General features: G+C 72.2%; 44 protein-coding genes (1 of these 44 running past the window's edge). 22 read left to right on the top strand and 22 right to left on the bottom strand.

Annotation, left to right across the window (positions count from 1 at the left end):
* From ACFO3J_RS00220 to ACFO3J_RS00175, 10 genes are all read left to right on the top strand, one after another.
* Positions 1–235 carry the final stretch of a nuclear transport factor 2 family protein gene (locus ACFO3J_RS00220; protein WP_386424492.1) on the top strand. The gene continues 686 nt to the left of window position 1, outside the view, so only the last 235 of its 921 coding nucleotides appear in the window; its start codon lies off the left edge, out of view; the stop codon is at positions 233–235.
* A 273-nt stretch (positions 236–508) separates the two neighbouring features.
* Positions 509–2,050 carry an FAD-dependent monooxygenase gene (locus ACFO3J_RS00215; protein WP_386424489.1) on the top strand — a complete coding sequence of 514 codons (1,542 nt, stop codon included), beginning with the start codon at positions 509–511 and terminating at the stop codon, positions 2,048–2,050.
* 29 nt (positions 2,051–2,079) lie between these two features.
* The gene (locus ACFO3J_RS00210; RefSeq protein WP_386424486.1) at positions 2,080–2,562 is read left to right on the top strand and encodes a VOC family protein; all 483 of its coding nucleotides are present in this window, start codon (positions 2,080–2,082) and stop codon (positions 2,560–2,562) included.
* Positions 2,563–2,652: 90 nt separating this feature from the next.
* Positions 2,653–3,732, top strand: coding sequence for an aldo/keto reductase (locus ACFO3J_RS00205; RefSeq protein ID WP_386424484.1), 1,080 nt, complete (start codon positions 2,653–2,655; stop codon positions 3,730–3,732).
* Positions 3,733–4,020: 288 nt separating this feature from the next.
* The gene (locus ACFO3J_RS00200) at positions 4,021–5,478 is read left to right on the top strand and encodes an ankyrin repeat domain-containing protein (protein ID WP_386424481.1); all 1,458 of its coding nucleotides are present in this window, start codon (positions 4,021–4,023) and stop codon (positions 5,476–5,478) included.
* Positions 5,479–5,565: 87 nt separating this feature from the next.
* Entirely contained in the window at positions 5,566–5,874 is a 309-nt protein-coding gene (locus ACFO3J_RS00195; RefSeq protein WP_386424479.1) for a muconolactone Delta-isomerase family protein, read from the top strand.
* A gap of 13 nt (positions 5,875–5,887) precedes the next feature.
* Positions 5,888–6,583 carry an EthD domain-containing protein gene (locus ACFO3J_RS00190; protein ID WP_386424476.1) on the top strand — a complete coding sequence of 232 codons (696 nt, stop codon included), beginning with the start codon at positions 5,888–5,890 and terminating at the stop codon, positions 6,581–6,583.
* Positions 6,584–6,852: 269 nt separating this feature from the next.
* Entirely contained in the window at positions 6,853–8,007 is a 1,155-nt protein-coding gene (locus ACFO3J_RS00185) for an IS701 family transposase (RefSeq protein WP_386424473.1), read from the top strand.
* Positions 7,925–8,347, top strand: a complete 423-nt coding sequence (locus ACFO3J_RS00180) for a putative leader peptide (RefSeq protein WP_386424471.1) — start codon at positions 7,925–7,927, stop codon at positions 8,345–8,347. The genes ACFO3J_RS00185 and ACFO3J_RS00180 overlap by 83 nt, the downstream gene beginning before the upstream one ends.
* Positions 8,348–8,557: 210 nt before the next feature.
* Positions 8,558–9,418 carry a DUF1684 domain-containing protein gene (locus tag ACFO3J_RS00175; RefSeq protein WP_386424468.1) on the top strand — a complete coding sequence of 287 codons (861 nt, stop codon included), beginning with the start codon at positions 8,558–8,560 and terminating at the stop codon, positions 9,416–9,418.
* Between the two features lie 105 nt (positions 9,419–9,523).
* Here the strand turns inward: ACFO3J_RS00175 and ACFO3J_RS00170 are convergent, their stop codons facing one another.
* Together ACFO3J_RS00170 and ACFO3J_RS00165 are read right to left on the bottom strand one after the other, a co-directional pair.
* A complete protein-coding gene (locus ACFO3J_RS00170; protein ID WP_386424466.1) occupies positions 9,524–10,633 on the bottom strand; it encodes an FAD-dependent oxidoreductase in 1,110 nt (369 codons plus the stop codon).
* 153 nt (positions 10,634–10,786) lie between these two features.
* A complete protein-coding gene (locus ACFO3J_RS00165; protein ID WP_386424463.1) occupies positions 10,787–11,581 on the bottom strand; it encodes an SDR family NAD(P)-dependent oxidoreductase in 795 nt (264 codons plus the stop codon).
* Positions 11,582–11,701: 120 nt separating this feature from the next.
* Between ACFO3J_RS00165 and ACFO3J_RS00160 the strand changes: the two genes are divergently transcribed.
* Complete coding sequence (locus ACFO3J_RS00160) at positions 11,702–12,184, top strand: winged helix-turn-helix transcriptional regulator (protein WP_386424460.1); 483 nt, start codon at positions 11,702–11,704, stop codon at positions 12,182–12,184.
* Positions 12,185–12,313: 129 nt separating this feature from the next.
* On the opposite strand, the gene ACFO3J_RS00155 is transcribed toward ACFO3J_RS00160, so the two are convergent.
* The 4 genes from ACFO3J_RS00155 to biuH all read right to left on the bottom strand — a co-directional run bounded on the left by ACFO3J_RS00155 (position 12,314) and on the right by biuH (position 16,137).
* Positions 12,314–12,727 (bottom strand): AtzH-like domain-containing protein, encoded by a 414-nt coding sequence (locus ACFO3J_RS00155; protein WP_386424458.1) that lies wholly within the window; start codon positions 12,725–12,727, stop codon positions 12,314–12,316.
* Positions 12,728–12,808: 81 nt separating this feature from the next.
* Positions 12,809–14,524 (bottom strand): regulator, encoded by a 1,716-nt coding sequence (locus ACFO3J_RS00150; RefSeq protein WP_386424455.1) that lies wholly within the window; start codon positions 14,522–14,524, stop codon positions 12,809–12,811.
* 90 nt (positions 14,525–14,614) lie between these two features.
* Positions 14,615–15,346, bottom strand: coding sequence for a cysteine hydrolase family protein (locus ACFO3J_RS00145; RefSeq protein ID WP_386424452.1), 732 nt, complete (start codon positions 15,344–15,346; stop codon positions 14,615–14,617).
* A gap of 26 nt (positions 15,347–15,372) precedes the next feature.
* Complete coding sequence (gene biuH, locus ACFO3J_RS00140; protein ID WP_386424450.1) at positions 15,373–16,137, bottom strand: biuret amidohydrolase; 765 nt, start codon at positions 16,135–16,137, stop codon at positions 15,373–15,375.
* Positions 16,138–16,382: 245 nt separating this feature from the next.
* On the opposite strand from biuH, the gene ACFO3J_RS00135 reads away from it, so the two are divergent.
* Positions 16,383–16,916, top strand: coding sequence for a PH domain-containing protein (locus tag ACFO3J_RS00135; RefSeq protein ID WP_386424448.1), 534 nt, complete (start codon positions 16,383–16,385; stop codon positions 16,914–16,916).
* Between the two features lie 66 nt (positions 16,917–16,982).
* Here ACFO3J_RS00135 and ACFO3J_RS00130 read toward each other — a convergent pair whose 3' ends face one another.
* From ACFO3J_RS00130 to ACFO3J_RS00100, 7 genes are all read right to left on the bottom strand, one after another.
* Complete coding sequence (locus ACFO3J_RS00130; protein WP_386424446.1) at positions 16,983–17,762, bottom strand: ABC transporter ATP-binding protein; 780 nt, start codon at positions 17,760–17,762, stop codon at positions 16,983–16,985.
* Positions 17,759–18,565: an ATP-binding cassette domain-containing protein gene (locus ACFO3J_RS00125; RefSeq protein WP_386424444.1), complete on the bottom strand. Its 807-nt coding sequence runs from the start codon at positions 18,563–18,565 to the stop codon at positions 17,759–17,761. Before ACFO3J_RS00125 ends, ACFO3J_RS00130 begins: the two co-directional genes overlap by 4 nt.
* Entirely contained in the window at positions 18,562–19,434 is an 873-nt protein-coding gene (locus tag ACFO3J_RS00120; protein WP_386424442.1) for an ABC transporter permease, read from the bottom strand. Before ACFO3J_RS00120 ends, ACFO3J_RS00125 begins: the two co-directional genes overlap by 4 nt.
* Complete coding sequence (locus ACFO3J_RS00115) at positions 19,431–20,396, bottom strand: ABC transporter permease (protein WP_386424439.1); 966 nt, start codon at positions 20,394–20,396, stop codon at positions 19,431–19,433. The genes ACFO3J_RS00120 and ACFO3J_RS00115 overlap by 4 nt, the downstream gene beginning before the upstream one ends.
* Positions 20,397–20,477: 81 nt before the next feature.
* Entirely contained in the window at positions 20,478–22,019 is a 1,542-nt protein-coding gene (locus tag ACFO3J_RS00110) for an ABC transporter substrate-binding protein (RefSeq protein WP_386424438.1), read from the bottom strand.
* Between the two features lie 69 nt (positions 22,020–22,088).
* Positions 22,089–22,820, bottom strand: coding sequence for a DUF1684 domain-containing protein (locus ACFO3J_RS00105; RefSeq protein WP_386424435.1), 732 nt, complete (start codon positions 22,818–22,820; stop codon positions 22,089–22,091).
* Between the two features lie 370 nt (positions 22,821–23,190).
* Complete coding sequence (locus ACFO3J_RS00100) at positions 23,191–23,820, bottom strand: CGNR zinc finger domain-containing protein (RefSeq protein ID WP_386424432.1); 630 nt, start codon at positions 23,818–23,820, stop codon at positions 23,191–23,193.
* A 133-nt stretch (positions 23,821–23,953) separates the two neighbouring features.
* Between ACFO3J_RS00100 and ACFO3J_RS00095 the strand changes: the two genes are divergently transcribed.
* From ACFO3J_RS00095 to ACFO3J_RS00080, 4 genes are all read left to right on the top strand, one after another.
* Entirely contained in the window at positions 23,954–24,652 is a 699-nt protein-coding gene (locus tag ACFO3J_RS00095; RefSeq protein WP_386424430.1) for an alpha/beta hydrolase, read from the top strand.
* Positions 24,653–24,792: 140 nt separating this feature from the next.
* Positions 24,793–25,647 (top strand): alpha/beta fold hydrolase, encoded by an 855-nt coding sequence (locus ACFO3J_RS00090; RefSeq protein ID WP_386424427.1) that lies wholly within the window; start codon positions 24,793–24,795, stop codon positions 25,645–25,647.
* 107 nt (positions 25,648–25,754) lie between these two features.
* The gene (locus tag ACFO3J_RS00085) at positions 25,755–26,525 is read left to right on the top strand and encodes an SDR family oxidoreductase (RefSeq protein WP_386424424.1); all 771 of its coding nucleotides are present in this window, start codon (positions 25,755–25,757) and stop codon (positions 26,523–26,525) included.
* Positions 26,526–26,578: 53 nt separating this feature from the next.
* Positions 26,579–27,448 carry a DUF427 domain-containing protein gene (locus ACFO3J_RS00080; RefSeq protein WP_386424421.1) on the top strand — a complete coding sequence of 290 codons (870 nt, stop codon included), beginning with the start codon at positions 26,579–26,581 and terminating at the stop codon, positions 27,446–27,448.
* A 38-nt stretch (positions 27,449–27,486) separates the two neighbouring features.
* Here the strand turns inward: ACFO3J_RS00080 and ACFO3J_RS00075 are convergent, their stop codons facing one another.
* Positions 27,487–28,926, bottom strand: a complete 1,440-nt coding sequence (locus ACFO3J_RS00075) for a cytochrome P450 (protein ID WP_386424419.1) — start codon at positions 28,924–28,926, stop codon at positions 27,487–27,489.
* A 478-nt stretch (positions 28,927–29,404) separates the two neighbouring features.
* Between ACFO3J_RS00075 and ACFO3J_RS00070 the strand changes: the two genes are divergently transcribed.
* From ACFO3J_RS00070 to ACFO3J_RS00055, 4 genes are all read left to right on the top strand, one after another.
* Entirely contained in the window at positions 29,405–33,460 is a 4,056-nt protein-coding gene (locus ACFO3J_RS00070) for a glycoside hydrolase family 3 C-terminal domain-containing protein (protein WP_386424416.1), read from the top strand.
* Between the two features lie 184 nt (positions 33,461–33,644).
* On the top strand, positions 33,645–34,592 hold the full coding sequence (locus ACFO3J_RS00065) for a GlxA family transcriptional regulator (RefSeq protein WP_386424413.1): 948 nt from the start codon (positions 33,645–33,647) through the stop codon (positions 34,590–34,592).
* A gap of 143 nt (positions 34,593–34,735) precedes the next feature.
* Complete coding sequence (gap, locus tag ACFO3J_RS00060) at positions 34,736–35,734, top strand: type I glyceraldehyde-3-phosphate dehydrogenase (protein WP_386424410.1); 999 nt, start codon at positions 34,736–34,738, stop codon at positions 35,732–35,734.
* 95 nt (positions 35,735–35,829) lie between these two features.
* Entirely contained in the window at positions 35,830–36,153 is a 324-nt protein-coding gene (locus ACFO3J_RS00055; RefSeq protein WP_386424407.1) for a trypco2 family protein, read from the top strand.
* A gap of 25 nt (positions 36,154–36,178) precedes the next feature.
* Here ACFO3J_RS00055 and ACFO3J_RS00050 read toward each other — a convergent pair whose 3' ends face one another.
* Both ACFO3J_RS00050 and ACFO3J_RS00045 read right to left on the bottom strand, forming a co-directional pair.
* Positions 36,179–41,248 carry a type IV secretory system conjugative DNA transfer family protein gene (locus ACFO3J_RS00050; protein WP_386424404.1) on the bottom strand — a complete coding sequence of 1,690 codons (5,070 nt, stop codon included), beginning with the start codon at positions 41,246–41,248 and terminating at the stop codon, positions 36,179–36,181.
* Positions 41,245–41,856, bottom strand: coding sequence for a hypothetical protein (locus tag ACFO3J_RS00045; RefSeq protein WP_386424402.1), 612 nt, complete (start codon positions 41,854–41,856; stop codon positions 41,245–41,247). Before ACFO3J_RS00045 ends, ACFO3J_RS00050 begins: the two co-directional genes overlap by 4 nt.
* An 842-nt stretch (positions 41,857–42,698) precedes the next feature.
* On the opposite strand from ACFO3J_RS00045, the gene ACFO3J_RS00040 reads away from it, so the two are divergent.
* Positions 42,699–43,949, top strand: coding sequence for a cytochrome P450 family protein (locus tag ACFO3J_RS00040; RefSeq protein WP_386424401.1), 1,251 nt, complete (start codon positions 42,699–42,701; stop codon positions 43,947–43,949).
* A 79-nt stretch (positions 43,950–44,028) separates the two neighbouring features.
* Here the strand turns inward: ACFO3J_RS00040 and ACFO3J_RS00035 are convergent, their stop codons facing one another.
* Positions 44,029–44,913 carry an aldo/keto reductase gene (locus ACFO3J_RS00035; protein ID WP_386424398.1) on the bottom strand — a complete coding sequence of 295 codons (885 nt, stop codon included), beginning with the start codon at positions 44,911–44,913 and terminating at the stop codon, positions 44,029–44,031.
* A gap of 254 nt (positions 44,914–45,167) precedes the next feature.
* On the opposite strand from ACFO3J_RS00035, the gene ACFO3J_RS00030 reads away from it, so the two are divergent.
* Positions 45,168–45,890, top strand: a complete 723-nt coding sequence (locus tag ACFO3J_RS00030) for a TetR/AcrR family transcriptional regulator (RefSeq protein ID WP_386424396.1) — start codon at positions 45,168–45,170, stop codon at positions 45,888–45,890.
* A gap of 22 nt (positions 45,891–45,912) precedes the next feature.
* On the opposite strand, the gene ACFO3J_RS00025 is transcribed toward ACFO3J_RS00030, so the two are convergent.
* The 5 genes from ACFO3J_RS00025 to ACFO3J_RS00005 form a co-directional block, all read right to left on the bottom strand.
* Positions 45,913–46,107: an acyl-CoA carboxylase subunit epsilon gene (locus ACFO3J_RS00025; RefSeq protein WP_386424393.1), complete on the bottom strand. Its 195-nt coding sequence runs from the start codon at positions 46,105–46,107 to the stop codon at positions 45,913–45,915.
* 65 nt (positions 46,108–46,172) lie between these two features.
* Positions 46,173–47,723, bottom strand: coding sequence for an acyl-CoA carboxylase subunit beta (locus tag ACFO3J_RS00020; protein ID WP_386424391.1), 1,551 nt, complete (start codon positions 47,721–47,723; stop codon positions 46,173–46,175).
* Positions 47,724–47,758: 35 nt separating this feature from the next.
* Positions 47,759–49,291: an FAD-dependent monooxygenase gene (locus ACFO3J_RS00015; protein WP_386424388.1), complete on the bottom strand. Its 1,533-nt coding sequence runs from the start codon at positions 49,289–49,291 to the stop codon at positions 47,759–47,761.
* On the bottom strand, positions 49,288–54,963 hold the full coding sequence (locus ACFO3J_RS00010) for a type I polyketide synthase (RefSeq protein WP_386424387.1): 5,676 nt from the start codon (positions 54,961–54,963) through the stop codon (positions 49,288–49,290). The genes ACFO3J_RS00015 and ACFO3J_RS00010 overlap by 4 nt, the downstream gene beginning before the upstream one ends.
* A gap of 149 nt (positions 54,964–55,112) precedes the next feature.
* On the bottom strand, positions 55,113–57,671 hold a 2,559-nt coding region (locus ACFO3J_RS00005), incomplete at its 5' end, for an SDR family NAD(P)-dependent oxidoreductase (RefSeq protein ID WP_386424384.1).

Raw genomic sequence — 57,671 nt, 5'->3', positions numbered from 1 at the left:
CGCCATCGCCAACGGCTACCGCCGGATGCGCTACGAGCGTCTTGAGATCCTCCCGCTCAGCGACCCGGCCGGCTTCCTGGCCCGCTGGTCCCCCGTCGGCGAACTGGTCGGCGGCGGCCATTACCGCAACGAGTCCGTCGGCGTATTCGAGTTCGGCCGCGACGGCCGGATCCAGCATTTCACCGAGTACTTCAATCCGGCCGGACTGGCCGAAAGTTTCGCCCTGCACGGTTAGCCCGGCACCCCTCGCGAGATCCGGTTCAAGCGCTCGCGCCCCGGACCGGATTCGCTTTCCCAGGAAAGCGCCCGCGACTTCGTCTGGTCGCCATTGCGCGCCGGCCGGGGATGGCCCAAGAATGCGAATGCCCGCCCGAACGCCCGCCCTGCGAAAAGCGACAAGGGCGTCGGGTGTCCCAGGCCGGGGCGACCTGTGCCGTTCAGCCCGCGCATCGCCCCATGGCCTGCCCGAACGCGCCCGTTCTCTTCCCGCCGCGCCAGGAGTGTGCCCATGCCCAGTTCCCCGCCCAGTTCCGCGCCCGCTTCGGAGCCCGGCTCCGCGCCCCGCCCCCCGGACCCGGGGGTGCTCCCGAGCACCACGGACGTCCTCATCGTCGGAGCCGGCCCCACCGGCCTCGCCCTGGCCTGCGCGCTGCGCAGCCAGGGCATCGACCACGTCGTCGTCGACCGCGCGGCGAGCACCGCCGTCCACTCGCGGGCCGCCGCCGTCCACGCCAGGACCCTGGAATCCCTGGCCACCGTCGGCGCCGCCGACCCGCTGGTGGCCGTCGGCCGCCCGGGCCGCTCCTTCACCGCCCGCGACGGCGAGCGCAAGCTGCTCTCCACCCCCTTCGACGAGTTGGACACCCCTTACCCGTTCGTGCTGGCCGTTCCCCAGCAGACCACCGAACAGGTGCTGGAGCGGCGGCTCGGCGAACTCGGCGGCCGGGTCCACCGCCGCCACACCCTCGTCGACCTCACCGAGCTGTGGCCGGGGGTCAACGCCCTGCTCAGCGACGACGAGTCCGGTGAGGTCCGGTCCATCCAGGCCCGCTACGTGGTCGGCTGCGACGGGCTGCACAGCGTGGTCCGCCAGCGGGCCGGCATCGACTTCGTCGGCCACGACCGGCCGCACAACTTCGCCCTGATCGAGTTCACCATGGACTGGGCCGGCCCCGAGGGCGAGATCTCCTTCTTCTTCTCCCCGGCCGGCCTGCTCGCCGTCTCCCACCTGCAGGGCGACATCTACCGCCTGGTGGCGCTCGTCGACGACGACACCCCCACCCCCGATCTCGCCACCGTGCAGGAGATCATGGACAGCCGCGGGCCCAGCGCGGCCGGCGCCCGGGTCGGTGAACTCGTCATGGCCTCCACCTGGCGGGTGCGCCACCGGCTGGCCGACGCCTTCGCCAAGGGGCCGGTGTTCCTGGTCGGCGACGCCGCCCATGTGCACAGCCCGGTCGGCGCCCAGGGCATGAACACCGGTATCCAGGACGCCTTCAACCTCGCCTGGAAGCTGGCCGCGGTCCTCGACGGCACCGCCCACCCCGATCTGCTGAACACCTACGAGGCCGAACGCCGCCCGGCAGCCGAGGGCGTGCTGGCCTTCACCTCGCAGCTGCACGACATCTCCACCATGAGCGACCCGGCCTCGGTGCACCTGCGCAACGAGGTGCTGGCCGCCGCCGGCGCGCTGCCCGAGGTCTCGGCGTGGCTCGCCCAGCGCCTGGCCCAGCTGGCCGGCAGCTACGCCGGGCCGGCCGCCGGCCCCAAGCCCCGGGTCGGCGACCGCATGCCGCCCCGCCCCGGCATGGCCGACGGGCTGGGCTGGTCCCTGGTGCTGCCCGCCGGAGCGGACGGTCTGGCGGTCAAGCGCGCCGCCGAGGCCGGCCCGACCCCGCTCGCGGTGGCCTACGACGACTCCCTGCCGCACGCGGTCGTCGTACGGCCCGACGGGCACATCGCGCTGACCGCGCCCGCCGCCGAGGCCGCCGCCCTGCCGGGCCGGCTGGCGGACTGGCTGAACCGGCCCCGCCCCCGACCCGCCGCCTGACCAGGCCCGTAAGCGATGAGGAGACCCCGATGACGACCACGCCCTTCGCCCGGCCCCCCGGTTCCGCCACCCTGATGCACGTCGCGATCCTCTGCCCGGACGTGGACGCGTCCCTGCGCTTCTACCGGGAGGGCCTCGGCTTCTCCCGTACCTACGAGTGGACGAAGACCTCCACCGCCACCGGAGAGCAGGTCTGGTGCGGCCGCGGCGTCTACGTCGAACTCGAAGGCCAGACCTACATCGAACTGTTCGACGGAGGTACCGCCGGCACCGACTCCTCCGCCGGGCCGCTCCAGCACCTCGCGCTCATCGTCCCGAGCGTCGACGAGGCCTACACCCGCTGCCTGGCCGCCGGTGGCAGCGCCTTCCCGCTGGAGACCTGGGACGGCGGTCCGACCACCGTCACCATCAACGGCGACCCCGAGATGCTGGTCCGCGTCGCCTTCGTCCGCGGCCCGGCCGGCGAACTCATCGAGCTCTACGAGCAGTACAGCCCGGTCGTCGCCGGCTGACGGCCCGCGGGGGCGGTGCCGCCGCGGCGCCCCCCGCGGCGGCGCCGCCCCGCCTTCTACCACCCATCCATCACCCTGTGGAGAGAACGCATGCGCTACAAAGTGCTGGGCAAGACCGGTGTCCGGATCTCCGAACTGGCCCTGGGCACGGTGACCTTCGGCGAGGAGTGGGGCTGGGGAGCCCCCCGGGAGACCAGCGCCAGGATCCTGGAGGCCTACGCCGACGCGGGCGGCAACGTCATCGACACCGCCGACCACTACACCGACGGCGCCTCCGAGAGCATCCTCGGCGAGCTGCTGCAGGGCCGCCGGGACCGCTTCGTGCTGTCCACCAAGTACACCCTCCAGACCCACCTGGACGACATCAACTCGGCCGGCAACCACCGCAAGAACCTGGTCACCTCCATCGAGGAGAGCCTGCGCCGGCTGCGGACCGACTACATCGACCTGCTGTGGGTGCACGCCCACGACACCCTGACCCCGGTCGCCGAGGTGATGCGCGCCCTCGACGACCAGGTGCGGGCCGGCAAGATCCGGTACGTCGGCGTGTCCAACTGGCCCGCCTGGGAGGTCGCGCAGGCCAACACGATGGCCGAACTGCGCGACTGGTCGCCCTTCGTGGGTCTGGAGATCCGCTACAACCTGCTGGAGCGCGCCCCCGAGCGCGAACTGCTGCCGATGGCCCGGGGCCTGGACCTGCCGGTCTTCGCCTGGGGCGCCCTCGCCGAGGGGCGGCTGACCGGCAAGTACCTCACCGGCGGCACCGGCCGGCTGACGGTGCAGCCGCGCGAGCACAGCTCGGCCGGCAGTGACGACCTGGTCCGCGAGGTCGTCACCATCGCCCGGGAGGGGGACTGGTCGCCGGCCCAGGTGGCGCTCGGCTGGCTGCTCGGCCGCCCCGGCACCGTCGTCCCCATCATCGGGGCCACCCGTGCGGACCAGATGGCCGACAATCTCGGCTGCGTCGACGTGGCGCTCTCCGCGGACCAGCTGGAGAGGCTGGACAAGGCCAGCCGGATCGAACTGGGCTACCCGCACGACCTGATCCGCGACCCGATCACCGTCCACGACATGTACGGCGAGCAGTGGCAGGACATCGTCGACTCGCGTACCACCGTCCGGCGCGGGGTGGCCGACGAACTGCACCACCCGCTGCCCCGCACCGTCTGACAGCTCAGCACGGCTCAGCACGGCTCAGGACGGCTCAGCACGGCACGGCACCAGAGCAGGGCACCGCAGCACCGCACCCGCGAGGGCGGACCACGGCTCGGGCCGCGGTCCGCCCCGCATCCTGCCCGGGAACGGGCGCATTTCGTGTACTCGCTCAACTGACCACTATTCGCGGGGAGTTCCTTCTCCGCCGCCCCGCGGTCGTTATTGAATCATTCCGGGAACGGAGCAGCGGAGGCCTTCCGCCACCGGCCCGGGACATCAACCGACAAACGACGGAGAGAACCTATGGCAAACGCAGAAATCACCCGTGCGGTGGTCTCACAATTGTTCGCCGATATACAGGGAGGAAATGTCGAGGCGGTCCTCGCCGCAATGGCGCCGGACATCGTCTTCGACCTGCCGCGCACCGAGTTCAACGCCGTCATCCCCAACACCGGGGTGTGGCGCGGCCGGGACGGCGTCGCCGAGGCGTTCCGGCTGCGCGGTGAGCGCAGCGACATCCTGGAGTTCGAGCAGCGCGACATGGTCGTCGAGGACGACCGGGCGTTCGTGATCAACTACCAGAAGATCCGGCACCGCTCGACCGGCTTCACCGTGGACTTCGAGTTCTCCATGGTGCTCACCGTCGGCGAGGACGGGCTCGTGCACCACTGGAAGGCGTTCTTCGACGCCTCCGGCGAGGTCGCGCTGTTCACCTCCGACGTCGACGACCGGCTGCGCGCCGCGGTCTCGGCCGGTGACCTGCCGGCCGCGGCCGACGCGCTGCGGGAGGGCGCCGACCCGAACCTGCGCGACGCCAGGTCCGGGCTGACCCTCCTGCAGGCCGCGGCCGGCATGGGGAACGCCGCCGTCGTCCAGGCGCTGGTGGACGCGGGCGGCGACGTCTTCGGGGCCGACAGCCGGGCCGGCGGCACCGCGCTGCACAAGGCCGTGCAGCGCGGGGACCTGAAGACCGTGCAGGTACTCGTATCGGCCGGCGCGTTCGTGGACGCGGTCGCGCCCACCACCGGCCACACACCGCTGATGGACGCCCTCTGGTACAAGTGGCCGGACATCACCGCCTACCTGCTCGACCACAACGCCGGGCTCGGCCTGTCCACCCACTACGGCTTCTCGCTGCGCGAGCACTTCGAGTACGAGCTGAACGTCAACGTGCTCGGCAAGGAGCAGATGCTGGAGGCCGAGCGGCTGCTGCGGCGCCGTACCGAGTCGGACGACCGGCGGGCCGCCGCCCATCAGCTGATGGCGGCGGTGGTGGCCGGCGATGTGCACCGGGTGCGCGGCCTGCTCGCGGCCGGCGCCCGGGTCGACGAGCGCTTCCCGGTGGTCAACGGCTTCAACGACGAGCACACCGCGCTGCTGGTCGCCGCCCGCGAGGGCCGCGCCGAGATCGTCCCGCTGCTGCTGGCGGCCGGCGCCGACGTCAACGCGACCGAGCCCACCTTCGGTGCCACCCCGCTGCACAAGGCCGTCTACAACGGTCACACCGACATCACCCGGCTGCTGGTGGCCGCTCCCGGGGTGGACCTGGACTACCAGGGCGCCACCAACGGCTACACCGCGCTGCACGACGCGCTCTGGCACGGCTACGAGGAGTGCTCGCGCGTCCTGCTCGACGCCGGCGCCCGGCTGGACCTGGTCGGGCACGACAACCGCACGCCGCTGCACGTGGCCACCGCGACCTTCGGCGCCGACCACCCGCTCACCCGCGCCATCGCCGCGAAGACCGCCGCGGCCCGCTGACCGGCCGCCGTACCCCCACCGCGCCACCGGACCGCCGGCAGGCGGCGGCCCCCGGACGGCGTCCCGAGCCAAGGAGACCGACGCACCATGCTGTTCTACGTCCAGATGAAGTGGAAGCACGAGGGCCGGATCACTCTCGACGACCTGTGGGAGGTCGAGCAGGAAGAGGCCGAGCACGCGCAGGAGACGCTCGACTCCGGCTTCTGCGTGGGGATCTGGAAGGTCGCCGCGCAGAAGCGGGTCATCGCCATCATCGACTCGCCCGACGCCGAGGAACTCGACCGCACCGCGCTCGGCCGGCTGCCCATGCGCGAGTACCTGGAGTTCGAGACGGTCTGGCCGCTGCGCGACTACCTCGGATTCGCCGACGACGTCAAAGCCCGCTACCGGGTCTGAGGAGGAGTCCGCCATGATCCACCAACTGATCTTCGCCCATCCCCGGCCGGGTATGACCGAGCAGGAGTTCCAGCGCTACTGGGTCGAGGAGCACGCGGTCCGGTACGCCAGCAAGATCCCGCAGATCAAGCGCTACGCCGTGGACACCCGCGTCGCGCGCCCCGGGGACACCGGGGACCCGCTGTGGAGCGGTGCCGCCGAGATCTGGCTGGAGAACGAGGAGGAGCAGCTGGCCTCCCTGCAGACCCCGGAGTTCCTCGAGGGCGCCCGGCTGGACGAGCCGCGGTGGGCGGCCTTCTGGCGCTCGCTGGTGCTGGACACCGACACCGAGGTCGTCCTGCAGGGGCAGCCCGACGACGAACTCCAGCCGGGGATCAAGCTGATCACCCTGGCCAAGCGGCGGGAGGGCCTGCCGCTCGCGGAGTTCCGCTCGCACCAGCGGGAGACGCAGGCCAAGCTGACCGCGGCGGTGCCGGGCGTCCGCCGCTGTCTCCAGTCCTTCACCCGCGACAGCTGGTACGCGGTCAGCGAGCCGCCGTTCGACGCCGCCACCCATGTGTGGTTCGACGATCTGCCCGCGCTGGAGGCCGCGCTGCTCAGCCCCGAGCAGACGCGGGCCGACGAGGACCGGGCCGAGATCGTCAACCCCCGGTATCTGCACAGCCTGGCACTGCGCCAGCACTGGATCATCGGGCCCGGGAGCAGGTAGCCGCCGCTACCGGCCGGGGACGGGTCGGCGGCCGATGCCCGCCCGTCCCCGGTGTGCGACCGTTTCCGCCCGGTTCTCTTCGTTCGACGACTGTTTGAGGTTCGCGTCCTGCTAAAGTGGGCGCTCGCGTTACACAGCGTTACGACTGGTGGGGAAACTGTTATCCCCGCCGGTCGGGAGTGCTGCCGTCCCGACGACGTGACGGCAGCCGGGTCCTTGACGTGAAGGCGTTTCGCCGCGTGCCATCGACATCGAGGCGGAGATATCCCGTGCCCCTGCATGCTGACGCCGCGTTCGACGAGGCCGCGTTGGCGGAGTTCGCCGGGGAGATGTTCAGCTCCCTTCCCAGGCTCGACCAGCGCCGCTGGGCCGAGGCCTACCTGACCGGACTCGTCATCGTGAACGGCAAGAAGCTGGTCCGCAGGATCGCCGGCGACATCGTCTCGCCCGAGGCCCACCAGTCGATCCAGCAGTTCATCAACCGCAGTCCCTGGGAGTGGGAGCCGGTCCGCGCCTCGCTCGCGCTGTATGTGCAGACGGTCCGGCCGCCGCAGGCCTGGGTGCTGTCCAGGGTCGCCATCGCCAAACGCGGCAGCAGCTCGGTCGGTGTGGCGCGCCGGTTCGTCCCCGAGGCCGGCCGGATGGTCAACTGCCAGCTCGCGCTCACCGTCTCGCTGGCCGACGAGTCGGCCAGCCTGCCGGTGGACTGGCGCATCCACCTGCCCAGCCGCTGGCGCTCGGACTACGACCTGCGCCACGGCGCGTACATCCCGGACGATGTCCAGGGCGCCTCGGAGACCGCCGAACTGCTCTCGATGGTCGAGGACATGGCCCGGCGCCCGGGGGTGGCCCAGGTGCCCGTGGTGGCCGATGTCCGGCAGTGGAGTGACGCCGGGGCGCTGCTGCTGGGGCTGGCCGACCGGAATCTGGAGTACGTCCTGGAGGTCGACGACTGGCAGCAGGTGGCCGGCGGGCCCCGTCCCACCGACGGCGCCGCCGTCCGTCACCCGGTCCCGTCCCCGTCGCGCGTCTCCGGCGCCGCCGACGGGCCCGTCCCGATCTCGTCCTCGATCCGGCGGCTGCCGCCCGGCGACGGCTCACGCAGGCCCGACGGCGCCCCGGTCCGGGTCCTGACCGAGATGCGGCCGGGGGGCCTGCCCCGGCGCACCTGGGTGACGAACATGTACGACCGGCATGTCGACAAGGTGCTCGGCCATGCCCGGCTGACCGCCCAGGGCCCCGCGGTCACCCGCCACCTCGGCGCCCGGTTCGGGCTCTGCGACTTCCAGGGCCGCTCCTTCCGCGGCTGGCACCACCACGTCACCATGGTCTCCGCCGCCTATGTCTTCCACCGGCTCGGCTGGCAGCGCACCCCCTATCTGTCCACCGGCCGGTCCCCGTCGCCCGCCGACGCGTGCCCCTGAGCGCTCCCGCGCCGCGCCCCGCCGCCTCTCGCCGCGTCCCGCCGGAGGGGATTGTGTTCCGGCGCGCGGCGGAGTTACCGTCCTCTGGGGTGCTCCACGCGAGGACCGGGCAGGGCCGATGACGGCTCGGCGAGCGCGGGCCCGGACGCGGGTCGGCCGATCGGGACGGGGAGGTGGCGCGGTGCGGGAGACCGGTGAGCGGCCACTGACCACCGTCGCCATGTTCTCGCGACGGCACATCGACCTCCAGCGTGTCGCCGGCGCCCTGTGTCCGGGCGTACGCAGAGCCGTGCCGGGACCTGACGGCCGGACCGCCACGCCGCCGCGTACCGCCGGTTAGGCAGCCGCGGCCCCACCGCCCCTCCCCGCGCCGGATCCAGCGGACCCGTGTCCGGTCCCGGCCCCGTTCGGTATGCCTGTGCCGGGGCTGTCCGCCGCACGCCCCGGCCGAGCAAGACGCGGCACGCCCCCCAGCACGTCCCGCCCAGCACCGCCCCGCGCCGCCCGCCCCGCGCGACGCGTGCCCCACCGGAGTCATCAAGGAGTCGTCATGACCGTACAAGCCGAAGAGACCGACCGCGCCGCCTTCGTCCAGGACTGGGAGCAGTGGCGCGCCCAGCACGAGAAGGCGCTCGCCGACCCGCACGGGTTCCTCGCCATCACCAGCCTGAACTGGCTGGACGCCACCCCCACCCGTTTCCCCGACGCGCCCGGCGCCTGGTCGAGCACCGCTGACGGCGTGGTGGTGGAGCTGTCCGACGACGAGGAGCTGACTCTCGACGGTGAGGTGCTGCGCGGCCGGCACGACTTCGGTGTGATCGAGGAGCGGGGCAGCCTCTTCCCGTCCTCCGGCGACGCGGTGATCGAGGTCGCCAAGCGCGGCGGCTACGACATCATCCGCCCCCGGCACCCGGAGAACGCCCTGCGGCTCGCCTACACCGGCACCCCCGCCTACGCCCCGGACCCGCGCTGGGCCGTCACCGGCCGCTATCTGCCGTTCGACGCGCCCCGCCCGACCACGGTGGGCGCGGCCGTGGAGGGCCTCCAGCACATCTACGACGCCCCCGGCCAGGTCGAGTTCGAGCTCGACGGCGCCACGCACCGGCTGACCGCGTTCAACGGGCGCAATCCCGGCAGCCTGAGCGTGCTGCTCACCGACGCCACCTCGGGCGTGACCACCTACGCGGCCAACCGGACGCTGTCCATCGACGCGCCGGACGCCGAGGGCAAGGTGCTGATCGACTTCAACCGGGCCGCGAACCTGCCCTGCGCCTACACCGACCTGGCCACCTGCCCGCTGCCGCCGGCCGAGAACCGGCTGCCGATCGCGATCGAGGCCGGCGAGAAGACCCCGACCGCCCCCAAGGAGGCGAACCGGTCCGTCCCGGCCGAGGAGGCCGCCCGGCCGTGACCCGTCCGGGCCCGGCAGCCGCGGCCCGCGCTGTAGTCACCTGAACGGCGAACGGCCGGCGGGGCCCCGGGCGACCGGGGCCCCGCCGGCCGTTCGGGGGCGCCGTCAGCGCGCCGCGCGGCCTTCCCCGAAACGGGTCCGGGCGAAGCGCTCCGCACCCGGGCGGCCGGCCACCAGGTCGGCGGCGAGTTCGCCGATCACCGAGGCGAACTTGAAGCCGTGCCCGGAGAATCCGGCCAGTACGGTGCAGGGTCCGCTGCGGTCGATGACGAAGTCGTGGTCGGGGGTGGTGGTGTAGAGGCAGGTCTTGGGGACCGGGTTCGTGCGGTCCACGCCGGGCAGCCAGCGTTCGGCGTACTCCAGCAGATCCCGCAGCATCTCCGCGTTGATGACGCGGTCCCGGTCCGGGTCCACCACCGGGCCCACCCCGTGGAAGCCGGCCTTCACACCGTCGGCGCTGCCCAGCCCGTAGACCCCCGGTCCCTCGGGCAGACCGGCCCCGCCGTGGTGGATGAAGCTCGGCCAGCCCAGCGCGTCCGCCGCCGCGAAGTGGGCGGGCTGCTCCGCGGTGACGCGCATCGCGGGAAGTTCCCGGTCGCCCGGTGCCGCGAACCGCGGGGTCCAGCCGCCGGCCGCGACCACCACCGCGTCCGCGGTGAGCACTTCCTCCTCGGCGGTGACCACCTCGGCGCCCGAGCCGCGGGCGGTCACGCGGGCCACCTTCACCCCGTGCCGGATCCGGGCGCCGTGCTTGCGGGCGGCGGTCTGGAAGGCGGTGACGGCCCGGTCGGCGTGCAGCCGGCCGGCTTCCGGGTGGAACAGCGCGGCGGTGTCCACCCGCAGCCCCGGCCACCGCTCGCCGGCCTCGGCGGGGGAGAGCGCCTCGGCGGGCCGGCCCGCGGCACGCAGGGCCTCCTCCAGCGCGCTGACGGTCCGCGCGGGACCGTGGTCGACGGCCCCGGTCAGCGCCAGCACCCCGATGCCGGTCTCCTCCTCCAGCCGCTGCCACAGCGGCAGCGCGCGCACGGCCAGGCCGAGGTAGAAAGGGTCGGCGTAGGCGAGCCGGAAGATCCGGGAGCTGCCGTGCGAACTGCCCCGGTCGTGCCCGGGCGCGAACTGCTCCAGCAGCACGACTTCGTCGCCCCGGGCCGCGAGGTGCCAGGCTGCCGAGGAGCCCATCACCCCGCCCCCCACGACGACCACTCGACGTATCACGAGGGGGTACCTTTCGGTTGAGCGCGCCGGTGGGGGTGCCGGTCCACCGGCCTGGCCGTACCGTAGGCATCACCGGCCGGCCGGGTCAATGAACCCCCTGTGAACTACGCCGGGCACCCGTCCGCTCACGCTCGGCCCACCGCGGCGTCCGGGTCAGTGGACGTAGCGGTCGGCGGGGACGGCACGGGACAAGATGGGCGACAAGGTATCGCGCGCCCGCTCGAAGGCCTGCCAGTCGGAGATGTTCACCAGCGACGGGATGGTGACGGCCTCACCCGCGTCGAGGCCCGCCAGGGCCGCGTCCACCGCGTCCTCCGGCGACATCACGTTCTCGTCGGGGAAGGTGGAGAGTTCGACGCCGGAGCCGTCCCAGAACCCGGTGGACATCGCGCCGGGGATGACCGCCTGGATGGTGACGCCGCTGCCGGCCAGTTCCTGCTGGAGTGCCTGGGTGAAGGTCAGGACGTAACTCTTGGTAGCGCTGTAGACCGAGCTGACCGGCTGGATCCAGAACGCCATGGCGGAGGAGACATTGATGATCGTCCCCCGGCCGCGCCGCGCCATACCGCTGAGCGCGGCGACCGAAAGCCTGGTGGGGGCGGTGACGTTGAGCGCGATCTGCTCGTCGGTCGCCTTCGGGTCGAAGCCCGGGGAGGGCGCGAACTTCGCCGCCCCCGCGGCGTTGACCAGCATGTCGACCGACTCGTCGGCGCGCAGCCGCTCCTCGACCTTGGCCAGTTGAGCGGCGTTGCCCAGATCCGCGACCAGGATCTGGACGTCCACGCCGCTGTGCTCGATGACGTCCGCCATCGCGCTCTTGATCCGGCCTTCGTTGCGTCCGACCAGGATGAGGTCGTGGCCCCGCTCCGCCAGCCTGCGGGCGTAGGCCGCACCGAACCTGGACGAGACTCCGGTGACGACAGCTGTCTTCGACCCGTTTCCGGACATGATTCGATTCCCGTTCCATGAGATCAGACGCTTATAGTTTGATTGCCAAACCGATTACTCAGCGCGACGTTATCATGGAGTGGTCCGACATTCAAACCACCTTCGGGATAGGCTGTCCGCATGGCTGTGATACGCATCGACCCGACCACCCTCGCCGGCCGCCCCTGCGGCCTCGCGTCCGCGCTGGAACTCGTCGGGGACCGCTGGGCGCTGCTCGCGCTGCGCGAGGTCTTCTTCGGCAACCACCGGTTCAGCCAGATCGCGCGCAACACCGGAGCCCCGCGTGACCGCCTCTCGGCTCGGCTGAAAGACCTGGTCGAGGGAGGAGTCCTCGTCCGCCGGCCCGGCCCCGACGGCTCCCGCTACGAGGGCTACCACCTCACCGAGGCCGGCCGGGACCTCGGCCCGGTGGTCCTGATGCTGATGGCCTGGGGCGACAAATGGGCCGTCGACTCGCCGCCGATGAGCCAGACCCACCACGACCACCCGCTCGTCCTCACCGCGATCTGCGCGACCTGCGGCACTCCGCCCGACGAGAGGGACGTCACCCGCGAGATGCTCGTGCCCCACTGGAGCCTCGCCGGCCGCGAGGACGGGCAGTAGCCGCCAGCGGCGGAAGCCGCCCGCGTGAGCGGTCCCGCGCCGGCGATCGCGCCGCGGAGGGCTTGTGTTCGCCGGCGGTCCCCGGACTCCGGAAGGGAGCCGGGGCCGCGCGGCCTTCGGCCCCCCGGGTCAGACGGGGCCGGCGCCTCCACCGGCATCGGCGCCGGCATCGGGTATCTCCGACACATGGGCGCTGACGATCCGCCAGCCCGCGGGGAAGCGGGCCCACGCCTGGGTCTGGCGGCCCCTGGCCGTGGCTCCCGGATAGCTGAACAGCGTGGTGACGACAGCGAATTCGGTCCCGAAGGTGCTGATGGCCGTCTCGAAGAGCTTGCGGCCGGGCGGCAGCGGGGGCTGCTGCCACCGCCAGCTCCGGATGTCCGCCGCCCCGCTCTGCTGGTCGGCGATGCCGAAGCGGACCGTGCCGGGGGAATCCCAGAAGTACCCCGCTATGGCGGCACGGTCGTCCGCGACGAGCGCTTCCTCGTAGCCCGCGAAGGCCGCCGTCACTTCGGCGACCGTCCGCGGCAGGTCCACATCCATCCGCTCTCCGTTCTGTCGTGGGTCCGGCGCCCGTGCGGTCGCCGGCCGGGGCCGTGACGCGGTCGCACGGGCGGGAGACGGTCAGTCGGCGGCGGACGCGCCGCCCGGGTGTTCGCCCGGTTCGCCGGGTCCGGTGAGCGGGTCCGTACCGGTGGCGACCCCCGCCAGGGCGGGCGCCGGCGCCGGTTCGGGGGGCGCGGCGGCGGGACCACCGCCGTGCAGCCGTTCCAGTTCCCTTTCCGCCGCGTCCGGGACACGGGCCGCCGGCCGGGTCAGGGCGAAGACGCCGCACAGCACGGCGGTGAAGAGGTAGCCGAGGGACACCCCGCCGTTCTCGTCCCAGCCCACCTTCGGGGCGTGGATCAGCCCGACGAAGGAGAGCACCGAGCCCGCCAGCGCCACCGCCCCCGCGGACACGAACCGTTTGTCGATGAGGAAGGCGACCAGCGCCCCCAGCACCAGACCCGCCAGGATCGCGCCCTCACCGAGCACCATCAACCCGTGGTAGACCACGCCCGACGACTCCAGATTCGCCTCGCCGACCTTGGTCGCGGTCGTCCCGGCCGCCGCGAGGACATCGTCCATCTGCCCGACGGCCCAGGACGCCAGATTCGGCACCAGCGCCGCGACGACGGCGGCGGCATGCGCCTTGGGCGACAGCTGGAAGGCCTGCGCGCCGATGAGCAGCCCGATGTAGAGCAGGATGGGGACGATCGCCGCCACCGGGAGGATCGCGCCGAGCAGGCCGAACATGCCCAGGAAGCACATCAGGGCGATGACCGCGCCGGTGGCCAGCGAGTAGCCGGTGCGCCCGCCGGCCGACTTCCATCCCGGATGGCCGACGTACACGGCAGGGGGGAAGGGCGAGCCGAGCGCGGAACCGATGACCGCGCCCGCGCCGTCGGCCAGCAGCACCGAGCGCAGGTTGTAGGAGTCACCGGCGGCAGCGGCGCTCTCGACATTGGTCATGCCCTCGGTGAAGTTGTAGACGCCCAGCGGGATGGCGGTGGCCAGCAGCGGTGAGGCGTCGGCCAGACCGGAGAACAGCGTGCCGAGATGGAGACACGGCAGCGCCAGGGTGATGTCGCCGGCCGCCGAGGAGACCGCCGACCCGGACATCGCGCCGCCGGCCCAGCCGATCGCGGTGCCCACCAGCAGGGCCGCCAGTCCGATCGGGATGTTCCCGGGCAGCTTGATGTCGGTCATCAGGCCGACGAGGAGCAGGAAGAAGACCGGCAGCGCGATCCACAGGTGGTCCCACATCTGGCCGGCCGGCCGCATGGAGATGAAGGAGATGGAGACGCCGGCCAGGGTGCCCAGCAGGGCGGCGCGGGGCGCGTAGCGGCGGATGTACGGGCCGATGAAAGCCCCGATCAGCACGATGACGCCGATGATGAACGCCCAGGCCACTCCGGCCTTCCAGGCCAGCAGCGGGTCCTTGGTCTTGAGGTAGACCGGCAGCATGATGACGAAGACGACGATGAACATGTGCGGCACGCTGGGGCCGTAGGGCATCGCGGTGACGTCCGGCCGTCCCTCGCGCCGGGCCAGCCGGCGGCCGAGGTAGGCGTAGTAGACGTTGCCCGCGATCAGCGCGATACCGAGGGCCGGCAGGATCGTGTGGAAGACGACATGGCCGGGGATCTTGAGGACGGACAGGCACAGCCCGGTCAGCGTCAGCACATTGACCAGGACATTGACGCCGAGTCCGAAGAACGCGTTGGTGTCGCCCCGTACCCACAGCGGGAGGGGCGAAGGTCTGTTCTCGACTGCGGTGACGCGGCGGGACGGAGGCATGGCGGGACGACCCTTCGTCGGGCGGAGCGGTGCATGGCGGTGGCTCGTCCGGCGCGTCGGGGAAGGTGCGGCCCGGCCGGGGAGCGGGGGTTACGACGCCGGCCGGCGGGCGGCTTCCGGTGGGTCGCCGGGGACGGGCGCCGCGCCGGCCAGCGCGTCGAGGAACGCCACCGATTCGGCGGTCCAGCCGAAGATGCCGCCCTGCGCCCTGATCATCTCCAGGCCGGCCCGCTGGAACTCCGGGAAGTACGAGCCGACGCAGTCCGACAGCACCAGGCACTCGTAGCCGCGGTCATTGGCCTCGCGCACCGTGGTGTGCACGCAGACCTCGGTGGTGACCCCGGTGACGACCAGACTGCGGACGCCGCGGGCGGCGAGCAGGTCACCGAATTCGGTCGCGTGGAAGGCGCCCTTGCCCGGCTTGTCCACCACCGGCTCGCCCGCCACCGGGTAGAGCTCCTCGATGATGTCGTGGCCCTCCTCGCCGCGGATCAGGATCCGGCCCTTGGGGCCCGGATCGCCGATCCTCAGGCTGGGGCTGCCCCGCAGCAGCTTGCTCGGGGGGCAGTCGGACAGGTCGGGCAGGTGTCCCTCGCGGGTGTGGACGACCGTCATGCCCGCGGCGCGGCAGGCGGCGAGCACCCTGCGCAGCGGAGCGATGGTCCGGCGCAGTTCGGCCACGTCGTTCCCCAGGCTCGCGCCGAATCCGCCGGGTTCCAGGAAGTCCCGCTGCATGTCGATGAGGACGAGGGCCGTGCTGGCCGGGTCGAAGGAGAAGGGATAGGGAGCGGCCTCGGCCACGAGCGCGCGGGGGGCTTCCACAGCGGTTCCTGCCTTCCTCGGGCGGGTCACTCGGGAAGGGCCCGCGGCGCCGGAAGGGGCGTCCGGACGGCCGGAGTCGTGGCGGCGATCAGCTCGTCCGAGGTCGAGACGCATCCGAAGACGCCGCCCTGCATGGTCACCATGTGGAGGGCGGCCTCATGGTTCGACGGGTCCGTCGCTCCGGTGCAGTCGGACAGGATCAGGCACTCGTAGCCGCGGTCGTTGGCCTCGCGCATGGTGGTGTGGACGCACACGTCGGTGGTGATGCCGGTGAGCACCAGATGGGTGATCCCCCGCGTGCGCAGGACGAGATCGAGGTTGGTGGCGTAGAAGGCCCCCTTGCCCGGCTTGTCCACGATCACCTCGCCGGCGGCCGGGGCGACCTCGGGCACGATCTCCCAGCCGGGTTCACCCCGTACCAGGATGCGGCCGCGGGGCCCGGCGGCGCCGATCTCCGCGCCGATCCGCGCCGACCGCCAGCGCTTGTTGGCCGGCAGGTCCGACAGGTCCGCGGTGTGGCCCTCGCGGGTGTGGACGACGAGCATGCCCGCGGCGCGGGCGTGTGCGAGCAGTTTCTGTGTCGCGGGCAGCCCGGCCCGGGTCAGTGCGATGTCGTAGCCCATGGCGTCCACATAGCCGCCGGGGCCGCAGAAGTCCGTCTGCCAGTCGATGCAGAGCAGGGCGACCCGGGTGGCCGGCACGGAGGTGTCGTAGGGCCACGCGTAGGGCTGCGCGGTGACCGGGCCGATGAGAACCGCCGGATCCGCCGGATCGTGTCGTTCCTTGTGCACGCTGTCGTCCATTGACCCCCCAAGACGGTTGAGCGGGGTGGTGCGAAGCTGTCGCGCATACATCGGGTATTTCGGTATTGCTGATTATGGGAGGACAGGTTTCGGCCAAGCGGTCGCCGCGTTACGCGAACGTGAAGCGGGCCGCGGGCCGTGCTCCGACCGACGGCGGGACGGCGGGACGGCCCCGGACAGTCCCCAACGGCCCCCGGTCGGCGGCCGGAAGACGGTGTGCCAGGATGCGGTCCATGCCTAGCGTGGACCGCTTCCTGAGCGATGACGAAGAACTCCTCCATGTCAGCCGGCAGCACTGGACCCAACTCGTCGGCGAGTTCGCGGTGCTGTGCCTGACCTGGGCGGTGGCCGGCGCGCTGCTGTGGGTGCTGCCCGGCGGCAAGAGCTGGTCCGACACCGCGGTGTACGTCGTGCTCGGTGTCGCGCTGATCGTGTCCCTGTGGTTCTGGCTGGTGCCGTTGCTGAGGTGGCGCGACACCCTCTACATCCTCACCACCAAGCGGATCCACACGCGTTCCGGCTTCCTGACCAAGACCGGCCGCAGCATCCCGCTGGTCCGGGTGAACGACATCTCCTTCTCCGCCTCGTTGTGGGAGCGGATCATCCGGTGCGGGACGCTCAAGATCGAGTCGGGCTCCGAGCAGGGGCTGCTGACGCTGAAGCACGTGCCGGATCCCGAGGGGCTCAAGACCATGATCTACGAGGCCATGGACGAGGAGCAGGAGCACCTCTACGGAGCCGAGGACCGCTCGTCGTCCACGCGCTGACAGCCCCCTGTCCGGGGTCCGTCCGGCCGGCCGCCGTTCGCCGTTCGCGGCCGGCCCGCGCGCGGATCAGCCGCTCGCCGGCCGCACCGGCAGCCGCGGCACGCTGGCGATCAGCCGCCGGGTGTAGGGGTCGGCGGGGGAGCCCAGCACCGCCGCCGTGTCGCCCTGTTCGACGATGCGGCCGTGTTCGAGGACCGCGGTGTGCTCGCAGAGCGCGGCGACCACCGACAGGTCGTGGGAGACCATGGCGATGGTGAGGCCCATGGTCTCCTTCAGCTCGGTCAGCAGGTCGATGATGCGGACCCGGGTGGTGACGTCCAGGGCGCTGACGGGTTCGTCCGCCAGCAGCAGGCGCGGGCGGCAGACGGTGGCCCGGGCGATGGCGATGCGCTGGCGCTGGCCGCCGGAGAACTCGTGCGGATAGCGGGTGGCGGCCTCCGGCGGGAGACCGACGGCCTCCAGCGCCGCGGCGACCCGCGGGTCGCCGGCGCCGGAGGCGGACAGGCCGAGCGAGCGCAGGGGTTCGGAGACGATCCGGTCGACCCGCTGCCGGGGGTCCAGGGAGGAGTACGGGTCCTGGAAGACGCACTGCACACTGCCGCGCAGCCGGCGCGTCTGCTCGCGGTCGCGGGTCCGCAACTCGTCCCCGTCGAACAGGATCCGCCCGCTGCTGGGCCGGGTGAGGCCGAGCAGCAGCCGCAGCAAGGTGGTCTTGCCGGCGCCGGACTCGCCGACCAGGGCCACACTGCGGCCCGCCGTGATGTCGACCGTGACGCCGTGCAGGACGGGCGCCGCGCCGCGGTAGGCGAACCCCGCGTCGTCCGCGGTCAGGATGGGGATGGTCATCGGATCGTCCGCTCCAGCGCGCCTTCGAGGTGACGGGCGCTCGTCACCAGATTCCGGGTGTAGGGGTGCCGCGGCGCGTGCAGGATGTCGTCCACACTCCCCGACTCCACCGCCTCCCCGTCCTTGAGCACCACCACCCGGTCGGTCGCCCCGGCGACCACCGCGAGGTCGTGGCTGACGAAGAGCAGCGCCATCGCCCGCTCGGACACCAGGCTGTCGAGCAACGCGAGCACCTCCGCCTGGACCGTCACATCCAGCGCGGTGGTGGGCTCGTCCGCGATCAGCAGCGCGGGTTCGCAGGCCAGGGCCATCGCGATGGCGACCCGCTGGCGCTGCCCGCCGGAGATCTCGTGCGGATAGGCCCGGGCCGCGCGCTCCGGCAGCCGCACCTGGTCGAGTGCCTCGCCGACCGCGCGCTTCAGCGCCGCCCCGCGCAGCCCCCGCCGGCGGCGCAGCGGCTCGGCGATCTGCCTGCCGACCCGCATCAGCGGGTCCAGCGCGGTGAGGGGCTCCTGGAAGACCACCGCGGCGGCCCGGCCGCGCAGCCCGACCAGCTGCCGCTCGGCCGCGCCGATCACCTCGGTACGGGGCAGCCCGGGGGCCTCCAGTACGACGCTGCCGGTCGCGGTCATCCCCGGCGGCAGCAGGCCCATGACGGCGAGCGCGGTCAGCGACTTCCCGGAGCCGGACTCGCCGATCAGGCCCAGCCTGCCGCCGGACCCGACCGAGAAGGACACATCCGAGACCAGGGCGCGGCCGTCGGAGGTACGGATGCCGAGTCCGCTGACGTCGAGCACGTTCATCGGGTCCTCCGGCGGGTGGGGTCCGAGGTGTCGCGCAGACCGTCGGCGAGCAGATTGACGCCGATGACCAGGACGACCAGCAGCACGCCCGGGGCGATCGCCCCGGTGGGTGAGGTGAGCACGGTGGCCTGGGCGTCCTGGAGCATCCGTCCCCAGGACTCGTTCGGCGGCGGGGCGCCCAGGCCCAGGTAGGACAGGCTCGCCTCGGCCAGCACGGCGAGGCCGAACTGGAGGGCCAGGCTGACCGACAGGGTGGTCCAGATGTTGGGCAGCACATGACCGCTGACGATCCGCGGCCAGGAGGTGCCCGAGGTGCGGGCGGCGGTGATGTAGTCCTGGGCGAGGACGCGCTTGACGAGTACCCGGGTGAGCCGGGCCAGCACCGCGGTCATCGCCAGGCCGATGGCGATGACGGCCGAGCCGAGCGAGGCGGACCTGGCCGCGACCACCAGCATCGCCAGCAGCAGGGTGGGGAAGGCGATCAGGATGTCCAGCAGGGCGGCGACCAGGTCGTCCAGCCACCGCGAGGCGAAGCCGGCGGCCACCCCGAGGGGCACTCCGAGCACCGCGCCGATCGCCACCGAGCCGGCGCCGGACTCCAGGGCGATCCTGGCGCCGATCATCAGCTGGGTGAGCAGGTCGCGGCCCAGCTTGTCGGTGCCGAGCGGGTGGGGCAGGTGGCCGGGCGGCATCAGCCGGCCGCCGGAGGTGTCCGCCGGGGAGAACGGGGTCCACACCAGGGAGAGCAGTCCGACCGCGAGGATCACTCCGACCAGGACGCAGCCGGTGATCAGCGCCGCGGAGCGGCGGCCCCGGCGGGCGGCGGGCGCCGCGTCGGCCTGGGGAGCACTGAGCGTGGGAGCGGTCATCGGGCGCCGCCCGACAGCCTGCCGCGCAGCCGCGGATCGATCAGCCGCTGGGTGAGGTCGGCGAGGAAACCGATGATCAGCACACTGAAGGTCGACACGAAGAGCACACCCTGGACGCTGGGATAGTCGTGCTGGGCCACCGCCTGGGACAGCATGCTGCCGAGCCCGGGCAGGGCGAAGACGGTCTCGACCACGACCGCGCCCAGCAGGGTGGAGGCCAGTTCGATACCGAGGATCGAGATGACCGGGACGGCGCCGTTGCGTACGCCGTGCCGCCACATCGCGCCGGTGAAGGTGGAGCCGAGGGCCCTGGCCGTGCGCAGGTAGTCGCTGCCGAGTACGTCCAGGGTCGCGGAGCGGACGTAGCGGATCAGCGAGGCGGACATCACCAGGGCCACGGTGATGACCGGCAGCGCCAGCGAGTCGATCGCCTGCCCGGGATCGCTCCAGCCGTCCTGCGGGAAGCCGCCGGACGGCAGCCATCGCAGGCGCAGCGAGAAGACCGTCACCAGGATCATGCCGATCCAGAAGACGGGCACCGCGACACCCAGTTGGGACACTCCGTTGAGGACCGTCCCGTACCAGGTGCGGGAGCGGTGCGCGGCCAGGAAGCCGACCGGCAGCGCGATCGCCAGGGCCAGCAGGAAGGCGAGCAGGGTCAGCGGCACGGTGACGTCGAGCCGGGAGGCTATCTGCGGACCGACCGGCAGCGAGCTGACGAAGGAGTCGCCCAGGTCGAAGGTGACCAGCTGGTGCAGCCAGTGGGCGAACTGCTCGGGCAGCGGGAGGTCCGAACCGATCGCGTGGCGGGCCGCGGCGATCTGCTCGGGGTCGGCGCCGACCGACAGCAGTGCGTTGGCCGGGTCGCCCGGGAGCAGCCGCAGCAGCAGGAAGAGCACCACGCTGGCCATGAAGAGCGAAACGACGAGGAAGGCCAGCCGCCGGAGGACGTACGTAGTCATCAGGGAACCGATCAGTCAGGACGGCGGTTCCTGCCGCGGCGGCGGCCCCTCGCTGGGGTGGCCGCCGCCGCGCCAGGTACGTCAGCTCTTCTTGATGCCGTAGGCGTAGAACTGCGAGTTCAGACCGTTGAGCGGGTAGCCCGACAGCTTCGAGTTCGCCACCACGATCTGCGGGTAGAGGTAGAGCCAGTCGCTGGCCGCGTCGTCGGCGATCTGCGTGTTGACCTTCTTCAGCAGCGCCGTCTGCTCGGCGGTGGTGTCGGACTGCTCGGCCTCGTTCACCCAGGTCGTGACCTGCTTGTTGTCGTAGCCCCAGTAGAAGTCCGGGTTGCCGTACCAGACGATGTCCCGGTCGTTGACGTGTTCCTGGAGCGTCGCGGTGAAATCGTGGTTCTGGTAGACCTTGGTGTACCACTGGTCCGGTGTGATGATGTTGATCTTGACCTTGATGCCGACCTTGGCCAGCTCCGACTTGATGAAGGTGGCCGCGGTGGGGTGCGGGTCGTAGTTGGGGGTGTCGAGGGTGAAGCTGAAGCCGTTGGCGTAACCCGCCTCGGCGAGTTCCTTCTTGGCGAGCCCCACGTCGTACGGGTTGACGTTGGTCAGATCCTCGTACCACGGGTCGGTCGGCGGCGTCATCGAACCGATCAGGGTGCCGTAGTTGCCCCAGATCGACTGCAGCAGCTTCTTGTTGTCGATCGCCGAGGTGACGGCCTTGCGCACCAGGGTGTTGTTGAACGGCTTGACCCGGTCGTTGAAGGCCAGCAGCAGCTTGGTGATCGAGTGGCCGTCGTTGACCTTGTAGTCCGCGTTGTTCTTGAACTGGTCCAGCGCGTCCGGGCTCTGCTCGCTGGTCACCACGTCGACCGCGTTGGTGAGCAGCGCGTTGTTGAGTGCGGTCGCGTCCTTGTAGTACTTGAAGACGACGCCCGCGTTGGTCGCGGGAGTGCCCCAGTAGCCCGGGAACTTCACCAGGCTCAGCGCCGAGCCGTGCGTCCACTTGTCCAGCTTGTAGGGGCCGGTGCCGTCCTCCGAGGTCTTCAGGTTCTTGGCCTGGGCGTCGAAGATCCACACATAGCTGAGGTTGTAGACGAAGGAGATCGACTTGCTCGACAGGGTCACCTTCACGGTGTCCGCGCTCGGGGTGTCGATGCTCTTGATCATGTCGAAGCTGGACTTGCGGGCGGCCTGCGAGGCCGGCCCGGTCACCTTCTGGATGCTGTACTTCACATCCGCCGAGGTGAGCGTCTTGCCGGAGTGGAATTTCACCCCGTCGCGCAGCTTGAAGGTGTAGGTGAGCCCGTCCGGGCTCACGGTGTAGCCGGTGGCGAGCTGGTTCTCGATCTTGCCGTCGTCGGTGAGCTTGAACAGGCCCTCGTAGACGTTGCCGTTGAGCGCCTCGGTGACGCCCTGGCCACCGCCCCCGGTGTTGTCCAGGTTCTGCGGCTCGTAGGGCGAGCCGATCGCGATGGTGGCGTTCTTGTCGTACGACCCGGTCGCGGCCGAACCGCTCTTGGCGGAACTGTCCGAGCTGTTCGAGCCGGCGGAGCTGCAGGCCGTGAGGGCGAGGGACAGGGCTACTGCCAGGGCGCCGCCGAGGACCGGTGCGGTCTTGCTCTTCACTTCATTCTCCTGATCGAGGGCCGGACGGCCCTGATGGGCGGGTCGGGCCGGTGGAACTGTCGTGTGGACTCAGTGCACCGCGTAGCCGTCGCGGAAGACCGGAAGCTTCTCGCCGGCCTCGACGGGCAGGTGGAAGCGGTTCTGCCGCGGCGGCAGTGGACAGTTGTACTGAGCGGAGAATCCGCACGGGGGCACGAAGGCGCGGTTGAAATCGAGCACGACCCGCTCGCTGTCCGGCGTGCGCCGGACGAAGAGGAAGCGGCCGGCGCCGTACGTGGTGGCGCCGTTGGTGGGGTCGCCGAAGACCAGGAGCAGTGTCCCGTCGTCGTCGAAGGCGTGGAGGGTGTAGCCGGTCCCGTCCAGGGTGAGGCTGATGTCGCCGGGGACGGGCAGATGGCGGGCGTCCCCGTGGTCGCGGATGTGCTCGAACGCGATGCGGCGGCCTTCGGGAGCCGGCGCGTAGGTCGCCTCGATCACCCAGTCCGGGTTGAACGGGAAGGTGTCGATCCCCTGGAAGTGCTGGATCGCGGGGGAGTCGCCGTCCCAGAAGCGCAGCGCCTGCTCGGGCTCGCCGGTGAGGATGTTCGTCCGCCGCACCGCGGTGACCGTTCGGCTCTCGGCCAGCCCGGCCCGTGCCTCTTCCACCGAGGGCTGCTGACCGGCCGGCAGCCAGCGGGTCTCGACGAGCGCCAGATCGCCGGTGGGCGCCGTCACGGCGGCCCGCCGGGAGGCGCACCAGTCGGACCACCCGGCCTGAGCGCCTTCGACGGTCCGCGCGGTGGCGCGGGGTATTACGGACATGCGTGCTCGCTAGGTCTTCGCGGGCGGGGCACCTCTCGGCGGCCCGTCCGAACGGGGTCGGTGGCCCGATCCTATGGAGGAAAAATGTCGGAAAGCGTCGGCCGACCGATAAGTGAGACGAAGATCGCATATAAGGATCGCTTTGAGGGGAGAAGGCTACTCCCGGTGCGGTGGGTCGCACTCTGCGTGCGAAGGCGGCCTTTCCAGGATGACAAAGGGTGTGAAAAGCCCATTTTCCCAGGGGCGGCGAAATGCCGACCGGCAGCCGGACCCACCAGCGGAGCCGAATCCCGGGCTTGATCAACTGGCCTGAAAAGAGCGGGAGTTGGCCGATCGGCCGCTGATGTCCGGGCGGCGCCGCGCTCCGGGGTCAGCCGGCGTCCCGGCCGTTCCTGAGCCTGCTGCGGTGGGCGGCCTGCTTGGCGCGGTTGCCGCAGATCGCCATGCTGCACCACCGGCGGACGCGCCCTCGGGTGTGGTCGGCGAACAGGAGCGTGCAGGCCGGGCCCTCGCAGGCCTTGACGTACGAGAGGTCCTCCTCGCTGAGGAATCTCGCCAGCGCCTCGCCGACGGGCAGGAGCAGTGCGTCCGGTGAGCGCCAGCGGCGCGTCGTCCGCAGCCGGAGGCCGGGTGTGTCCCCCTGTCCGGCGGCGAGCTGGAGGAATCCCTCGTCGCGGGCCAGCAGCCGGTTCAGCGGCGCCAGCTCCGGGAGGGCCTCCGGCCGAAGGGGCCGGCCCATGTGTCCGCGGACGAACGTCCTGAGATCCTCGCGCAGGCTCCGCGCCTGGGCGGCGATCGTGTCGAGTTCGCCGGGCAGGGCCTGCTCCCGCAGCTCGGCGAGCGTGCGGGGCGGCACCAGCTCCGCCTGGTCGAGCCAGGCCAGCAGGCCGTCGCCGTCCTCGATCCAGTCGATCTCGGTGTCCACCGGTGTGGCGATCGAGTTGAGGAAGTCCAGGCCGAGCGTGTCGGCGAGGAACAGGGCCGGAGCCTGTTGGACCATCCTGCCTGTCCCTTCTGGTGCTTGTTGCCGCGTTTCGCCACGACAGTAACCGCCTTGAGTCTTGTTGACAAGTTACCAACCAGCTCCATAACCTTGCGGACGCCATCAAGGCGGTTACTTCGAAGGAGTACGGATGCAGGAGAACACGGTCGGGGTGGTGCTGGCGCACGGCGCCTGGGCCGATGGGTCGAGCTGGAACAAGGTGATCGCCGGGCTGCGGTCCGAAGGGGTCACAGCGGTCGCCGCGCCACTGCCGCTGACCTCTCTCGCCGACGATGTGGCCACGCTCGACGGGACGCTGGAGCGGGTCGGCGGACCGGTCGTCGTGGTCGGGCACGCCTACGCCGGCGCGGTCATCGGGTCGACGTCGGACCAGAGGGTCGCGTCGCTGGTGTACGTCGCCGCGCTCGCCCCGGACGAGGGCGAGACGGTGGCCGACGTCTTCTACCGGACCGAACCGCATCCGCGGGCGCCCGAACTCGGCCCCGACCACCACGGGCTGATCTGGCTGCCCGAGGACGCCTTCGCCGGCGCTTTCGCCCAGCACGCCTCCGCGGAGGAGCAGGCACTGCTGGCCGCCACACAGCGGCCGCTCACCGCCGGGTGCATCGGGGTCCCGGTGGGGCGCCCGGTCTGGAAGGACCGGCCGAGCCGGTTCCTGGTGGCCGAGGAGGACCGGATGATCCCCGCGGCGAACCAGCGGTTCATGGCCGGGCGGATGAAGGCGCGGACGATCGCGGCCCCCGTCGACCACATGCCCATGGTCACCGCGCCGTCCACGGTCGTCGGCGTCGTGATGGAAGCGGTGCGCGAGGCCGGGTCCGGTCGGTGACGGCTCCGCCGCGGCGCTCACCATCGATGTCCTGGCTAACCCCTCAAAGCCATCTGGGATGGTTGGGTAACGCATTCGATCTCCGACCCGCCGCAGCCGCGTCCGACCGGCCGCGCCCCAGAAGGAAGAGGTGACCTCACATGACCCACATCGCGTACCGCACGGCGGATGTGGACGGTCTGCAGGTGTTCTACCGGGAGGCCGGCGCCCCCGACGCGCCCACGCTGCTCCTGCTGCACGGCTTCCCGTCGTCGAGCCATATGTTCCGGGAACTGATCCCGCTGCTCGCCGACCGGTTCCACATCGTCGCTCCCGACCTGCCGGGCTTCGGCAAGTCGGACATGCCCGCGCGGAGCGGCTTCGACTACACCTTCGAGCACATGACCGACGTGATCGACCGCCTGACGGAACTGCTGGGCCTGGACCGGTTCGCGCTGTACGTCTTCGACTACGGCGCGCCGGTCGGGTTCCGGATCGCCACCCGGCACCCCGAGCGGATCACCGCGATCGTCACGCAGAACGGCAACGCCTACGAGGAGGGACTGAGCGAGGGCTGGGCTCCCGTCCAGGCGTACTGGAAGGAGCCGTCGCAGGCCAACCGGGAAGGGATCCGGACGATGGTCCAGCCGGAGACGACGGTCTGGCAGTACACCCACGGCGTCCCCGACGAGACGCGGGTCGGCCCGGACGGCTACGAGCTGGACAACCACTACCTCGCGCGGACCGGCGCGGACGAGATCCAGCTCGACATCTTCCTCGACTACGCGAGCAACGTCGCGCTGTACCCGAAGTTCCAGGAGTACTTCCGGACCAGCAGGCCGCCGCTGCTCGCGGTCTGGGGCAAGAACGATCCCTTCTTCCTGCCCGCCGGGGCCGAGGCCTTCAAGCGCGACCTCCCCGACGCCGACGTCCGCTTCCTCGACACCGGTCACTTCGCCCTGGAGACCCACGCCGCGGAGATCGCCGGGGCGATCCGTGAATTCCTCACCTCCTAGGCGCCTCGTGCGCTTATCCGCAAGGTGCCCCGGCCACACCCCTCCCGCCGCCCCGGCGGCGAACCCGCCGGTTCCGTAGGGACGGCGGACAGCGAAGGAGCAGTTGCATGCCCAAGTCCGTAGCAGTGGTCACCGGGGCCAGTCAGGGCATCGGTCGCTCGACGGCGATCCGGCTGGCGCGGGACTTCGCCTCGCTGGTGCTCGTCGCGCGCAACCGGTCCCATCTGGAGGACACCGCCTCCCAGGTGCGGGCGGCCGGGGCGGAGACCCTGATCATCGACCTGGACCTCTCCGAGCCCTCGGCGGCCCACGGTGTGGTCGAGCAGACGCTGGGGGCGTTCGGCCGTATCGACGCCCTGGTCAACATCGCCGGCGCGGTGCCGCAGATCGACCTGTTCGAGATGACGGACCAGCAGTGGGACACCGGGATGGCCCTGAAGTTCCACGGCGCCCGGCGCCTGACCATCGAGGCATGGCCGGCGCTGACCGAGGCCAAGGGTTCCGTGGTGCTGATGTCGGGCAACTCCGCGATCTTTCCCAAGGCGCCCTACGCGGCGGTCGGCACGATCAACGCCGCGATCGCCGCCCTGGCGAAGGCATTCTCCGACCGCGGCATCGCCGACGGCGTCCAGGTCAACAGCGTGATGCCCGGCGCGGTCATGACGGGCCGCCGCCGCTCCTACCTCGAACACTGGGCGCCCGCCCACGGCATGACCGTCGAGCAGGCCATCGCCGCCTTCCCCGGTGAGGCCGATATCGAGCGCTACGGCACACCCGAGGAGATCGCCGAGCTGATGGCGTTCCTCGTCTCACCGGCGGCCCGCTGGATGACCGGATCGGTCCTGCGCATGGACGGCGGCGAGGTCAAGTCCGTCTGACCGGCGCGGTCCGCGAGCACCGACACCCCCCCGCACGAAACGGAGAAGAGCCCATGGGTCTCGCATGGCAGCAGGGTCCGCTCGCGCACGGCGCGATCGGCAGGTTTCTGACCCCCGCCCCGCTTCCCGAGCGGCTGCTGTTCGCCGAACGCCTGCGCCGCAGGATGCGGGTCCGGTTCGGCGGCGAGTGGATCGCCGACAGCGAGGACGTCGTGCTCCTGCACGAACCGGACCGCTACCCGGTGGCGTACTTCCCGCTGCGGGACGTGAAGCCGGGCGCGCTCGAGCCGAGCGTGCCGGTCACCCGGCACCGAGACCTGGGGGACACCTCCTGGTACACCGCCCGCCAGGGGGAGCAGCAGCGGAATCGGGCCGCCTGGCAGCACATCGACCTGCCCGACCACGCCGCCGAACTCGAAGGACGGGTGGCCTTCGCCTGGCGGGCCATGGACGGCTTCTACGAGGAGGACCAGCGCATCCTCGGCCACGCCGCGGACGCGTACCACCGGATCGACATCCGGCCGACCTCCCGTGAGCTGGAAGTCCGGGCCGGTGACCGTGTGGTGGCCCGCTCCTCGCATCCGACCGTCCTGTACGAGTCCGGATTCGCCCCGCGCTGGTACGTCCCGCGCGACGATGTCGACCGGAGCGCGCTGACCCCGGTCGAAACGCGGACGTTCTGCCCCTACAAGGGCCTGGCCAGCTACTACGACATCGGCGACGCGGCGAAGGCCGCGTGGTCGTATCCGGACGCCTACCCCGAAGTGGCCGCCGTCTCCGGCATGGTCTCCTTCGAGCCGTACATGGTCGCCGTCCTCCTGGACGGCAAGCGGCTCGACATGGAGCCCGGACAAGGAGTGGTCTCCCACGGCATCGACCGCGGCCTCGAAGCCGACGAGCCGCACCACCGGGATACCGCCTGACCGGCGGGCCGGGCGTGCGGCGACGGACCGGCCCTCGCTCAGCGCGGTGACCCCGCGTTCGCCGCCGCCCCGCCGCGCCCGGGGTCCCGGCGGGGCGTCAGCCGCACCGGGAGGGACTTCGGTACCAGTACCGCCCGGGCGACGGGGGACACCTTCGTCCCCGCCAGGGCGGACAGGTCCCAGCGCGCGGTGAGGGTGGCCACGATCAGGGTGGCCTCCGCCTCGCCGAAGTCCTCCCCGATGCACTTGGTCGCCCCCGCGCCGAAGGGCAGGAAGGAAGTGCGGTGCGGGGCGGCGCCCGCTTCGGCCGGGAGCCAGCGGTCCGGGTCGAAGGCGTGCGGGTCGGGGAAGAGGTCGGGCCGCCGGTGCAGGACGAAGGGGCTGAAGACCACCGTGCTCCCGGCGGGAAGCGTGCGGCCGGCCAGGACGACGTCACGGACGCAGGTGCGCGGGAGGATCCAGGCCGGCGGGTAGAGGCGCATCGCCTCCCGTACCGCCCTGGCCGTGAGATCCAGCCGGCGCAGGTGCTCCCAGCCGGCGATGTCGCCGCCGAGCACCGTGTCGGTCTCGGCGCGCAGGGCCGCCAGGACGTGCGGGTGGTTCTGCAGCAAGTGCAGCGTCCAGACCACCGCCGCCGAGGTGGTCTCGCCTCCGGCCAGCAGGAGGACGGCGACCTGGTCGGAGAGCTCTTCGTCGGACATCGCCTGCTGCTCGTCGTCGCGCGCCTCGACGAGTCTGGCCATCAGGTCGTCGCGCTTGCCGCCTTCGCCGCCTTCGCCGCCCTCGGCGTCCTCGCGCCGGTAGCCGTCGATCAGCCGCGCCACGATCGTCCGCCACCGGCCGAGTGCCCGGACGTACCGGCGGTTGGCCGGCGAGGGGATCCTGCCGACCAGCGGGAGCGCCGCGCGGGCGTAGATGCCGCGCAGGAAGACGTCGAACGCCTCCCGCAGTTCCTCCGCGTCCTGGGCGCTGATGCCCGAGGAGAACAGCGCCCGCAGCGAGATGGTGTTGGTGAGGGTGAAGGCCTCCTCGACTAGGTCGACCTGGTCGCCCTCCTGCCACCGGTCCATGGTGGCGCCGATCTCCTGGCGCATCACCTCCACATAGCCGCGCAGGTGCTCGTGCCGGAAGGCCGGCTGCATGATCAGGCGCTGCCGGCGGTGGTCCTGGTAGGTGGTGGTGGCCAGGCCGGAGCCCATGGCGGCACGCGAGCGGTCGTAGACCGGACCGGTCCGGTCGAAGGTACGGAAGTCGGTCAGCACCTGGTGGGCGAGGTCCGGGTGGCAGATGACGAAGGCGGGCCGTGGGCCCAGTCTGATCTCCACCAGATCGCCGTGGCCGATGAGCGATTCCATGAAGGCCAGCGGCCGGCGCTGCAGTTCGATCGCGTGGCCGACCAACGGCCAGGCCCCCGGGGCCCGTCCGGACCGCGGCGCGATCTCCTCGCGGCGCCCGTCTGTCGTCGTCGTGCGCGTCATGTCCACCTGCACTCGGGTCCGTCGGAGCTCCCCGGCAGCCGTGGGCCCGGCATGCCGGATCCATCAGATCACGCGGTGCCCGGTCGGGCACCATAGGCGACCCGGACGCGCCACCACCGGTGCCAACGACGCGGCCAGCGGCTGGGTTTCTCCGACTTTGACTGATACTTCGGAGCGGAGAAAGCAGCGCGCCGCCGCTGCGGCGGGCACGGCGGCATTGGCAGAAATCATTGTGCCAGCACCGAATTGGCGCAGGAGCCCGCACCGGAATCGTGGAAACCGGCCATCGGTGCCGATCATTCCCAGGGCATTGACTTAGGTGTAATCCTGACGCAACATCAGCATCTGCTGGAGTCAGGACCCAAGTCTTGCGGTCAAATATGGCCATAAGTACCTTCCAGGACGACGATTGCGACGACGGCGTCGCGCCCGAGGACGCCGCGCCCGCGACTCGCCCACCGACACCGATGGAGTCAAGGTGGCAAATCGAAGTATCCGGCGCGCGTCCGTGCTGCTGGCGGCCTGCGCGACCGTCCTGTTAGGCGTCAGCGTCCCGGGGCACACCGCTTCCCCCGTCGCGGCCGCCCCCGCCGCGAACTCGCAGCCGATCTACCTGAACACGAGCTACAGCTTCCAGGAGCGCGCGGCGGACCTGGTGTCGCGCATGACGCTGGAGGAGAAGGTCGCGCAGCTGAACACCAACAGCGCGCCGCCGATCCCGCGCCTCGGCGTCCAGGGCTACACGTACTGGAGCGAGGGACAGCACGGCATCAACACCCTGGGCGCCGACAGCAACAACGGCGGGGTGTCGGGGGGAGTGCACGCGACCAGCTTCCCCACCAACTTCGCGTCGTCCATGTCCTGGGACAAGGCCCTGACCTACCAGGAGACCACCGCCATCTCCGACGAGGTGCGCGGTGAGCTCGACAAGTCGCTGTGGGGCACCGGCCAGAACAACCTCGGCGCCTCGGCGAGCGACTACGGCTCGCTGACCTTCTGGGCGCCGACGGTGAACCTCGACCGCGACCCGCGCTGGGGCCGCACCGACGAGGCCTTCGGCGAGGACCCGTATCTGGTCGGTCAGATGGCCGGCGCCTTCGTCAACGGCTACGAGGGCAACAGCGCCACCGGGCAGTCCGCCACCGGCTATCTGAAGGTGGCCGCCACCGCCAAGCACTACGCGCTGAACAACGTGGAGAACCAGCGCACCGGCGTCAGTTCCAACGCCTCGGACACCGACATCCGGCAGTACTACACCGCGCAGTTCAAGAGCCTGATCGAGAACGCCCATGTGTCCGGCCTGATGACCTCCTACAACGCGATCAACGGGACGCCCGCGGTCGCCGACACCTACACCGTCAACCAACTCGCCCAGCGCACCTACGGATTCGGCGGCTACATCACCTCCGACTGCGGCGCGGTCGGCACCACCTACCAGAATCCGCCGAGCGGCCACGCCTGGTCCGCGCCGGGCTGGACCACCGACAAGCAGGGCGGCAACGCCACCTGGACCAACACCAGCACCGGGGCGAAGATCTCCGGGCAGGCCGGCGGCCAGGCCTACGCGCTGCGCGCGGGAACCGCGCTGAACTGCGCCGGCTTCGACAACACCGTGCCGAACATCCAGGCGGCCATCAACGCCGGGATACTGAGCGAAGGTGTCATCGACACCGCGCTGACCCGGGTCTTCACCGTCCGGATGCAGACCGGTGAATTCGACCCCGCGGCCAAGGTCGGCTACACCGCCATCACCAAGGCCCAGATCCAGAGCCCGGCCCACCAGGCGCTGGCCACCACCGTGGCCGACAACTCGCTGGTCCTGCTCAAGAACTCCAACCTCGCCGCGACCGGCGCCCCGCTGCTGCCGGCCAACGCGTCGAAGCTGAAGAACGTGGTCATCCTCGGCGACATGGCCAACGCCGTCACCCTCGGCAGCTACTCCGGCGAACCCAGTTTGCAGACCAACGCCGTCCAGGGGCTCACCACGGCGATCAAGGCGGCGAACCCGAGCGCCAACATCGTCTTCGACGCCGCCGGCACCTCCAGCACCACCACGTCGGCCGCCGTGCTCAGCGCCTCGACCCAGGCGGCGGTCAGGAGCGCCGACCTGGTGATCCTGTTCGTGGGCACCAACCTGAACAACGGCTCGGAGGGCACCGACCGAGGATCCCTGGCCATGCCCGGCAACTACGACTCCCTGATCAACCAGGCGACCGCGCTCGGCAACCCGAACACCGCGCTGGTCATCCAGTCCGACGGCCCGGTGAAGATCGACGACGTCCAGGGCAAGGTCCCCGCCGTCCTGTTCAGCGGCTACAACGGCGAGAGCCAGGGAACCGCGCTGGCCGACGTGGTGCTGGGCAAGCAGAATCCCAGCGGCCACCTCAACTTCACCTGGTACCAGGACGACTCGCAGCTCCCGGCGATCTCCAACTACGGGCTCACCCCCGCCGACACCTCGGGCCTGGGGCGGACCTACCAGTACTTCACCGGCACCCCGACCTACCCCTTCGGCTATGGTCTGAGCTACACCTCCTTCGCCTTCTCGCCCGCGACCGTCGACCACGCCACCACCACCGCCGACGGCACGGTGAACGTCAGCTTCACCGTCACCAACAACGGATCCACCGCGGGCGCGGCCGTCGCCCAGCTCTACGCCGCGACCCCGTTCACCGTCTCCGGTGTGCAACTGCCGAAGAAGCGGCTCGAAGGCTTCGCGAAGACCAATGTGCTGGCCCCCGGCGCCTCCCAGCAGATCACCCTGCCCGTCAAGGTCAGCGACCTGTCGTTCTGGGACGCGGCGCACATGAAGTCCGTCGTCTACGACGGCACTTACCAGTTCCAGGTGGGCTCCAGCGCCACCACCACGTCGTCCACCGTCAATGTCGCGGTGACCGGCGCGATCACCCCGCAGGTCCAGTACGTCACCGTGCAGCCGCCGGCTGTCGTCTACAACGCCGGCGACACCATCGACCTGACCGGGAAGAACCCCTGGATCAAGGACGACACCACCGGTACGGGCTCGGTCGCCCAGGGACGCGACATGAGCGTGACCGCCGACAACATCGTCGAGGCCGTCAACAACGACCAGTCCTTCGCCAACCTGTCCACCTCGCAGGTCGGTTACGCCACCGGTGACCCCTCGGTGGCGACCGTCAGCAGCGCCGGCCTGGTCAAGGCGGTCGGTGACGGGACCACCACGATCACCGTGACCGTGAACGGCGTGAAGGGGACGGTCCCGATCGTCGTACGGCACGCGCTGACCCTGGCCGCACCGGTGCTGATCACCGCGGGCGGCACCGTCACCGCGACCACGAAATTCGTCAACGGCGGTACGGCGGCCGAGAGCAACGTCAGTCTGGCGCTCACCGCGCCGAGCGGATGGACCGCGCAGGCGACCACCCCGTCCACCTTCGCCACCGTCTCCGGCGGCCAGACGGTCACCACCACCTGGCACCTGACCGCGCCGTCCGGCGCGAGTCCCGGAGCCTTCGCCCTGTCCGCGCAGGCCACCCTCACCGGCGGGGGACCCTACACGGACAGCGGCACGGTCAACATCGCCTACCCGTCCTTCAACGCGGCGTTCAACAACACCGGCATCAGCAGTGACTCCAGCCCGGCCGCCGGAAACCTCGACGGCGGCGGTTCCAGCTACTCGGCGCAGGCACTCGCGGCGGCGGGACTGACCCCCGGCGCGGTGTTCCACCACGACGGCGCCGCCGTCACCTGGCCGAACGCCGCGGCCGGAACCCCCGACAACATCGTCGCCTCCGGCCAGACCGTCCCCCTGTCCGGCTCCGGCAGCACGCTGTCCGTCATCGGCTCGGCCGCGTACGGCACCGCCTCCGGAAGCGGCACGATCGTCTACACCGACGGCACCACCCAGACGTACGGGCTGGCCTTCTCCGACTGGTGGTCCACCTCGCCGACAGGGGGCACCGATGTGGCGGCGGCGCTCCCGTACCTCAACAACTCCGGCGGCAAGCAGACCCAGGCGGTCAACCTGTACTACGCCTCCGCGCCCCTGCAGGCGGGCAAGACCGTACAGGCGGTGGTGCTGCCCAATGTCAGCCCCAACGCCGCGCAGAACACCATCGCCCTGCACATCTTCGCGCTGGGCGTCTCGTCGCCGTCGGCGAGCACCGTGGTCAGCCTGCGCGCGCACGCCAACAGCGACATCGTCACCGCGGACAGCGCGGGGGCGGCGCCACTGATCGCCAGCAAGACGTCGATCGGCAGCGCCGAGCAGTTCGACCTGCTCTCCAACTCCGACGGCAGCGTGAGCTTCCGGGCGCACGCCAACAGCGACATCGTCACCGCGGACAACGCGGGGGCGGCGCCGCTGATCGCCAACCGGACGGCGGTCGGTCCCTGGGAGGAGTTCGACCTCATCCACAACTCCGACGGCAGCGTGAGCTTCCGGGCGCACGCCAACAGCGACATCGTCACCGCGGACAACGCGGGGGCGGCGCCGCTGATCGCCAACCGGACGGCGATCGGTCCCTGGGAGGAGTTCGACCTGATCTTCGACTGACCGGTTCGGGGGGCGGGCCGAGCGACGCCGCCCGCCCCCCGGCCCCGGTACGCGACCGGCCATCCCTCCTGACGCTCCGGCGCGTCCGCCGACCGATGGCAGGATGCTCGCGACAGAGGTCGTCGAGGACACCGATGGGGCGGGCGGACGCCCGGTCGGTCGCGGGAGAGCCGGAGGAAGCCCGATGAGTCGGGAGAACCATCACGTCGCCGTGCTCGTACTGGAGGGCGCCAAGCCGCTCGACGTCGGCATCCCCGCGCAGGTGTTCTCCAACCGGCCGAGCATGCCCTACGAGGTGCGGGTGTGCGGCGCGGCGCCGGGACTGGTGACCGGCGGGGACGGCCTCTCCTATCACGTGGCCGAGGGACTCGAGGCCTTCGAGCACGCCGACACCATCTTCATTCCCGGCTACCGGGAGCCGGCCGGGACAGCACCGCCGGCCGCGGTCGTCGGCGCGCTGATGGCCGCGTACGAGCGGGGGACGCGGCTCGCGGCCATCTCGACGGGAGCCTTCGCGCTGGCGGCGACGGGCCTGCTCGACGGCAAGCGGGCGACCACCCACTGGCACTACACGAAGGCTCTCGCCCGGCGGCATCCACTCGTCCGGGTGGACGAGAACGTGCTGTTCGTCGACGAGGGCGACATCCTCACCTCGGCGGGCGCCGCGTCCGGGATCGACCTGTGCCTGCATCTGGTGCGGCGCGACCACGGCGTCCGGCTCTCCAACCGGGTGGCGCGACGGCTGGTGGCGGCGCCCTATCGCAGCGGGGGGCAGGCGCAGTACGTGCCCCGGAGCGTGCCCGAGCCGCTCGGCGACCTGTTCGCGAGCACACGGGAGTGGGTCCTGGCGCACCTCGACGAACCGCTGACCCTCGACGCGCTCGCCCGCAACGCGCGGGTGTCGGCGCGCACCTTCTCGCGGCGCTTCGTGGAGGACACCGGCTACACGCCGATGCAGTGGGTGCTGCGGGCGCGGGTGGACCTGGCGCGCGAACTGCTCGAACGCACCGACCTGGGCGTGGAGCAGATCGCCGACCGGGTCGGGCTCGGCACCGGCGCGAATCTGCGGCTGCACTTCCACCGCATCCTCGGCACCTCCCCGACGGAGTACCGGCACACCTTCTCGGCCTGAGCGCCCTCTGAGGGCCCCGCTGGCGGGATCCTTGCGGACGATGGCGAAAGGTGTGGCGCGAGACTTGCGCCCGCTGTCGTTCAGGCCACTGTCCGCCCGGCGCACGGACGCCGACCATGGACAGCGGGACGAAAGGAATCACCATGACCCGCATAGCCGTCAACGGATTCGGCCGCATCGGACGCAACACCCTGCGCGCTCTGCTCGAACGCGACAGCGACCTCGAAGTGGTCGCCGTCAACGACCTCACCGCACCCGAGGATCTCGCGCACCTGCTCAAGTACGACAGCTCGCTCGGCAGCCTCGGCCGCCCCGTCGAGGTCGACGGAACCGAACTCGTCGTCGACGGCCGCCGTATCAAGGTGCTCGCCGAACGCGAGCCCGCCAAGCTGCCGTGGGCCGAACTCGGCGTCGACATCGTGCTCGAGTCCACCGGCCGCTTCACCGCCGCCGACGCCGCCCGCGCGCACATCACGGCCGGCGCCCAGCGCGTGCTGGTCAGCGCCCCCTCCAACGGCGCCGATGTCACGCTCGCCTACGGCGTCAACACCGACGACTACCACCCCGGCGAGCACGTGATCGTCTCGAACGCCTCCTGCACCACGAACGCGCTGGCTCCGCTGGCATCCGTGCTGGACGACCTGGCCGGCATCGAGCACGGCTTCATGACCACGGTGCACGCCTACACCCAGGAGCAGAACCTCCAGGACGGCCCCCACCGCGATCTGCGCCGCGCCCGCGCCGCCGGTGTGAACATCGTGCCCACCACCACCGGGGCCGCCAAGGCCATCGGACTGGTGCTGCCGAACCTCGACGGCAAGCTGTCGGGCGACTCGATCCGCGTGCCGGTCCCGGTGGGCTCGATCGTGGAGCTGAACACCACGGTCGCCCGCGAGGTCACCCGCGAGGAGGTGCTCGCGGCCTACCGCGCCGCCGCCGACGGCGGGCTCAAGGGCATTCTCGAGTACGTGGACGAGCCGCTGGTCTCCAGCGACATCACCGGCCGGCCGGCGTCCTCCATCTTCGACTCCGCACTCACCCGCGTCAGCGGCAAGCACGTCAAGGTGGTGGCCTGGTACGACAACGAGTGGGGCTTCTCCAACCGCGTCGTCGACACGCTCGAACTGCTCGCACGCGGCTGAGCGCCGCCGCCGGCACCTGTCCGGTCAGGGGTTCCTCGGATAACCTGGGACCGAGGCGGCGCGCCGGCCACGGCGCCGTCCGAGGGGGGTTGGGCGTGGACGCTCCAGAGGTGACGGACCGGGTCTCGATCGCGGAAGCGATGGAGAGCCTGCGCAGCCAGGTGCTGGCGGCCGCCGAGTCGTCGCAGGCCGCCGATCTGGTCTTCCGGGTCCGGGAGATCGAGGTCGAGTTCCAAGTGGCGCTGACCGTGCAGAAGTCGGCGTCGGCGAGTGTCAGCCTGTGGCGGGTGCTCACCTTCGGCGCCGGCGTGGACGCCTCCCGGGGCGACATCCACCGGGTCCGGCTGGTCCTGGAGCCCCGCCGGACGGGCGCCGAGGCCGCGGAGGACTCCTCGGTCGACATCTCCGACTCCGACTGAGCCGCGCCGGCGCCCGGCGCCCGGGTCAGCGGCGCTCGACGAGCAGATCGGCCGTCGGGTCACTGCCGTCGTCCCGCAGCTGCGACCGGCTGATCGCCAGCAGCTGCGGATCGTACGTCGACGAGCGCAGGACGATGTCCTCCACCGGCAGGTGTTCGTACACGCAGATGGCCGTGCCCGGCTTCAGCTGACGTACGGACCTGCGGCGCCGCATCCCGGCGGCCTCGTCGGCCAGGATGCGGTCGACGAGGTCCATGGTCCGCGGGTCGCGGTTGCCGGGCAGGACCAGCAGGGCCGAGTGGTTGTTCACGATGCTCTGCGCGGTCGCCTCCCCGTAGGTCGCCGTGAGCTGCGCGAAGTCGTGGAAGACGGTGACCAGTTGGATCCCGGTGCCGGCCGCCGTGGTGGCGATCGTGTCCAGATGCTCCACCGGTGCGATGTTGCCCGCCTCGTCCAGCAGGAGCAGCAGGTCGGGGTGCCCGCCCTGCCGGCGGTACGCCTCGTTGATCACATTGCGCACCAGCGCGGTGAAGATCGGTGCCAGCATCTCCTGCTCCTCGGGCGGCGCGCACAGGTAGAGCGTGTTGGGGCCGTCGAGGAAGTCCTGGACCGAGAACCCGGTCCGCGACGCCCGGCGGACGGCCCCGGACTCGTAGGCCCGCAGTACGCTGCGCGCGGTGGCGTACACACCCGACCGGGTCACGTCGGCCATCACGCTGAACGCCTGGAAGAGCTGCTCGGCCTCCGGGAACGGGGACAGCAGCAGCCGGGCCTGGACCTCGGCCCTGGCCTCGGTGCGCAGCCAGCGGCTGACCGCCTCCATCGTCATCCGGGACAGCGCCGCCGCGTGCAGCAGCGGCTGGATGAGCAGGGACGCCTGGTCGAACCAGAACCGGTCCCTTTCCATCTGGGCGCCGGTGTGCGCGGACTCGGTCAGCGCGTGCGCCATGGCGACCGCGTGGTCGAACCGCTCGCAGCCCTCCAGGGGGTTCCAGGTGGTGACCGCCGATCCGCCGGAGAAGAGTTCACCGGTGGGCTCGAAGACCCAGGTCCGCCCGAAGCGGCTCCGGTGCGCGATGGTGGCCATCGCCACGTCGCTGCGCACCGAGGTCACCAGGGCGGGGCCCTGCCACTCCAGCAGCGTCGGGATGACCAGACCGGTGGTCTTGCGGCTGCGCTGCGGACCGAGCACCAGCACCGGCCGGAAGGCGCGGGCCGCGATCTCTGAGTCCCGCCAGCGGCCGAGGACGACCCGGTGCTGTCCCGGGGTGAGGTCGGCCATGCCCTCCGGCGGCGTCGAGTCGTCCGCGGCGTGCTCGTCGGGGAACTCGATCTCGTGGATCGTCTGCCGGAGGATCTCGCGGTCGTTGCGGTCGACGGCGGTCTCGTGGTCGAGGACGAACTCGTCCAGCGCCTGCCGCAGGAACGCCACCGCGCTCACCGAGTCACCGCGGAACCGGTGCCCCTCGGCCACCAGCACCCTGGCCTGGGCCAGCACCCGCCGGGTCTGGTCGTTGGGCGCGAGCCCCACCAGGCGCTCGGCGTCGGCCAGGGCGAGGTCCGCCTCGGCGATCGCCTCATTGTCGCGGTCCGCCGTGCTCAGCGCCTGGACGAGCAGCAGCCGGGCACCGATCAGCAGCAGCAGATAGCCGGGGAAGTCGGTGCCCCGGGCCAGGTCGGCGTAGGCGTCGACCGCCCGGCGGGCCGTGGACACCCCCCGGTCCGACGTGCCGGCGGCGATCTCGATGTCGGTGAGGCAGCGCAGCAGATAGGCGCACGCCTGGCCGGCCTCGGGGACCACCACCGGGTCGAGCCGGCGGATCCTGGCGTAGACTTGGTCGACCGCCTCGGCGGCCTTGTCCCAGGCGTCGTCGGCGGCGTACGCGTTGGCGAGGGCCACGGTCAGCTCGACCAGGCAGGTCAGAAAGGCGGCCGGGCGGTCCGCGAAACCCCGCCAGGTGGCGTCGATCCCGCGCTGCGCCGCCTGCAGCGCGTCGTCCACATGGCCGGCGGCGGTCAGGGTTCGGGAGTACGTCCCCTCGGCCAGCGCGTACATCGGCCCGTAGACATCCGGCGAGAGCGTATACAGCGTGTACAGGCCGTCGCTGCCCTGCTGGGCCAGCAGCTCGGCGGTGTCGCTGTCCTCGCTCGTGGCGGCGACGGTGGCGCCGCTGAGCTTCACCTGCGCGCGCAGCAGGAGCATGAGTTCGTCGCCGGACGCGGCCAGCGACTCGGAGATCCGCTCCGCGCGCAGGAAGCAGCGCTGGGCCTCGTCGAGCCGGCTCAGGATCGTCAGATACACGGCCTGGGTGAGCAGCAGCCGGGCGAGATTGGCCTCCTCCGACCGCGCCCCCGCCGTCTCGATCTGCTCGACGCCCTCCGTGACGACGGCGATGGCCTGCTCGACGTCCCCGCCGGCGAAGAGCATGTACGCGTACAGGGCCCGCACCCGCAGCCGGGTGTCGCTGTCCGCGGCGCCGATCTCCTCGCAGGCGAGCCGGGCCGTCGCGGTGGCCTCCGGGTAGCGGGTCGCCGCGCCGTAGGCCAGGGCCAGCGAGTACCGGCTCTCCAGCAGCAGATCGTCGTGGGCGCCGCTGCCGTCCCGGGTGATGCCTTCGGCGATCTCCACCGCCCGCAGGGCGTCGCTCACGGCCACCCGGGTGCGGCTGGTCGCGGTGTTGACGATCGAACCGGCGCTCAGAATCCTGGCCAGCGTCTGGTTCGCCACGTGGGACGGCGCCATCGCGAGATAGACATGCGCCTGCTGCAACGGGCCCTGCGCGTCGTCGGGGCGCCCCGCCGCGGTCAGCGCGGTGGCGGCCTTCGCCTCCAGTACGGCCGCCTCGGCGTAGCTGGCGGTGGTGGCCGAGGCGCGCGAGGCGCTGTGGTAGATCGCCGCGGCCAGCGGCTGGAACACCGAGCCGGACGGAAGCCGGTCGATCGCCCGCTGCGCCGCGGACGGCGTCCATACGAAGGCGACCTCGTCGAACGCGGAGGCCAGCCGCGACGGCAGGCTGAGCGCGTCCGGGGACGCATGCGCGTCACTCGGACCGGCGGTGGCCGCCTGCTCCACCAGCTCCCCGACCCGCTGCCGGAGCAGGGCGTCGAGGGCGGCGCGGGCGCGGGGGCCCACCGACCCCACCGGCGAACCGCACATCCGCAGCAGTACTTCCAGAGCGTGGGAACGCTGTCCGGCGGACGCCGCGTGGTCGAGGACCCGGACGAGCGCGTCCTCGGCGATCAGCGTCTCCGAGATCAACTGCTCGCCCAGCAGGTCGGGTTCGACGACGGGCAGTTGCCGCCCGCCGTAGAGGTCCCGCATCCGCTCGACGAGTTCGTACCGCCGCTCCTCGGTCCAGCCGCGCAGCGGCGCCGCGCCGACCAGCGCGCCGACCGCCTCGGCCTCGCTCCGCGCCCCGACGAGCGTCGACACCGCGAAGACCGCGTACCGAGCGCGCCAGGACGGCAGCAGATCCTCGAAACCGGCCTTCCAGAACCGGCGGTCCTCGCGCCGCAGCAGCGCGGAGAGGACCTGCTCGGAGGCGCCGCGGGCCGGTGTCCCGGCCTCGATCGCGTCGGCCGCGGTGCTCCCCGCGGGCGTCGTCCCGGCCGCGCTGTCCGGAGGCGGCCCGTCGGGGACGTCCTCCAGCAGGTCCAGCAGGGCCCGCGCGTGGACCAGCAGCGGCGTGGGCAGCGCGGCGGCCGCCGACTCCATCGCTCTCTCCCCGGGGTCGGGGGGTGTGCCGAGCCCCAGCGCGGCGGCGAAATGCGTCCGCGCCGTCCGGTAGTGCAGTTCGCGTTCCGCCAGCGGCAGGCCGGCGTCGGCCAGGGACAGTTGGCGCCGCGCCGCCGCTTCCTCGTCCCCCTGGCCCAGCTCCGCGGCCAGCCGGCGGGCGAAGGCGGCGCCGTCCCGGACCAGCGCCAGAATCCTGACCTTCCGGCTCCCGGCCGCCACCGTGCCGGTCAGCAACTGCTCGACGTCGCGCTGCTGGTGGTCGGCGTAGTCGAGGACCAGCAGCAGGGAACTGCCGAGATCGGCGGCCAGCACATCGTCCTGACCGCCCTGGCCCGCGGAGACCGGGTCGGCGACGCCGGACACCCAGCCCTGATCGGCCATCAGCGCGCAGAGCTCGGCCGCCAGCCGGCTCTTCCCCGCGCCGCCGTCCCCCGACAGCACCGCGTAGCTGACCTCCTGTTCGTCGGCGCACCACTCCTCGAGCCACCGCTGCGGCTCCCGGCGCGGGATGTAGGGCACCACTTCGAAGGCCGCGGCCAGCAGGGTCGCGGGGGAGCGGCGCGGTGAGCCGGCCGGCCACGATCTCCGCTGCGGCGAACGCAGCCGGAACCGGTAGCGCGAGCCCACCCGGAGCGTCACATGATGGCTGACCCGGCGCGGCCCGTCGTCGCGCCATGAGGCCGGCAGGTGCGGCGAGATCGCCGCGTCCTCCAGCAGCCGGTCGACCGGGACGGCGTGCAGCCGCACCCCCGCGTATCGGACGTTGGTCCGGACGACGACGCCGAGGAACGAGTGGTCGGGGCCGAAGAGCGCCGCCCCCGAGAGCCCGGCCCAGCCCGTCCTGGCCTGTCCATCGGCAGACCGGGGCCGCGGGGCGGGGGTCGCCGACTGTACGTCGAGCAGGAGGAGCGCCTCGCGGACGGCGGGCTGGACGGTGCCGCGGGCGGTCTCGACCCCTCTGCGGGCCTCGGCGTCGCCGCCTTCGTCCGCGCGGCTGGCATGCGGGAAGCCGCAGGCATGGAAGGGCACCGGTGCGGCGATGTCCAGCCGGGCGGCGGGCTGCGGCGCGCCAGCGCCCCACTCCTCGGGCAGCAGCACCACGGCGACGTCGAGTCCGGCCGTCGCCGCGAGGACGACCGAGGAGGCGGTCGCCCAGTCCTCGTCCCGCGTCCGCGACGCCTGACGGACCCTGACGTCGTGCGGCCTGGTCAGCGCCTCCCGTACGACATGCGCGGCGGTGAGGACGACGCCGGGCGCGATCGCGTATCCGGTGCCGCGGCTGCTCCGGGTGCCGTCGCCGCCTACGGACTCGATCTCCACGACCCGGTCGAGATCGGGTGCCCCTGTCGAGTCGCTCATGTGCGGTCCGCCTCCGGCTCCTCGACCGGGAGCGTCTCCACCGGGACCTCCGCCACCGGGACTTCCTCGACGGGGGCCTCCTCCGCCGGGACGAAGGTGGCCCGGTGGTCGGCGAACCGGCGGACCCAGAGCTGGCCGAAGGAGTCCCGGTACCACAGGGCCACCTCGGCGAGTTCCAGTGCCGGTTCGTCCGGGGGCAGCACCAGCGTCAGCTCCACGATCTCGATCACCCCGATCCCCCGCGGTGTCGCCTCGCGCGGCGGACCGTCGGCCGCCGACCGGGTGAGCCCGAGGGCGAAGACCGCCTCACTGCCGTTGTTCCGCACCCCGAAGACGCCGATGCCCAGCTCACCGGTCTCCGGCTTCGGCTGATGGATCTCCGCTCTGGAGAACGTGACCGTCGTGGCGGCGGCGCCGGCCGCCGCCATGCGCCGCCCGGCCCGCTCGTCGTCCGCCGCGGTCAACTGGGCCTCGCCGATTCTGGCCAGGTTCTGCAGCCCCATCGTCAACAGGCGCAATTCCTGCTGCACTTTCTGCAGCCGCGATCCGATGTGGTAGGCCGCGCTTCCGACGACGGCGGCGAAGACGACGGCGAGAGAGGTGACCAAGGATTGCGATGTGACGGAAGTAGAGAAAAGTGGGAAGTGTGGCAACGGAGGTGATGTCCTTCCCGAATTCTCCGCGGGGAGTCGGCCGGCGAAAAGCCGGACCGTTTCGCCGGCGGTGGTATTCCGGCACCGCCGGCGCCGGGGTGCCGGGACGTGTCCGGATCCGGCAGGCGCGGCAGCCGCGGAGTCCTGTCGTCGTGCCCGGTCCGCACGGCGTGCCCCGTCGGACGGCGCCGGGCATCCGGCGAGGTCCGATCCTCGTGGCCGTGCGCAAGCCCGGCCACCGACCGTGAGCGCTTGGCGAGTTGGGCCTTTCCGGCCGCCCCGGCCGACCCGCCGGACCCGCCCCGGAGGAGGGCCGGGCCGATCCTCGCTGGTCGGGACGGCTCGGAACTTCCGGGCGCGTCCTCACCCGGTGGCGATTCCCCGGCATTTCTTCGAACCCCAGCCGCACTCATCGTGCCCCCCTGCGGAACTCCGAAATTCCGCATTCAAACCGTAGCGCAGCGGCGCGCTCGCCGAAGGCGAATCGATGCAGCCGAATTCCCGAATGGCGCCCGTCGCAGCCGACCTGACCCGGCCGGACAGGCCGGCGGCCGGTGTCGCCGGATCAGGGAGTACGCGTCCGGTCCGGCGCGTTGGGCCACGCGGGCGGCCTCGTCGGCGGACCGAGGCCGAGCCGAGCGCGAGGGACAGCGGCTCGGCGGTCACCGGTACGGCACGCCCCGGGCGGGGCCGAGAGTGATCGGTGGCGAAATCCGCGGTGTTGCCCGGTTCGCGATCGGCGCGTAGAAGAGGAGGGAACCGGCTCCCGTGGGGCCGGCGGCCGAGAGGAGCAGGGTATGACCGCGCTGTCCGATTCCCGGTGCCCGGTGCTGGATCCCACCGCGCGCGCCGCCCACGCGGACGCGGCCGTCCTGCGTGCCAGGGGTCCGGCGACTCCGGTGGAACTCCCGGGCGGTGTCCGGGCCTGGTCGGTCACCCGGCACAGTGTGATCCAGAAGCTGACCGGCGACCCCCGCGTCTCCCGCGATCCGCGCCGGCACTGGCCCGGGCTGGCCGATGTGCCCGCAGGGTGGCCGCTGGCGGTCTCCGCCCTGATGCAGAACTTCCTTAACGCCTACGGCGAGGAGCACCGCGCGTTACGCCGCCGGATGGCCCCGTCGTTCTCCCCCCGGCGGGTGGAGGCGATGCGCCCGCAGATCCAGGCGACCGCGGACCGGCTGGTCGAGGCTCTCGAGTCCCTGCCGGCCGGCCGGAGCGCCGATGTCCGGCACGCCCTCGCGCTACCGCTGACGATGACGGTCATCTGCGACCTGTTCGGGGTCCCCGGCACCCTGCGGGAAAGGCTGGGCGCCTCCATCGACGCGCTGATGGACACCACCGCAAGCGCCGAACAAGGACAGGCGCGTCTGGCCGAACTCCAGGCCCAGCTGGTCAAGTTGCTGGAGTACAAGCGGGCACACCCGAGTTCCGACTTCACCAGCGACCTGCTCACCCCGTCTGCGGAGGGTGAGGCACCGCTGACCGACAAGGAACTGCTCGACCATCTCTTCCTGATGCTCGCCGCGGGCTACGAGACGGCAGTCAATCTCATCACCAGCGCCGTCCATGCCCTGCTCGCCGAACCCGAACATCTCAACCAGCTCCGCATCGGCGCCGTCGGCTGGGACGACATCATCGAAGAGACGTTGCGTCACAACGGCCCGATCATGCATCACCCGATGCGCTACGCCATCGAGGACGTCGACCTGGGCGAAGGCGTGGTCATCCGCAGGGGAGAGCCGGTCATCATCGCCTTCGCGGCCGCCGGGCGCGACCCCGAGATCCATCCGGACAGCCCCGACGTGTTCGATCCGGCCCGGGCCAGCAAGGAGCATCTGGCCTTCGGCCACGGCCCGCACTTCTGCCTGGGCGCCCATCTCGCCCGGCTGGAGACCCATGTCGCTCTGACCACGCTGTTCGCCCGCCTTCCGCTGGTGGTCCTCGCCCATCCCGACCAGCCTCCGTCCCCGGTCCCCTCGCTCTCGCTCAACGGCCCCGCCCAGCTGCGCGTCATCCCGCGCCCCGCGGCCCCGGCGGACGCCGGCTGACCCGTGGCGGTCGGCACCCGACGTGCGACCGCCCGCCGCCCCGGGGTGGGCGGCGGGCGGTGGACAGCGGGCCGCGGCGCTACGCGGCGGTGGCCGTGAGCGCGGACAGCTCCTGGTAATCGGCGTCGGAGAGTTCGATGAGCGCGGCCCGGGTGTTCTCCTCCACGTGCGCCACGGAGGAGGTGCCCGGGATCGGAAGCAGGACGGGGGAACGGCGGAGCAGCCAGGCGACGGCGAGCTGGGCGCCCGACACGCCGAGGTTCTTGGCGATCGTCTCCAGCGGCCCGCCGGGAAGCGCGAGTTCGGCGCTGGCGATCGGGAACCACGGAATGAAGGCGAGCCCCTCGCGCTCGGCGTAGCCCAGCACTTCCTCGTAGTCGCGGGCGAGGAGGTTGTAGAGGTTCTGCACGGAGACGATCTCCGTGATCGCGCGGGCCTGCTCGATCTGGTCGATGGTGACCTCGGAGAGCCCGATGTGCCGGATCTTGCCCTCCTGCCGCAGCAGTTCCAGTTCGCCGACCTGGTCCGCCAGCGGTACGGCCGGGTCTATCCGGTGCAGCTGGAAGAGGTCGATGCGCTCGACCCCCAGGTGGCGAAGGCTCAACTCGGCCTGCTGGCGGAGGTATTCGGGCCGGCCGAGCGGGACCCACGCCTCGGGTCCCGGCCGGCTGAGGCCGGCCTTGGTGGCGATGACCAGTTCCTCGGGGTACGGGTGCAGGGCCTTGCGTATGAGCTGGTCGCTGATGAAGGGGCCGTAGGAGTCGGCCGTGTCGATGAAGTTCACGCCCAGCTCCACGGCCCGCCGCAGAACCCGGACCGCCTCGTCCGGGTCGGTGGGCTCGCCCCAGACGTTGGGGCCCGGAAGCCGCATGGTGCCGTACCCGAGCCGGTGGACGGGCAGATCCCCGCCGAGCTGGAAGGTTCCGGACGCCTCGGCGGGCCGGGCGGCGTGCTGATCGGACATGGAGGTCTCTTCCTCTGCGAATTGTGCGAAGGCCGTGAGGGCCCGGGGCCGTCGTACGGGTGTTGCCGCGTCCGTGCGGGTACGGCGGAGCCGTGGACGGGCGGGAGCCGGCCGGCCGGTCCCTTTCCGAGTGCGGCGACGGGTGCTGCCAACCGCTGCTGCACTGTGTAAGTCTTCTACACGGCGCTCACTAAATGCGCACTGTACCCTGCCTGCCACTGTGATGGGAAGCCAACGCTGTTAAGCTTGGTTTCATGGGACAGCCACCTCTGAGCAGGCGGGCCCGCCTCAGGGCGGACACCTCGGCGGAGATCAAGACGATCGCGCTCAAGCACATGGCCGTGAACGGCGCCGCGGCAATATCCCTGCGCGCCATCGCCCGTGAGATGGGCATGACCGCAGGCGCCATCTACAGCTACTACGACACGCGGGACGCCCTGGTCAGCGCACTGATCGCCGAGGTCTACACCTCGGTGGCCGACACCCTGGAAGCCGCCAGGGACAGCCGCCCGGCCGACGACCCGGTGGGGCGCGTGCTGGCCTACGGTCACGCGTACCGGCAGTGGGCCGTCGCCCACCCCGAGGAGTTCCGGCTCATCTACGGCGACCCCGTCCCGGAGTACCAGGCGCCGCCCGGCGGGGCCGCCGCCGAGGCCGAGCACCGGGCCTGCGTCCTGCTGACCAGCATCGTCGCTGCCGCCTGGCCGCAGGCCCGGCACCGGTACGCGGACGACGACCACAGCTGGTCCGACTACGACCCCGGTTTCGCCGCACTGGTCCGGGCCTCGTACCCCGAGCTGCCGCCGGTCGCGGTCTCCCTGTCGCTGCGCGTCTGGGGCCGGATGCACGGGCTGGTGTCACTGGAGGTCTACGGCCATCTTCGCCCGCAGGTCCAGGACCCCGCCAAGCTCTACCAGGCCGAGATGACCGACCTGATCGAGGCCCTGGGCCTGGTCCCCGGCCCCGCGAAGGGCTGAGGCCGCACCCCGCCGCCCCGGGTCATCGGGCCGAGCGCCACGACCCCGCCGGGGAGTGGCCGCCGAACCGGCTGCGGTCCCAGCCCGCCCGCAGCCTCGCGGACCCGGCGGTCGGCGCGGTCTCCGGCGCGCCCTGGCCGAGGGCCATCAGCACCGCCAGGACGGCGGCCAGCTGCTCGCTGCTCGGATTGCCGTGCTGTACGCGTACTTCGCTCATGTCCCGTCCTTCGGTGATCTCGGATTCCGTGCTGATGCCCGGTTCCGCGGTCGGGCCGGCCGTCTTCAGGCCGGCGGGTTCCCGTGCTTGCGCGACACCAGGTCGGCGTGCTTGCTCCGCAGCATGCGCAGCGAGCGGATCAGCGCCCGCCGGGTGTCGCGGGGGTCGATCACATCGCTGACCAGCCCTCGCTCGGCGGCGTAATAGGGGTGCATCAGCTCGGACTTGTAGTCCTCGATCTTCTGCGCCCGCACGCTGTCGGGGTCGTCCGCCGCGGCGATCTCCCGGCGGAAGATCACATTCGCCGCGCCCTCGGCTCCCATCACGGCGATCTCGTTGGTCGGCCAGGCGAGCGTCACATCGGCGCCGATCGACTGGGAGTCCATGACGATGTACGCGCCGCCGTACGCCTTGCGCAGGATGACCGAGACCCTGGGCACGGTCGCGTCGCAGTAGGCGTAGAGCAGTTTCGCCCCGTGCCGGATGATCCCGCCGTGCTCCTGCGAGACACCGGGCAGGAAGCCCGGCACGTCGACCAGGGTGATCAGCGGGATGTTGAACGCGTCGCAGGTGGTGACGAAGCGGGCGGCCTTCTCCGAGGCGTGGATGTCCAGCACCCCGGCCATCGAGGACGGCTGGTTGGCGATGATGCCGACCACATGACCGTCCAGCCGGGCCAGCGTGCAGACGATGTTGGTCGCCCACCGCGCGTGGACCTCGAAGGTCTCGCCGTCGTCCACGATCTCCTCGATGACGGCCCGCATATCGTAGCCCCGGTTGGGGTCGGCCGGCACCAGGTCCAGCAGGGCGTCGTTGACGCGGTCGGCCGGGTCGTCGGTCGTCTCCACCGGCGACAGCTCGCGGTTGTTCTGCGGCAGCAGCGCCAGCAGATAACGGACCTCCTCCAGGCAGCTCTCCTCGTCGTCGTAGGCGAAGCCGGCCACACCGGAGATCTCGGCGTGCACATCGGCCCCGCCGAGGCCGTCCATGCTGACCTCCTCACCGGTGACCGCCCGTACGACATCGGGCCCGGTGATGAACATCTGCGAGGTCTCGCGGACCATGAAGACGAAGTCGGTCAGCGCCGGCGAGTACGCCGCGCCGCCGGCGCACGGTCCGAGCATCACGCTGATCTGCGGGATCACCCCGGAGTTGCGGGTGTTGCGGCGGAAGATGCCGCCGTATCCGGCCAGCGCCGTGACGCCTTCCTGGATACGGGCGCCCGCGCCGTCGTTCAGGCTCACCAGCGGGGCGCCGGAGACCTCAGCCAGGTCCATCAGCTTGTGGATCTTGGAGGCGTGGGCTTCCCCCAGCGCGCCGCCGAAGATCCGGAAGTCGTGCGCGTAGACGAAGACGGTCCGGCCGTGGACGGTGCCCCAGCCGGTCACCACACCGTCGGAGTGCGGGCGGCGCAGTTCCATGCCGAAGCCGCTGGCGCGGTGCCGGCGCAGCCCGTCCATCTCCTGGAACGAGTCCTTGTCCAGCAGCAGTTCGATCCGCTCGTAAGCGGTGAGCTTGCCCTTCGCGTGCTGGCGCTCGGTGGCGGCCGGGTCCTCGCCCTCGCGGGTCCGCTCCTTCAGCAGCGCCAACGCGGCGGCGCGTTCCAGGGGCGTCATGGTCACACTCCTCAACTGGTCGGGATCGGGGCGGCTCAGCGAGCCAGCCGGGTCAGCAGGCTCTCGACCTGGGCCAGGTCCTCCGGGGCGCGGCCGCTGGCGGCGACGTATCCGTCCGGGCGCAGCAGCAGGAAGCCGCCCTGCCGGCGCGGCAGATGACGGTGGCTGACCAGGTCCGGCAGCCGCCCGGCCAGGCTCGCGCCGCGCCGGACCCGGCCGTGGTCGCTCGGGCCCAGCGTCAGCAGCCGGAAGCCGGCCGGCGAGGGGTCGGGGGAGACCGGCACCCAGCGCGGCGGCCTGGCTCCGGGGGCGGTCAGCCCCCGGTTGCGCAGCGCGGTGTAGCGGGAGGCGGCCGGGGACGGCTCGGCCAGCACGTCGGGGTAGCGGACACGCCAGCCGGCCAGCAGCGGCACGAACCAGCGCCGCAGCAGCCCGGTGGCCTCGCACGCGCTCCACAGCGCGTTGCGCAGCCTGGCGGCGACCGGGCCGAGGGTGAAGACGGCCAGGAACTGGTGCGTGGTGCGCACGATCTGCTCCGCCGCCCGCAGCCGCTCGGTCTGGTAGCTGTCGAGGATCGCGGGGTTGTAGACCCCGTCGATGACGCCGGCCAGTTTCCAGGTCAGGTTGTGCATGTCCTGCAGACCGAGATTGAGGCCCTGGCCGCCGATCGGCGAGTGGGTGTGGGCGGCGTCGCCGACCAGGAAGACCCGTCCCGCCCGCAGCCGGGCGGCGATACGCTCCTGGCTGCTGAAATTGTTGATCATGTCGAGGTCGGTGATCCGCAGACCGCCCGGCCCGCGCTCGTCCAGCAGCGACTGCACGCTGTCGGCGGTCAGCGGGAAGCCGGGGGCCACGCCCGCCGACACCCGCGTCCGCCCGCCGGGCATCGAGGCGAACACCACCGACCCGGCCCGGCCCAGGAAGTAGTGCACGGCGTCGCGCGAGAAGTCGCCGCTGACCTGGCCCTCGGCGAGCAGGAAGTTGACCGCCACCGGGGAGCCCGGGAAGTCGATCCCCAACTGCTCGCGCACCCGGCTGCGGACGCCGTCGGCCGCGATCAGCCATTCCGCCTCGATCCGCAGCGGGCCGTCGGGGCCCTCGGCCTCGACAGTGACGAGATCGGCTCCGGCGGTGACATCGGTGACCTGGGTACGCCGCTCCACCCGCCCGCCGAGCTGTTCCAGGCGCTCCTCGAGGATCCGGCAGGTGATCTCCTGCGGGAGCATCAACGGCTCGTTGTCCGAGCCGAGTTCGATCCGCAGCGTCCGGCCGCCCTCCAGATGGAAGTAGTTGGCCCTGATCCGCAGGCCGTGCTTCTCCGCCTCGTCCAGCACGCCCAGCTCGCGGAAGATGTCGAGGGTGGGCGGGTGGAGCTGGACGGCCCGCGAGCCCTGGTGCGCCTGGTCGGCCGCCTCCACGACGCGGGCCGGTACGCCGTACTGCCACAGCCGGCAGGCGGCGGCCAGGCCGACCGGCCCGGCGCCGACGACCAGCACCTGGGTCCGCTCGGTTCCCGCCGGGCCCTGCCCGGCGGACTCGGGGCTCTGCTCGCTCGCGTCGGGGTTCACACGGACTCCTTGGGGTCGAGGACGGCCAGCCAGCGGTGGACGGCCCGGGCGGTGTCGTGGGCGTGGTCCTCGATCATCGAGAAGTGGTCCCCGGGCACCTCGGTGGCCTCGTACGGCGGCGGCCAGGCGGACGGCGCGCGGTCGGCCGGGCCGGCCGCGCCCGGCAGTGTTCCACTGGGCCGCACCAGCAGCACCGGGGCCTTGAGTGTGCCCGGCTCCCAGCTGTCGAGCAGGTCCAGATAGCCGCCCATGGCGGTGAGCCGCGCGTCGTCCAGCGGCCACTGTGCGAGCCGTTCGGCCATGCCGGTCATCAGCGCCGACCGGTCGCGGGCGATGTCCGCGCCGCCGGGGAGGTAGGTGTCCAGCAGCACGACCGCGTCGGGGAAGACGTCCGCACTCTCCAGCAGCCCGGCCACCGCGTGGGCCAGCACGCCGCCCGACGAATAGCCGACCAGGACGAAGGGGCGGCCGTCGGCGCGCTGCCGCACCACATCGGCGGAGGCGCGGACGACCGCGTCGAGGGTGGCGGGCAGCCGCTGCCCGGCGCGGAAACCGGGCAGCGAGAGCGCCGACACCTCCCGGCCGCCGCCCAGCCCGGCCGCGAACCGGGCGAACTGGTGCGGGCCGGAAGTGGCCAGCACGGTGGGGAAGCAGACCACGGCGGACCGCGAGCCGCTGTCCGGCCGGCTGAGGGTGACCAGCTCCGGTGCTTCCGAGGCGTCCGGCGCCTCGAAGACCGGCCGGTCGCGGACGGCCGTGCGCAGCCGTACGTCGAACGCGGCGGTGGCGTCCTGGTAACGCCCCTCCTCGGCGGGCGAATCGGGCCGGGCCGAAGGGGCGTGGGCGGCCAGGAAGAGCGCGGCCAGCGCGTCGGACTCCGGGGCGGCCGCGGCTTCGGCCGGTGCGGGGTCCTCGGCGGTCAGGTGCTGGCGCAGATGGCGGATCAGCGCTTCCGGGGTGCGGTGCTCCAGGATCGCGCGGGCGGGCAGCTGGATTCCGGTGGCGGACACCAGCCGGTTGCGCAGGGCGACCCCGGTGACCGAGTCCATGCCGAGTTCGAGGAACTCACGCCGGGCCTCGACCGCCGACGGGTCCGGATAGCCGAGCACCGCGGCGATCTCGGCGCGTACCAGCTCGGTCAGCAGCCGCAGTTGCTCCTCCGGGGAGAGCGACGGGAGCTGGTCCAGCGCGTTGGCGGCCGGACCGGCCTCGGTGGCCGCGCGCAGCAGCCGCCTGACCGCCGGGACCTCACCGATCAGCGGTACGGAGCGCTGGGCGGCGAAGACCCGCAGGTAGCGGTCCCAGTCGATGTCGGCGAGTACGAGTGTGCCGGGGTCCTCCGCCAGGGCCCCGCGCAGGGCGATGAGCGCCGGTTCGGGTTCGAGCAGCGGCAGGCCGCGGCGCTCCAGCCGTTCGCGGCGCGCCTTCTCCACCGTCGCCAGCGCCGGGTCGTCGGGACGCTCGGCCCACACTCCCCAGGCCAGTGAGGTCGCCGTCAGACCGCGCGCCCGGCGGTGGTCGGCCAGCGCGTCGAGGTAGGCGTTGGCCGCCGCGTAAGGGGCGAGACCCACCGCCCCGCCGAGGGCGGCGGTGACGGACGAGAAGAGCACGAAGGCCGACAGGTCGAGGTGTTCGGTGAGCTCGTGCAGATGGCGGGCCGCGACCGCCTTGGAGCGCAGTGTCCGCTCCAGCTGCGGCAGGGTGAGCGCGCTCAGCTGGCCTTCCTCCAGCACTCCGGCGGTGTGGACCACGGCGACCAGCGGGAGGTCGCCGGGGACCGAGGCGAGCAGGGCCGCCAGCGCCTCGCGGTCGGCCGGGTCGCAGTCGCTGACCGTCAGCCGCACGCCGGCCGCGGCGAGTTCGCTCTCCAGCACGGCCGCGGCGGCGGGATCGACATCGGGGCCGGTGGTGAGCAGCAGGTGCTCGGCGCCCCACGCGGCCAGCTGGTGCGCGACCCGGGCGCCCGTTCCCGAGGGCGCGCCGGTGAGCAGCACGGTGCCGCGCGGCAGCCGGAGGGGGTGGCCGGCTGCCGCGCCGGTGGAGGGGCCGGTGGAGGGCGCCGGGACCAGCCGCCGGGCGAGCAGGCCCGAGGACCGTACGGCCAGCTGGCGTTCGTCGCCGGGAGCCGCGACGGCGGCCAGCATCCGCGCCGTGGTCCGGCCGTCCGGGGTCTCGGGCAGGTCGATCAGGCCGCCCCACAGCTGGGGCACCTCCAGGGCCGCGACCTGTCCGAAGCCCCAGATCTGCGCCTGGGCCGGGCGGTCCAGCCGGTCGGTGTCCTCCGCGCGCACCCCGCCGCGGGTCACCGACCACACCGGGGTCTCGATCCCGGCGTCGGCGAGCGACTGCAGCAGTGTGACGGTGGCGGCGAGTCCGGCCGGGACGTCCGGGCAGTCCGGGGCGGGCGTAGTGTCGAGCGGCAGCAGGGACAGCACGCCGGACAGCTCGGTTCCGGCGGCCTCGGTCAGCCGCGCGGCCAGCGCCGCGCGGTCGGTGCCGGCCTCCAGGGACAGCGCGACGACACGGGCCCCGTGGCTCGTCAGTTCGGCGGCGACCTCCGCGACCAGTGCCTCGTCCGCTCCGCCGCCGGCGCCGTCCCCGGCGGGCCCGGCCAGCAGCCAGACCCCGGACAGCGCCGCCGGGGCGGGCTCGGTGACCGGACGCCAGACGATCCGGTGCCGCCAGGACTCGGCCTGGGCCAGCAGCCGGCTGCCGCGCCGGAAGGCGGCCAGGGCCGGCAGCACCCGGCCGAGGGCGTCGGCGCCGTCGAAGTCCAGGGCGGCCGCGAGCGCCTGGAGGTCCTCGCGCTCCACCGCGTCCCAGAACGCGAAGTCCCCCGCGTCCGCCTCCCGTGTGCGCGGCGGCTCCCCGGCCCCGGCCGGCTCGGCCCAGTAGCGCCGCCGCTGGAAGGGGTAGGTCGGCAATTCGACCCGGCGCTCCGACGCGCCGGCGAAGGCCGGCGTCCAGTCCACCGCGACACCCCGGACGTACGCCTCGGCGAGCGAGGCGTGGAAGCGGGCCGGGCCGCCCTGCTGACGGCGGAGCGTGCCGGTGGCGACGACGTCGGTGCCCGTGTCCTCCGCGGTCTCCTCGACGGCGAGGGTCAGCACCGGATGCGCGCTGCACTCGACGAAGGTGTCGAAGCCGTCGGCGATCAGGGCGCGCACAGCCGGCTCGAAGCTGGTGGGGCGGCGGCAGTTCTCGAACCAGTAGTCGGCGGTCAGCTCGGAGCCGTCCAGCACCTCGCCGGTCACCGTCGAGAACAGCGGGATCCGGCCCTTCACCGGGCTGACGAAAGCGAGCAGTTCGGCGAGGCGCTCACGCAGCGGGTCCACCTGGGCGCTGTGCGAGGCGACCGTGGCCGGCACGACCCTGGCCCTGATCCCGCCCTCGGTCAGCGCGGCCACCAGGGTCTCCAGCGTCTTGGGCTCGCCGGCCACGGTGACCAGCCGCGGGCTGTTGACGCCCGCGACCGACAGCAGATCGCCGTAGGGTTCGAGCCACGGTTCGATGTCCGCCCGGGACAGCGCGATCGACGCCACCGCGCCGCGGCCGACCAGCTCGTCGGCGAACAGCTGCGAGCGCAGCACGATGATCCGGGCGGCGTCCTCGACGGTGATCGCCTCGGCGACGCAGGCGGCGGCGATCTCCCCCTGCGAGTGGCCGACCAGGATGTCCGGTTCCACGCCGTGCGAGCGCCACAGCGCGGCCAGCGACACGTTCACCGCCAGCAGCACCGGCTGGACGACCTCGATCCGGTCCAGCGACGGCGCGTCGTCGAGCTGCCGCAGCACCCCCTCGACCGACCAGTCCACATAACGCTCGACCGCGGCCGCGCACTCGCGCAGCCTGCTGGCGAACACCGGCTCGCTGTCGAGGAGTTCGACGGCCATCCCGGCCCACTGCGAGCCCTGCCCGGGGAAGACGAAGACCGTGCGACCGCGCTCCCTGGCGACCCCGCGGATCACCTGGGCGGACGTCTCGCCGCGGGCCAGCGCGCCGAGTCCGGCACTCAGTTCCCCGGCGTCGGCGCCGAGGACCACGGCCCGGTCGTCGAACGCCGAGCGGGTGGTGGCCAGGGCGCGGCCCACATCGGCGGGGCTCAGTTCGGGCCGGCTCGCGAGATGGCCGCGCAGCCGCCCGGCCTGGGCGCGCAGCGCCGCCTCGCCGCGGGCCGAGACGGGATACGGCACCGAGACCGGGCTCGTGACCGCGGCGGCCCGCGCCGCCGAGGAGGTCTCCGGCGGTGCGGCGCTCCCCCCGCTCTCCGCGCTCTCCTCGGCGTACTCGGGGACCTGTTCCAGGATGACGTGGGCGTTGGTGCCGCTCATGCCGAACGCCGACACCCCGGCGCGGCGCGGCCGGCCGGTGTCGGGCCAGGGCCGCTCCTCGGTGAGCAGCGAGACCGCGCCGGAGGCCCAGTCGACGAACGGATGCGGCTCCTCGGCGTGCAGGGTGCGCGGCAGCACGCCGTGCCGCATCGCCATCACCATCTTGAGGACACCGGCCATCCCGGCCGCGGCCAGGGTGTGACCGATGTTCGACTTGATCGAGCCGAGCCACAGCGGAGCGTCCTCGGCGCGGTTCCTGCCGTACGTCGCCAGCAGCGCCTGCGCCTCGATCGGGTCGCCGAGCCGGGTGCCGGTGCCGTGCGCCTCCACCACGTCGACGTCCTCGGGCGACAGCCGGGCCGCCGCCAGCGCGCGCTGGATCACGCGCTGCTGGGAGGGCCCGCTGGGAGCGGTCAGACCGTTGCTCGCGCCGTCCTGGTTGACCGCCGAGCCGCGCATCACGGCCAGCACCCGGTGCCCGTTGCGCCGGGCGTCGGACAGCCGCTCCACCAGGACCATGCCGACGCCCTCGGCGAAGCCGGTGCCGTCGGCCCCCGCGCCGAAGGACTTGCAGCGCCCGTCGGGCGCGAAGCCGCGCTGCCGGCTGAAGTCCACGAAGCCGGTCGGCGTCGCCATCACCGTCACCCCGCCGACGAGCGCGAGCGTGCACTCGTCGCGGCGCAGCGCCTGCGCGGCCAGGTCGAGGGCGACCAGCGACGAGGAGCACGCCGAGTCCACCGTGACCGCCGGGCCCTCGAAGCCGAAGGTGTACGCGAGCCGGCCGGACAGCACACTGGCCGCCGAGCCGGTCATGCGGTACGCCTCGATCTCCTCGGGGGCGGAGGCCAGCAGCACCTGGTAGTCGCTGGTGACACAGCCCGCGTAGACGCCGGTCCGGCTGCCGCGCAGCCCCGCCGGGTCGACCCCGGCGCGCTCCATGGCCTCCCAGGCCGTCTCCAGGAACAGCCGGTGCTGGGGGTCCATGGCCAGGGCCTCGCGGGGCGAGATGCCGAAGAACTCGGCGTCGAACTCGGCCGCGTCGTAGAGGAACCCGCCGCTGCGGGTGTACGACTTGCCCGGCTGGTCGGGTTCCGGGTCGTAGATGCCCTCGACGTCCCAGCCGCGGTCGCCGGGGAAGGGCGAGATCGCGTCGACGCCGGAGGCCACGAGCTCCCACAGATCCTCCGGGGACCGCACTCCCCCGGGGAACCGGCAGCTCATTCCGATGATCGCGATCGGCTCGTGCCGGCTGTCCTCCGCCTCCCTCAGCCGCTGGCGGGACTCGGTCAGCTCGACGGTCACCCTTTTCAGGTAATCCCGGAGTTTCTGTTCGTCAGACATGCGTACCTCGTTGGTCAAGGGCCGTGGGTCGCCGCGCCCGCCGGAGCTGCGGGCGCGGCCTGTCTCGTCCTGTGCTACGCGTGTGTTCGGTCCCGCCGGTCCCGCCGCCGGTCGTCCGGTACGGCTGCCGTCCGGCGGGACCGTACGGATCACAGGCCGCCGAGTTCCTTGTCGATGAAGTCGAAGATGTCGTCGTCGGTGGCTTCGTCGAGCTGCTGTGCGGTGTCGGTCCTGGAGGAGGCGCCGGCGGCGGACTCGGCCGCCGTCAGCTCGGAGAGGAACGCCCGCAGGCGTCCGGCGGCCAGCTCCCGGGCGTCGGGGTCGGCGGCCGCGGAGGTCAGCGTCACGTGCAGCCGGTCGAGTTCGGCGTCCAGCGACGCTGCCGGAGTCTCGGGTGCGAGGGCGGTGCGCAGATACGCCGCCAGGTCGGCGGGCGTCGGGTGGTCGAAGACGAGCGTGGCGGGCAGCCGCAGCCCGGTGGCCGCGCCCAGCCTGCCCCGCAGGGTGACGGCGGCCAGCGAGTCGAAGCCCAGCTCCTTCAACGCCCGCCTGGCCTGGACCGATTCGGTGTCCGGGTGCTGGAGTACGGTCGCGATCTCGCCGCGGACCAGTTCGAGCAGCCGCCGCTCCTGATCGGCCGCCGGGAGCGAGGCCAGGCTGCGGACCAGCGTCCGCGCGGCGTCGGAACCGCCCTCGGGTACGTCCGACGGATCCTCGGCGGACGCCGTCGCCGCTTCCGGCAGTTCGGACAGCAGCGGGCTCGGCCGGACGGCGGTGAAGGCGGGGGCGAAGCGTGCCCAGTCCACGTCGGCCAGCACGAGCGCCGTGTCGTCGTGGTCGAGAGCGCCGACCAGCGCCGCGATCGCCGCCTCCGGATCCATCTCCGCCAGCCCGAGCCGCCGCAGCTGCTCGCGCCGCTCCCGCTCGGCGGGCGTGCGGGTGTCCTCGCCGCCCTGCGCCCACAGGCCCCACGCCAGTGAGGTCGCCGGCCGTCCCCGGCCCCTGCGGTGCTCCGCCAGGGCGTCCAGATAGGCGTTGGCGGCGCCGTACGCACCCTGGCCGCTGCCGCCCCACACACCCGCCACGGACGAGAAGAGGACGAAGGCGTCCAGCGCGTCGTGGTCGACCAGCGCGTCCAGATGCTCCGCTCCCGCGGCCTTGGCGGCGAAGGCCGCGGCGTACCGGTCCGGAGTCAGCTCGGTCAGCGGGGCCACCTGCGGCTCGCCGGTCAGATGGACCACGCTGGTGAGCGGTACGTCCGCCGGGACGGCCGCGAGCAGTCGCGCCACGTCGTCCCGGTCGGTGAGGTCGCAGGGCACGAAGGTGACCCGCGCGGCCGACTCGCTCAGCGCGGCGGTCAGTTCGGCGGCGAGTTCGGCGGTCGGCCCGGTGGGCTCGGCGCCGCCCGCGTCCGGTTCGACCGCCAGCAGCAAGCGTTCGGCACCCGACTCCGCCAGCCAGCGCGCGACCCGCGATCCCATCTCCGTCAGGCCCCCGGTGACCAGCACCGTACCGCGCGGCGTCCAGTTCTTGCCGCCGGTCGGCCGGCCGGCGGCGGACCGCACCAGGCGGCGGGCGTGCACTCCCGAGGAGCGGACAGCCAACTGGTCCTCGTCGCCCGCCGTGCCGAGAAGGCTCGCGAGCCGGGTGGCGGACCGCGCGTCGGGGTCGGCGGGCAGGTCGATCACGCCGCCCCACAGCTGCGGGTACTCCAGGGCGGCTGCCCGGCCCAGCGCCCAGACCTGGGCCTGATCCGGATGCTCCAGCCGGTCGGACGGCCCGGTCGAGACCGCCGAGCGGGTCACCAGCCACAGCCGCGCCGGGGAGGAGGCGTCGGCCAGTGCCTGGATCAGCAGCAGCGTGCTGACGGCCGCCGTCCCGTACGCGGGATCGGACGCGTCCAGCGCGAGGAGGGACAGCACCCCGGCCGGCGGGGCGGCCGCGGTCGCGGCGGCGATCCGCTCGGCGAGCGCGGCGCGGTCCAGGCCGGCCGGGTCCACGGTCAGCAGCACCGGCCGGGCGCCCTGGGCGCCGAGCGCGTCGGTCACGGCCTCGGCCAGCGGCCGAGCGGCCTCGCCCGACGGCACCACCACCAGCCAGTCACCCGAGAGCGTCGCCGTCGCGGGTTCGCCGACCGGCCGCCACACGGCCTTGTAGCGCCAGGACTCCACGGTCTGCCGCGACCGCTGGTCGCGCCGCCAGGACGACAGGGCCGGCAGGGCCTCGCCGATCGCCTCGGCCCGCTCGGTCCCGAGCGCCGTCGCGAGGGCCTCCAGGTCTTCGCGCTCCACCGCGTCCCAGAAACCCCGCTCCACGGCGTCGTCGTGGATCCGATCGGTGGACGGCGCGCTCGGAGCCTCCATCCAGTACCGCTGCCGCTGGAACGGATACGTGGGCAGGTCGGTGCGCGTACCGGCCGCGCCGGGGAGAGCCGCCGACCAGTCGAGCGGGACGCCGTGCGTGTACATCTCGGCGAGCGCGGAGACAAAGGTGAGCGCCTGCGGACGTTCGCGGCGCTGGGCCGCGGCCAGTACCGGCTCGAAACCCTCGCGGTCTTCGAGGCTGTCCCGCACGAAGGCGGTGAGGACCGCGTCGGGACCCAATTCCAGGAATGCGGTCACACCCGCGTCGGCGAGAGCACGTATGCCGTCGTGGAATCGGACGGCTTCGCGGAGGTGGTTTACCCAGTATTGGGGGGTGGTGAGGTC

The organism is Streptomyces polygonati (assembly GCF_042650325.1).
Lineage (GTDB): Bacteria > Actinomycetota > Actinomycetes > Streptomycetales > Streptomycetaceae > Actinacidiphila > Actinacidiphila polygonati.
The sequence above is the reverse complement of the archived record's forward strand: the minus strand, read 5'-3'. Positions and strand labels throughout refer to the sequence as shown.

Coding starts and splice junctions, on each gene's coding strand:
- ACFO3J_RS00125 (WP_386424444.1), bottom strand. CDS start 18,565: ATGAACGTGCTCGACGTCAGCGGACTCGGCATCCGTACCTCCGACGGC.
- ACFO3J_RS00075 (WP_386424419.1), bottom strand. CDS start 28,926: ATGACGCGCACGACGACGACAGACGGGCGCCGCGAGGAGATCGCGCCG.
- ACFO3J_RS00150 (WP_386424455.1), bottom strand. CDS start 14,524: ATGCCTCCGTCCCGCCGCGTCACCGCAGTCGAGAACAGACCTTCGCCC.
- ACFO3J_RS00010 (WP_386424387.1), bottom strand. CDS start 54,963: ATGTCTGACGAACAGAAACTCCGGGATTACCTGAAAAGGGTGACCGTC.
- ACFO3J_RS00105 (WP_386424435.1), bottom strand. CDS start 22,820: ATGTCCGTAATACCCCGCGCCACCGCGCGGACCGTCGAAGGCGCTCAG.
- ACFO3J_RS00100 (WP_386424432.1), bottom strand. CDS start 23,820: ATGGTCCAACAGGCTCCGGCCCTGTTCCTCGCCGACACGCTCGGCCTG.
- ACFO3J_RS00085 (WP_386424424.1), top strand. CDS start 25,755: ATGCCCAAGTCCGTAGCAGTGGTCACCGGGGCCAGTCAGGGCATCGGT.
- ACFO3J_RS00215 (WP_386424489.1), top strand. CDS start 509: ATGCCCAGTTCCCCGCCCAGTTCCGCGCCCGCTTCGGAGCCCGGCTCC.
- ACFO3J_RS00115 (WP_386424439.1), bottom strand. CDS start 20,396: ATGACTACGTACGTCCTCCGGCGGCTGGCCTTCCTCGTCGTTTCGCTC.
- ACFO3J_RS00160 (WP_386424460.1), top strand. CDS start 11,702: ATGGCTGTGATACGCATCGACCCGACCACCCTCGCCGGCCGCCCCTGC.
- ACFO3J_RS00040 (WP_386424401.1), top strand. CDS start 42,699: ATGACCGCGCTGTCCGATTCCCGGTGCCCGGTGCTGGATCCCACCGCG.
- ACFO3J_RS00120 (WP_386424442.1), bottom strand. CDS start 19,434: ATGACCGCTCCCACGCTCAGTGCTCCCCAGGCCGACGCGGCGCCCGCC.
- ACFO3J_RS00200 (WP_386424481.1), top strand. CDS start 4,021: ATGGCAAACGCAGAAATCACCCGTGCGGTGGTCTCACAATTGTTCGCC.
- ACFO3J_RS00210 (WP_386424486.1), top strand. CDS start 2,080: ATGACGACCACGCCCTTCGCCCGGCCCCCCGGTTCCGCCACCCTGATG.
- ACFO3J_RS00095 (WP_386424430.1), top strand. CDS start 23,954: ATGCAGGAGAACACGGTCGGGGTGGTGCTGGCGCACGGCGCCTGGGCC.
- ACFO3J_RS00090 (WP_386424427.1), top strand. CDS start 24,793: ATGACCCACATCGCGTACCGCACGGCGGATGTGGACGGTCTGCAGGTG.
- ACFO3J_RS00190 (WP_386424476.1), top strand. CDS start 5,888: ATGATCCACCAACTGATCTTCGCCCATCCCCGGCCGGGTATGACCGAG.
- ACFO3J_RS00050 (WP_386424404.1), bottom strand. CDS start 41,248: ATGAGCGACTCGACAGGGGCACCCGATCTCGACCGGGTCGTGGAGATC.
- ACFO3J_RS00025 (WP_386424393.1), bottom strand. CDS start 46,107: ATGAGCGAAGTACGCGTACAGCACGGCAATCCGAGCAGCGAGCAGCTG.
- ACFO3J_RS00155 (WP_386424458.1), bottom strand. CDS start 12,727: ATGGATGTGGACCTGCCGCGGACGGTCGCCGAAGTGACGGCGGCCTTC.
- ACFO3J_RS00080 (WP_386424421.1), top strand. CDS start 26,579: ATGGGTCTCGCATGGCAGCAGGGTCCGCTCGCGCACGGCGCGATCGGC.
- ACFO3J_RS00180 (WP_386424471.1), top strand. CDS start 7,925: ATGTCTTCCACCGGCTCGGCTGGCAGCGCACCCCCTATCTGTCCACCG.
- ACFO3J_RS00020 (WP_386424391.1), bottom strand. CDS start 47,723: ATGACGCCCCTGGAACGCGCCGCCGCGTTGGCGCTGCTGAAGGAGCGG.
- ACFO3J_RS00035 (WP_386424398.1), bottom strand. CDS start 44,913: ATGTCCGATCAGCACGCCGCCCGGCCCGCCGAGGCGTCCGGAACCTTC.
- ACFO3J_RS00195 (WP_386424479.1), top strand. CDS start 5,566: ATGCTGTTCTACGTCCAGATGAAGTGGAAGCACGAGGGCCGGATCACT.
- ACFO3J_RS00205 (WP_386424484.1), top strand. CDS start 2,653: ATGCGCTACAAAGTGCTGGGCAAGACCGGTGTCCGGATCTCCGAACTG.
- ACFO3J_RS00130 (WP_386424446.1), bottom strand. CDS start 17,762: ATGACCATCCCCATCCTGACCGCGGACGACGCGGGGTTCGCCTACCGC.
- ACFO3J_RS00175 (WP_386424468.1), top strand. CDS start 8,558: ATGACCGTACAAGCCGAAGAGACCGACCGCGCCGCCTTCGTCCAGGAC.
- gap (WP_386424410.1), top strand. CDS start 34,736: ATGACCCGCATAGCCGTCAACGGATTCGGCCGCATCGGACGCAACACC.
- ACFO3J_RS00165 (WP_386424463.1), bottom strand. CDS start 11,581: ATGTCCGGAAACGGGTCGAAGACAGCTGTCGTCACCGGAGTCTCGTCC.
- ACFO3J_RS00030 (WP_386424396.1), top strand. CDS start 45,168: ATGGGACAGCCACCTCTGAGCAGGCGGGCCCGCCTCAGGGCGGACACC.
- ACFO3J_RS00135 (WP_386424448.1), top strand. CDS start 16,383: ATGCCTAGCGTGGACCGCTTCCTGAGCGATGACGAAGAACTCCTCCAT.
- ACFO3J_RS00065 (WP_386424413.1), top strand. CDS start 33,645: ATGAGTCGGGAGAACCATCACGTCGCCGTGCTCGTACTGGAGGGCGCC.